Annotated in this window: 49 protein-coding genes and 1 pseudogene (1 of these 50 cut by a window edge); 9 read left to right on the top strand and 41 right to left on the bottom strand. The window is 47.3% G+C overall.

What is annotated here, in order from left to right; all coding sequences use genetic code 11:
• Nucleotides 1-156: 156 nt before the first annotated feature.
• The 7 genes from MKY73_RS05580 to MKY73_RS05550 all read right to left on the bottom strand — a co-directional run bounded on the left by MKY73_RS05580 (nt 157) and on the right by MKY73_RS05550 (nt 8,381).
• On the bottom strand, nt 157-1,713 hold the full coding sequence (locus tag MKY73_RS05580) for a flotillin family protein (RefSeq protein ID WP_339306097.1): 1,557 nt from the start codon (nt 1,711-1,713) through the stop codon (nt 157-159).
• Nucleotides 1,714-1,777: 64 nt separating this feature from the next.
• The gene (locus MKY73_RS05575) at nt 1,778-2,314 is read right to left on the bottom strand and encodes a hypothetical protein (protein WP_017686844.1); all 537 of its coding nucleotides are present in this window, start codon (nt 2,312-2,314) and stop codon (nt 1,778-1,780) included.
• A 276-nt stretch (nt 2,315-2,590) separates the two neighbouring features.
• A complete protein-coding gene (locus MKY73_RS05570) occupies nt 2,591-3,754 on the bottom strand; it encodes an iron-containing alcohol dehydrogenase (RefSeq protein WP_339306095.1) in 1,164 nt (387 codons plus the stop codon).
• Nucleotides 3,755-3,847: 93 nt separating this feature from the next.
• A complete protein-coding gene (locus MKY73_RS05565; RefSeq protein WP_339306094.1) occupies nt 3,848-4,435 on the bottom strand; it encodes an MSMEG_1061 family FMN-dependent PPOX-type flavoprotein in 588 nt (195 codons plus the stop codon).
• Nucleotides 4,436-4,595: 160 nt separating this feature from the next.
• Nucleotides 4,596-6,194, bottom strand: a complete 1,599-nt coding sequence (locus tag MKY73_RS05560; RefSeq protein ID WP_339306092.1) for a UDP-glucose--hexose-1-phosphate uridylyltransferase — start codon at nt 6,192-6,194, stop codon at nt 4,596-4,598.
• Between the two features lie 14 nt (nt 6,195-6,208).
• Nucleotides 6,209-7,198: a UDP-glucose 4-epimerase GalE gene (galE, locus tag MKY73_RS05555; protein WP_091020409.1), complete on the bottom strand. Its 990-nt coding sequence runs from the start codon at nt 7,196-7,198 to the stop codon at nt 6,209-6,211.
• Between the two features lies 1 nt (nt 7,199).
• Nucleotides 7,200-8,381 carry a galactokinase gene (locus MKY73_RS05550; RefSeq protein WP_253440133.1) on the bottom strand — a complete coding sequence of 394 codons (1,182 nt, stop codon included), beginning with the start codon at nt 8,379-8,381 and terminating at the stop codon, nt 7,200-7,202.
• A 153-nt stretch (nt 8,382-8,534) separates the two neighbouring features.
• Between MKY73_RS05550 and MKY73_RS05545 the strand changes: the two genes are divergently transcribed.
• On the top strand, nt 8,535-9,509 hold the full coding sequence (locus MKY73_RS05545) for an AraC family transcriptional regulator (protein WP_339306089.1): 975 nt from the start codon (nt 8,535-8,537) through the stop codon (nt 9,507-9,509).
• Nucleotides 9,510-9,591: 82 nt separating this feature from the next.
• On the opposite strand, the gene mgrA is transcribed toward MKY73_RS05545, so the two are convergent.
• The 6 genes from mgrA to MKY73_RS05515 all read right to left on the bottom strand — a co-directional run bounded on the left by mgrA (nt 9,592) and on the right by MKY73_RS05515 (nt 14,872).
• On the bottom strand, nt 9,592-10,599 hold the full coding sequence (gene mgrA / locus MKY73_RS05540; protein WP_339243184.1) for an L-glyceraldehyde 3-phosphate reductase: 1,008 nt from the start codon (nt 10,597-10,599) through the stop codon (nt 9,592-9,594).
• A gap of 77 nt (nt 10,600-10,676) precedes the next feature.
• A complete protein-coding gene (locus MKY73_RS05535) occupies nt 10,677-11,417 on the bottom strand; it encodes an NAD-dependent protein deacylase (protein ID WP_339306088.1) in 741 nt (246 codons plus the stop codon).
• Nucleotides 11,418-11,459: 42 nt separating this feature from the next.
• Nucleotides 11,460-12,227, bottom strand: coding sequence for an HAD family hydrolase (locus tag MKY73_RS05530; RefSeq protein ID WP_339306086.1), 768 nt, complete (start codon nt 12,225-12,227; stop codon nt 11,460-11,462).
• Nucleotides 12,228-12,294: 67 nt separating this feature from the next.
• Nucleotides 12,295-13,059 (bottom strand): alpha/beta fold hydrolase, encoded by a 765-nt coding sequence (locus tag MKY73_RS05525; protein WP_339306084.1) that lies wholly within the window; start codon nt 13,057-13,059, stop codon nt 12,295-12,297.
• Between the two features lie 92 nt (nt 13,060-13,151).
• Nucleotides 13,152-13,817: a bifunctional 2-keto-4-hydroxyglutarate aldolase/2-keto-3-deoxy-6-phosphogluconate aldolase gene (locus MKY73_RS05520; RefSeq protein WP_017686833.1), complete on the bottom strand. Its 666-nt coding sequence runs from the start codon at nt 13,815-13,817 to the stop codon at nt 13,152-13,154.
• Between the two features lie 89 nt (nt 13,818-13,906).
• On the bottom strand, nt 13,907-14,872 hold the full coding sequence (locus tag MKY73_RS05515) for a sugar kinase (RefSeq protein ID WP_339306082.1): 966 nt from the start codon (nt 14,870-14,872) through the stop codon (nt 13,907-13,909).
• 222 nt (nt 14,873-15,094) lie between these two features.
• Between MKY73_RS05515 and MKY73_RS05510 the strand changes: the two genes are divergently transcribed.
• The 3 genes and pseudogenes from MKY73_RS05510 (at nt 15,095) to ilvD (ending at nt 18,503) form a co-directional block, all read left to right on the top strand.
• Entirely contained in the window at nt 15,095-16,135 is a 1,041-nt protein-coding gene (locus MKY73_RS05510) for a fucose 4-O-acetylase (RefSeq protein ID WP_339306080.1), read from the top strand.
• A 124-nt stretch (nt 16,136-16,259) separates the two neighbouring features.
• A pseudogene (locus tag MKY73_RS05505) lies at nt 16,260-16,515 on the top strand (general stress protein); the annotation flags it as partial.
• A 302-nt stretch (nt 16,516-16,817) separates the two neighbouring features.
• Nucleotides 16,818-18,503: a dihydroxy-acid dehydratase gene (gene ilvD / locus MKY73_RS05500; RefSeq protein WP_074096200.1), complete on the top strand. Its 1,686-nt coding sequence runs from the start codon at nt 16,818-16,820 to the stop codon at nt 18,501-18,503.
• 115 nt (nt 18,504-18,618) lie between these two features.
• Here ilvD and MKY73_RS05495 read toward each other — a convergent pair whose 3' ends face one another.
• On the bottom strand, nt 18,619-20,022 hold the full coding sequence (locus MKY73_RS05495; RefSeq protein WP_339306078.1) for a polysaccharide deacetylase family protein: 1,404 nt from the start codon (nt 20,020-20,022) through the stop codon (nt 18,619-18,621).
• 175 nt (nt 20,023-20,197) lie between these two features.
• On the opposite strand from MKY73_RS05495, the gene MKY73_RS05490 reads away from it, so the two are divergent.
• On the top strand, nt 20,198-21,394 hold the full coding sequence (locus MKY73_RS05490; RefSeq protein WP_339306076.1) for an AI-2E family transporter: 1,197 nt from the start codon (nt 20,198-20,200) through the stop codon (nt 21,392-21,394).
• Here the strand turns inward: MKY73_RS05490 and MKY73_RS05485 are convergent.
• The 14 genes from MKY73_RS05485 to MKY73_RS05420 form a co-directional block, all read right to left on the bottom strand.
• Entirely contained in the window at nt 21,373-23,184 is a 1,812-nt protein-coding gene (locus MKY73_RS05485) for a penicillin-binding protein 2 (protein WP_339306074.1), read from the bottom strand. The genes MKY73_RS05490 and MKY73_RS05485 overlap by 22 nt on opposite strands.
• Before the next feature lie 149 nt (nt 23,185-23,333).
• On the bottom strand, nt 23,334-25,622 hold the full coding sequence (locus tag MKY73_RS05480) for a methyl-accepting chemotaxis protein (protein WP_339306072.1): 2,289 nt from the start codon (nt 25,620-25,622) through the stop codon (nt 23,334-23,336).
• Nucleotides 25,623-25,856: 234 nt separating this feature from the next.
• On the bottom strand, nt 25,857-27,185 hold the full coding sequence (locus MKY73_RS05475) for a U32 family peptidase (protein WP_339306070.1): 1,329 nt from the start codon (nt 27,183-27,185) through the stop codon (nt 25,857-25,859).
• Between the two features lie 17 nt (nt 27,186-27,202).
• Nucleotides 27,203-28,132: a peptidase U32 family protein gene (locus tag MKY73_RS05470; protein ID WP_339306068.1), complete on the bottom strand. Its 930-nt coding sequence runs from the start codon at nt 28,130-28,132 to the stop codon at nt 27,203-27,205.
• Between the two features lie 14 nt (nt 28,133-28,146).
• Nucleotides 28,147-29,187: an endolytic transglycosylase MltG gene (gene mltG, locus MKY73_RS05465; RefSeq protein ID WP_339306066.1), complete on the bottom strand. Its 1,041-nt coding sequence runs from the start codon at nt 29,185-29,187 to the stop codon at nt 28,147-28,149.
• Between the two features lie 75 nt (nt 29,188-29,262).
• Nucleotides 29,263-29,577: a DUF1292 domain-containing protein gene (locus MKY73_RS05460; protein WP_047844066.1), complete on the bottom strand. Its 315-nt coding sequence runs from the start codon at nt 29,575-29,577 to the stop codon at nt 29,263-29,265.
• Nucleotides 29,578-29,880, bottom strand: coding sequence for a DUF1292 domain-containing protein (locus MKY73_RS05455; RefSeq protein ID WP_278298550.1), 303 nt, complete (start codon nt 29,878-29,880; stop codon nt 29,578-29,580).
• 12 nt (nt 29,881-29,892) lie between these two features.
• On the bottom strand, nt 29,893-30,309 hold the full coding sequence (ruvX, locus tag MKY73_RS05450; RefSeq protein ID WP_036616953.1) for a Holliday junction resolvase RuvX: 417 nt from the start codon (nt 30,307-30,309) through the stop codon (nt 29,893-29,895).
• Between the two features lie 125 nt (nt 30,310-30,434).
• On the bottom strand, nt 30,435-30,695 hold the full coding sequence (locus MKY73_RS05445; RefSeq protein WP_036616950.1) for an IreB family regulatory phosphoprotein: 261 nt from the start codon (nt 30,693-30,695) through the stop codon (nt 30,435-30,437).
• Nucleotides 30,696-30,936: 241 nt separating this feature from the next.
• Nucleotides 30,937-33,567 (bottom strand): alanine--tRNA ligase, encoded by a 2,631-nt coding sequence (gene alaS, locus MKY73_RS05440; RefSeq protein ID WP_339306064.1) that lies wholly within the window; start codon nt 33,565-33,567, stop codon nt 30,937-30,939.
• A gap of 436 nt (nt 33,568-34,003) precedes the next feature.
• Complete coding sequence (locus MKY73_RS05435; protein WP_253440170.1) at nt 34,004-35,071, bottom strand: AI-2E family transporter; 1,068 nt, start codon at nt 35,069-35,071, stop codon at nt 34,004-34,006.
• A gap of 294 nt (nt 35,072-35,365) precedes the next feature.
• Nucleotides 35,366-35,575: a hypothetical protein gene (locus tag MKY73_RS05430; RefSeq protein WP_017686815.1), complete on the bottom strand. Its 210-nt coding sequence runs from the start codon at nt 35,573-35,575 to the stop codon at nt 35,366-35,368.
• Nucleotides 35,576-35,585: 10 nt separating this feature from the next.
• Nucleotides 35,586-36,107 (bottom strand): PRC-barrel domain-containing protein, encoded by a 522-nt coding sequence (locus tag MKY73_RS05425; RefSeq protein ID WP_339236963.1) that lies wholly within the window; start codon nt 36,105-36,107, stop codon nt 35,586-35,588.
• 164 nt (nt 36,108-36,271) lie between these two features.
• Nucleotides 36,272-37,423, bottom strand: a complete 1,152-nt coding sequence (locus MKY73_RS05420; RefSeq protein ID WP_339306062.1) for a cysteine desulfurase family protein — start codon at nt 37,421-37,423, stop codon at nt 36,272-36,274.
• 131 nt (nt 37,424-37,554) lie between these two features.
• Here MKY73_RS05420 and MKY73_RS05415 point away from each other — a divergent pair, with 131 nt between their 5' ends.
• Nucleotides 37,555-37,950: a hypothetical protein gene (locus tag MKY73_RS05415; RefSeq protein ID WP_339306061.1), complete on the top strand. Its 396-nt coding sequence runs from the start codon at nt 37,555-37,557 to the stop codon at nt 37,948-37,950.
• Nucleotides 37,951-38,190: 240 nt separating this feature from the next.
• Here MKY73_RS05415 and MKY73_RS05410 read toward each other — a convergent pair whose 3' ends face one another.
• Nucleotides 38,191-38,610 carry an Rrf2 family transcriptional regulator gene (locus MKY73_RS05410; protein WP_062835876.1) on the bottom strand — a complete coding sequence of 140 codons (420 nt, stop codon included), beginning with the start codon at nt 38,608-38,610 and terminating at the stop codon, nt 38,191-38,193.
• Between the two features lie 321 nt (nt 38,611-38,931).
• Here MKY73_RS05410 and mnmA point away from each other — a divergent pair, with 321 nt between their 5' ends.
• The gene (gene mnmA / locus MKY73_RS05405; protein WP_339306059.1) at nt 38,932-40,056 is read left to right on the top strand and encodes a tRNA 2-thiouridine(34) synthase MnmA; all 1,125 of its coding nucleotides are present in this window, start codon (nt 38,932-38,934) and stop codon (nt 40,054-40,056) included.
• Nucleotides 40,057-40,186: 130 nt separating this feature from the next.
• Here mnmA and crcB read toward each other — a convergent pair whose 3' ends face one another.
• From crcB to MKY73_RS05385, 4 genes are read right to left on the bottom strand one after another with little or no spacing between them, the layout of a single operon-like run.
• On the bottom strand, nt 40,187-40,546 hold the full coding sequence (gene crcB / locus MKY73_RS05400) for a fluoride efflux transporter CrcB (protein WP_339306058.1): 360 nt from the start codon (nt 40,544-40,546) through the stop codon (nt 40,187-40,189).
• Complete coding sequence (locus MKY73_RS05395; protein ID WP_339306056.1) at nt 40,543-40,944, bottom strand: CrcB family protein; 402 nt, start codon at nt 40,942-40,944, stop codon at nt 40,543-40,545. Before MKY73_RS05395 ends, crcB begins: the two co-directional genes overlap by 4 nt.
• Before the next feature lie 33 nt (nt 40,945-40,977).
• The gene (locus tag MKY73_RS05390; protein WP_339306054.1) at nt 40,978-42,285 is read right to left on the bottom strand and encodes a replication-associated recombination protein A; all 1,308 of its coding nucleotides are present in this window, start codon (nt 42,283-42,285) and stop codon (nt 40,978-40,980) included.
• Nucleotides 42,286-42,327: 42 nt separating this feature from the next.
• Nucleotides 42,328-43,215 carry a LysR family transcriptional regulator gene (locus MKY73_RS05385; RefSeq protein WP_339306052.1) on the bottom strand — a complete coding sequence of 296 codons (888 nt, stop codon included), beginning with the start codon at nt 43,213-43,215 and terminating at the stop codon, nt 42,328-42,330.
• 133 nt (nt 43,216-43,348) lie between these two features.
• Between MKY73_RS05385 and MKY73_RS05380 the strand changes: the two genes are divergently transcribed.
• Nucleotides 43,349-44,092, top strand: coding sequence for an SDR family NAD(P)-dependent oxidoreductase (locus tag MKY73_RS05380; protein WP_339306050.1), 744 nt, complete (start codon nt 43,349-43,351; stop codon nt 44,090-44,092).
• A complete protein-coding gene (locus MKY73_RS05375) occupies nt 44,089-44,991 on the top strand; it encodes an EamA family transporter (protein WP_339306048.1) in 903 nt (300 codons plus the stop codon). The genes MKY73_RS05380 and MKY73_RS05375 overlap by 4 nt, the downstream gene beginning before the upstream one ends.
• Nucleotides 44,992-45,116: 125 nt before the next feature.
• Here the strand turns inward: MKY73_RS05375 and MKY73_RS05370 are convergent, their stop codons facing one another.
• The 8 genes from MKY73_RS05370 to MKY73_RS05335 all read right to left on the bottom strand — a co-directional run.
• The gene (locus MKY73_RS05370; RefSeq protein ID WP_339306046.1) at nt 45,117-47,297 is read right to left on the bottom strand and encodes a UvrD-helicase domain-containing protein; all 2,181 of its coding nucleotides are present in this window, start codon (nt 47,295-47,297) and stop codon (nt 45,117-45,119) included.
• 199 nt (nt 47,298-47,496) lie between these two features.
• Nucleotides 47,497-49,275, bottom strand: coding sequence for an ABC transporter ATP-binding protein (locus MKY73_RS05365; RefSeq protein WP_339306044.1), 1,779 nt, complete (start codon nt 49,273-49,275; stop codon nt 47,497-47,499).
• Nucleotides 49,276-49,359: 84 nt separating this feature from the next.
• Nucleotides 49,360-50,658, bottom strand: a complete 1,299-nt coding sequence (locus tag MKY73_RS05360; protein ID WP_339306042.1) for an NCS2 family permease — start codon at nt 50,656-50,658, stop codon at nt 49,360-49,362.
• Nucleotides 50,659-50,902: 244 nt separating this feature from the next.
• Nucleotides 50,903-51,661: a tRNA threonylcarbamoyladenosine dehydratase gene (locus tag MKY73_RS05355; RefSeq protein WP_091020457.1), complete on the bottom strand. Its 759-nt coding sequence runs from the start codon at nt 51,659-51,661 to the stop codon at nt 50,903-50,905.
• An 18-nt stretch (nt 51,662-51,679) separates the two neighbouring features.
• Entirely contained in the window at nt 51,680-53,458 is a 1,779-nt protein-coding gene (gene aspS, locus MKY73_RS05350; protein ID WP_091027644.1) for an aspartate--tRNA ligase, read from the bottom strand.
• 212 nt (nt 53,459-53,670) lie between these two features.
• Nucleotides 53,671-54,924: a histidine--tRNA ligase gene (hisS, locus tag MKY73_RS05345; protein WP_339306040.1), complete on the bottom strand. Its 1,254-nt coding sequence runs from the start codon at nt 54,922-54,924 to the stop codon at nt 53,671-53,673.
• A 602-nt stretch (nt 54,925-55,526) separates the two neighbouring features.
• Nucleotides 55,527-56,795 carry an SEC-C metal-binding domain-containing protein gene (locus tag MKY73_RS05340; RefSeq protein ID WP_339306039.1) on the bottom strand — a complete coding sequence of 423 codons (1,269 nt, stop codon included), beginning with the start codon at nt 56,793-56,795 and terminating at the stop codon, nt 55,527-55,529.
• A gap of 668 nt (nt 56,796-57,463) precedes the next feature.
• Nucleotides 57,464-57,671, bottom strand: partial view of a hypothetical protein gene (locus MKY73_RS05335; protein ID WP_339306037.1) — the 3' end only. It continues 239 nt past the right edge of the window; the window shows 208 of its 447 coding nt (coding positions 240-447); its start codon lies beyond the right edge, outside the window — the gene reads right to left on this strand; the stop codon is at nt 57,464-57,466.

Genomic DNA, 57,671 nt, shown 5'->3' with positions numbered 1-57,671 from the left:
CCTCTTTTTCACACCATCTTAGGTGCGATAAGTCACACCCTGTTACGAACGAAAAGACACCCGGAGCGGGCAAACCGCGCCGGACGTCTCGCTTAAAAAGTAACAAAAATTCGCCTTAAGGTCAATAGAGCAACCATGTAACATTCCACGTGTTTCTTACTCGTCAACTCCAGCTCTTTCCACAATCTTATCGATTATAGAAGGAGTTGTAACCGCCTCGCTCTGTTGAATGGTAACTGGCGCAGGTGTTTTGGACTTGGTAAGGCCTTTAATCAGCTGCTCTACATCAATGCCGGATACACTCTTAAGCATCTCTGGAGCCGTCGCCATAAGTTCGGTAACATAGTTACTCACTCGTGTGGCACCTTCACCCTTACCTGTATCTACCACCGTCAGTTTATCAATAGAAGCAATTGGCTCTGCAATTTTACCAGCCAGTTCAGGCAGCATTTTGACAATGATATCGAGTACAGCCGCTTCGCCAAACTTTTGGAACGCCTCAGCCAGTTTTTCCTTCGCTTCTGCTTCTGCAAGTCCCTTCAAACGAATAACTTCGGAGTCCGCTGTACCTTTTGCAAGTTCAGCATCCGCCATAGCCTGACCTTCAAGTCGCTTCTGTTCCGCTGTTGCTTTGGCGTGTGTCTCGATGGAGTATTGTACTGCATCTGCTTCGCGCATTCTTTTTGCTTTGTCTGCTTCGGCAGCCTGCTCTACTGCATAACGATCTGCTTCTGCCTTTTTCTTCACTTCGGCGTCATATTGCTTCTCACGTACGATGATTTCCTTGGCCTGAATGTCAATTTCCCGCTCCTTACGAACGAGTTCAACCTTCATTTCCTCTTCAACTACGGTTTGTCTAGCACGTGCTTCATGGATATGGTACGCCTGATCGGCTTCCGCTTTGGCTGTATCCTGATCCCGCTTAAATGTGGCTACTTTCAGTTCCTTCTCTTTGGCTGCCTCGGCGATATTGGTATCCCGCAGCAACTCTGCTTTTTGCCCCTGCTCTTCCGCATTGGCCTTTTGAATACGTGCATCACGCATCGCTTCCGCTTCAGCAATTTCTGCATCACGCTTCACAGCAGCAATTCTCGGTTTACCGAGGGCATCCAGGTAGCCCTGTTTATCACGTACGTCCTTGATGGTAAATGAAACAATTTGCAGTCCCATTTTCTTCAGATCTCTAGCGGCTACGCCTTGAACCTCTTGCGCAAACCGATCCCGGTTCCGATATACTTCTTCTACCGTCATTGTACCGAGGATGGCCCGCAAATGCCCCTCCAGTACCTCCTGTGCTTCGCTTCTCAGCGCTTCTACAGGTTTACCGATAAATTGCTCAGCTGCCGTAGCAACGTCCTCTACAGCGCCTCCAACCTTGATAATAGCGACACCGTCAGCAATAACCGGAACACCCTGCTCCGTATACACTTCAGGTGTGGAGACATCCAGCTTGTGGGACAACAAGGAGATAAATTCGGATTGCTGGAATACCGGCAGGATAAATGCACCGCCACCACGGACAATCTTAATTTTTCGGCCAGAATCATCATCAGAGATATTTTTGCTACCCAGGAATGATCCCGTAACGATCATCGCTTCATCCGGTCCAACCGTTTTGTATCTCGCCCAGAAAGCCAATCCCAGAATCAGTATTACAGCAACCACAACTATAGGAATCAACAATACATCCCAATTCAAATTCAAACTTTCCATTCCACATCTCTCCCCTTATTCATTCATGATGAGTGCTTAAAACTACTTAGGTGACAAGAATACTTTATAAATCTTTAAGTACATTTTCATCCCATTCCGACACACGCAGTACGCCATCTACAACATCCACAACAACAACACGGGCTCCCGCCGCAATGGGGAGGTGTTCAAAACTGGATGCCGTTTGAATCGTACTGCCGGATGCAAAGCGGATCATTACTTCACCAAAACCTTTTTCCGGTACCGGAATGGTAATTTCCCCAATTTTCCCAGATAACTCTTTCATTGAAAATGCAATTGAGACATCGCTGTTACGCATCGGTTTGATATATGCGAAGAATACCAGCATGGCTGCAGCAATACCTATAAGCAGGGATAATATTAGACCCGACATCGCACTTAATGAACTGTAACGTGTCAGCATAATGCCTGCCCCACCGAAGGTTGTAATGGAACCAGCTAACACAACGGGTTTGAAAAAATCAAGACCTGGCATCTCAAAAGCCCCGTCCAGCAAGCCGTCAATCAAGTCACCCAGCACCAGGCTGACAACCGCAAATATGGCTCCTCCGATCAGACACCCCCAATAGATCGTCTCCATCCCCTGTTCCTCCTCTCTCTGCTGCAAATTCATACTAACTGGGCATTCCACATGTAAATAAATACGTAGCTAACATCAAAATGTTTCAAAATCTTTCCTCAAATGTATTCTGGAGCCGATAATGGGTATTATCACGACAATCTTTACTTCATGCTTCAAGATCCTCCATCATTCGCGTACGCATCCAACACATAGAAAAACCGCAAGCCCCCATAAAGGAGACTTGCGGTTTTTGGACAGCAGGATGTGTCCGTTCACTTGTATGTGATTATAGAGTTACAGAGAAGCCTTGTAGATGGATACAACATCTTCCCGTTGTAGTTTCTTGAAGTTACCGAATGGACCAAACAACATAGCTTTATCAGCCATAACATCAATCTGGCTATCATCGATATCGTAATCAGCCAAACGGTTAGGGGCACCGATGGATGTCCAGAATTGGCTCAGCGCATCGATACCTTCTTCGGCAATCTGTCTGTCCGACTTGCCTTCAGGATTCACTTCGAATACATTAATTGCCAGACGTTTGAATCGATCCACATTGACATCCAGGTTATGTTTCATCCAGTGCGGGAACAAGATCGCCAGTCCTCCACCATGCGGTATATCATACACTGCGGATACCGCGTGTTCGATATTATGTGTTGCCCAGTCTCCTGCGAGACCCATATTCAGCACACCATTCAATGCCATCGTTCCGCAATACAGAATCGTTTCGCGCAGTTCATAGTTCTCCAGATCCTCAACCAGACGAGGTGCTGCTTCCATTACCGTACGCAGAATCGTTTCACAGAAACCGAGTTGAACCGGTGTGTTGGCATCCAGATGGAAGTAATGCTCCAATACGTGGGACATCATATCCACCATACCATATACCGTTTGGTCCAGTGGAACAGTGTATGTATTCACCGGATCCAGGATGGAGAATGCAGGGAATGAGTATGCACTACCCCAGCCCAACTTTTCTTGTGTATCCTGATTCGTAATAACCGAACCGGAGTTCATCTCTGAACCCGTTGCTGCCATCGTTAATACGGTACCGAGCGGAAGAGCGTCTTGTGCAACGGCTTTGCGCTTAGCAAAATCCCACATGTCGCCATCATATTTAGCACCTACAGCAATCGCTTTGGAGCAGTCCAGTACACTACCGCCACCTACAGCGAGAATCAGGTCAATGTTATTCGTCTTGCAAAGGTCTACCCCTTTATGCACTGTAGAAAGACGTGGGTTAGGTTCAACGCCTGCCAGTTCAGTCACTTCTGCTCCAACTTCCTTAAGCAATCTGATCACTTGATCGTACAGCCCACTGCGTTTGATACTGCCGCCACCATATACAAGCAGAACCCGTTTACCGTATTTCGGTACTTCTGTCTTTAATGCTTCCAGTTGTCCTTTACCGAATATCAGACGGGTTGGATTATAGAATTGGAATGATCTCATATCTATTGTCGCCTCCAATGGAGTTTAGAATTTTTTGTGCAACTCCAATTATAGTACCCCGTTTATAGAAAAACAAATCGATAGCCACTCACTTTATAACAATCCGTTAATCTCCAAATGTGCTCTAAACATCTCGCTCGTTGAAGGCAAATCCTCAGCGTCCACCCATGTTTCATGGGCCCATAACCCAGCCTGTTTGAATGCTCGCGGACAATGAATAAAACACTCTTCCACATCCACAATGACAGCTGCACCTATGGTTTTACCACTCCATCCCATGCTCGCAATGAATTCTTCATCCTTGGTGATGGAAGCTGTACCATTGATACGCAGCACTTCATTCATTCCCGGAATCAGAAAGAGCATACCGATACCTGGGTCAGACAGAATGTTCAACAAGGAGTCTATCCTTCGATTGCCTGGGCGTTCTGGATAAACGAGTCGATATGTATCATACACTTTTACGAATCCTGCTCCATCGCCCCGTGGAGATACATCACTTTTACCATTATGATCGGACGTGGAGAGGAAAAATAATGGTGACATGGATAAAAATTTCTGAACATGTGAATCCACAAATGAAATTGCCTTGTTACGCACATGTTCATGCGGTTCACCCACCATGCCTTGCAGTTCCTCAGCATCTGTAATCAACGTAATATCCAATGCCTGCTTTTCCAAGATATTAACCCCATTTCCTCAATTCATTGTGGTACTCTAGGACTTCACTCCATTATAACTGGCTCGGAAGTTCATTCCAATGCACACAAATATCAAGAAAGACAAGAACACCCGCTCATGATGGGCGGGTGTTCTTGGGTTATGTTAATTATGTTGATTCCTATTCCGTGTATCCCATGCTGCTTACAAAACGACGGAAAGCCTGGCGTCCTGCTTCATCATATTTGTAGACACCTGCATGTTCGAGAATCTCGGCAAATTTCAAGCCGACTTCCTGCTGTACGATGGAAATGGCTTGTTCTTTGTCCAGGTTAGGCCCAAATCGTTCAACCAACTCTTCGGCCCAGCCCAGATGTTTGTTCAACACATGATCAGAAGCTTTGGCTGCTTCAGCAAGTTTGGCATCTCCAGCGAGAATATCCGCGATACTGTCCAGCTCTTCCTTCAAACGGCCTGGCAGGATGGCAAGTCCCATCACTTCGATCAGACCAATGTTTTCTTTCTTCAGATGGTGCATTTCACGGTGAGGATGGAAAATCCCTTCAGGATGCACATCATTTGTGCGATTGTTACGCAAGACGAGATCCATCTCGTAGCCACCGTCTGCACTGCGGCGAACGATTGGTGTTACCGTATTGTGTGGTACCTGTTCACCGTCTACTTCACTGAATGCTTCGATATCCACAGCCGAATCACTGTAAACCTTCCACGCTTCATATACAGCGTTACCGGCTTCAAGCAGCTCTGCAGGATCGTGTGAAGCCAGACGCATGACGGACATTGGCCATTTCACAAGACTCAAAGTAAGTCCAGGTGCATCCGCATGGCGGAAGACTGCCTCTGGCTGTGCATTTTGAATGGCAAACGTATGACGTCCGCCCTGGAAATGGTCATGTGTCAGGATAGAACCGCCAACGATCGGAAGATCGGCATTAGACCCGATGAAGTAATGCGGGTACTCCCCAACAAAGGCAAGCAGCCTGCGCAGCGTATCTTTGGTCAGTTTCATCGGCACATGATCATGATGGAAAATAATACAGTGCTCGTTGTAGTACACATATGGCGAGTATTGGAACAACCAAGGCTCGTTATTAAGATTCAGCGGAATAACTCGCAGATTCTGGCGGGCCGGGTGGTTCACCCGACCAGCATAGCCTACATTTTCACGACACAGTTGGCATTTTGGATATACCGGTGGCGGAAGCAATTTCGCCATGGCAATTTCCTTCGGGCTTTTCTCCGGCTTCGAGAGGTTAATGGTAATCTCCATCTCCCCATAAGCCGTATCCTGCGTCCAATAGACGTTCTTCGAGATGCGATCCATCCGAATGTAGTTAGAGTTAATCGACAAGTCATAGAATTGAGATGTGGCCGCCTCAATGCCTTCCGTCTGCTCGGTGTGGCGGAATGCGCGTACCACTTCGGATGGGCGTGCCATCAAATGACCCATGATTTTGGCATCCAGCAAATCACGGAACGTATCGCTATTTTCAGGAATGAGTCCAATGGTAAATCCATAATCGATCAACGTATCCAGCATCGCCTGTGGACCATCGGGCACTGTTGTGTCCAAATCGCCGGCATAAGGCTCCGAGAATCCGAATTGTTCCAGCAAGAGGTTGCGGCTGTAATCCCAATCCGCTTCCTCAATTAATTGTTTCTGCAAGGCAAATGCAACCAGACGTTCAATGGCATGCAGTGCTTCCTGCTGCTCCGGTGTCCGCTCTGTGGCACCTGCTGCAATATGAGTCTGTGACATAAGGTGTTCGCCTCCTAGTTTTTTCCGTAGCCGTCAGGACGTGATTGGTGCCAGCTCCAAGCGCTTTGAATGACATCTTCCAGATTGGTCCATTTTGGATTCCAGCCCAGAACGGATCTCGCTTTTGCAGATGAAGCTACTAGCACTGCCGGGTCACCTGCACGACGTGGTTCCTGTACAACCGGGATATCGAGGCCAGTTACTTTTTTAGCTGTTTCGATCACTTGTTTTACCGAGAATCCAGTGCCGTTACCCAGATTAAACACGTTACTGTTCTCACCTTTGCGCAGGTAATCCACTGCACGCAGATGTGCATCAGCCAAGTCGCTCACGTGGATATAGTCACGGATACATGTTCCATCTTCGGTTGCATAGTCGTCACCAAATACTGCAATATGCGAGCGTTGTTTCAAAGCCGTTTGCAGTACGAGGGGGATCAGGTGACTCTCTGGCTGGTGATCTTCACCAATTTTGCCGCTCTCATGCGCACCGGCTGCATTGAAGTAACGCAGGGAAACGTACTTGATATCCTGAACTTTATCGAACCATGACATCATGCGTTCCATCATCAGTTTCGTTTCACCATATACGTTGGTCGGCTCTGTACGATCGCTTTCTTCGATTGGCACTTTCTCAGGCTCACCGTAGGTCGCTGCCGTGGAAGAGAAGACGATGCGACGTACATTTGCTGCATTCATCGCTTCCAACAGACACAGTGTACCAAACACGTTGTTGTCATAATATTTAACCGGGTCTTTCATACTTTCGCCTACGAGTGAGTTGGCTGCGAAGTGAATAACCGCATCAATTGAATTTTCAGCGAATAGCTTCGCCAAAATTTCTTTGTCACGCAGATCCCCTTCATACAATTTACCGCCCAGCAGCGCCTCACGATGCCCTGTCTGCAAGTTATCCAGTACGACAACCTCTTCTCCACGTTCCAACAAAGCCGCTACCGTATGAGATCCAATATACCCTGCTCCACCTGTCACCAAAATTGCCATTTTACTTCGCCTCCTTCAATTCTTTAACACCGTCACCTACGCCGCATACATAAAAATCACCTTTGAGAGTGGTACGTGCTTCATATGCAGCGCCCACTTCGCTTACAAAACGCTCGACATCATTTTCATGCACCAGCGATACGGTGCAACCGCCAAATCCTGCGCCAGTCATCCGTGCACCAAGCGTGCCTGGAATCCGCTGAGCTTCTTCAACCATAACATCCAGCTCATCACAGCTAACTTCATACAAATCACGAAGCGATTCATGAGAAGCGTTCATCAATTGGCCGAAGGTTTCCAGATCATTACGCTGCAATGCTTCGACTGATGCGAGCACACGCGCGTTCTCTTCCACAACATGTTGTGCACGCTGTCTAACTTTCTCATCCTTGATCTGATCCTGTAGTGTTACGAACTGCTCTGGCGTCAATTGAGCCAGGTAATTCAGTGCAGGCAGCTGTTCCTTCAAGATGGCAAGTGCCTGCTCGCATTGGGAGCGACGTTCATTGTACGCCGAATCCACCAGCCCGCGGCGTTTGTTTGTGTTCCCAATGACCAATTTGTAAGAGCCTGTACGGAAAGGAACCTTTTCGTACTCCAGTGTGTCACACATCAGCAGAATCGCGTGATCCTGCGCACCGTTTGCAACAGCGAACTGATCCATGATTCCACAGTTGACGCCTACGAACTCATTTTCCGCTTTCTGGGACAGAAGTGCCAGTTGAACCGTATCAATATCCGACACGCCCTCCAGAGACTGAATCGCGAATCCGGTAAGTACCTCCAGAGATGCAGATGATGAAAGTCCTGCCCCGTTCGGAATCTCCCCGTGGTACAGGAAGTCGTACCCTTTCGTTACATTCACGCCTTTGCCTTGCAATTCAACCATGACACCAACAGGATAGTCGGTCCATTCACCCGTTTTCTCCTTACCAATAGTGGAAGTATCCAGTGCTCCTTCATAAGACATGTTCGTGGAAGCCAGTTGCAACTTGTTGTCCTGACGCTCACGGATTATTAATGTTGTTCCAAATTCAAGTGCTGCCGGAAGCACGTATCCACCATTATAGTCAATGTGCTCACCGATCAGATTCACACGCCCAGGGGCATGAAATACACGGATGTCCGCTCCACTCTCTCCGTACTTCTCAATAAACTTTTGTTTCAATTCAGTTACGTTCACTGCTTCTGCACCTCGCCTCGTTGTTGTGGTTTTCTTAATGTTATTATATAAGAAAGCGGTGCCTCATGTAATGCAACCATGTGTGTTTCATATGGATAAATGTGACCTTAGGGCGTATAATGATCAGAGCATCCCGGAAAGAAGGAAACAACTATGGCAGATCAATCCAACGCCAAGAAAGACCCGCTTGCATCTTCAATAGAAAGAATACAGGAATCACCTTCCGGTAAAAGTGGAGCACTCAGTTATTCGGTTGCCTCCAATCCAGTCTATTATGAGCAAGGCGCACTGCATGTCCTGTTTGCCGGAGCAAGTCAGACCCTTCCGGGTCACGCCCTCGGCCCTAAATTGTTTGATTATTATCTGCTGCATTATGTAGAAAAAGGGGCGGGTACGTTCCGTACCGAACTGCACACCTACGAATTATCCGCAGGTGATTGTTTCCTCATTCACCCCGGGCAGCTGGTGAGCTACCAGTCACATGCCCGTAACCCATGGCAATACCGCTGGATCGCCTTTACCGGCAACCAGGCTGCCCAGCATGCCGAGGAGGCAGGATTCCGCCCGGAGAAGTCCGTTTTTCATGCCGGACCTTCCTGTGGAATATCCGATTGGCTATCCGTGATGCAGGATTCTTTTGCCGAGCGCAAAGAAAGCTCCCATTTCACATCACTGGGTACGTTATATATGATTCTAGCCGAAGCACAGAATCACCTTTCGCAGGGTCAAACCTTAATTCCAGGTGAATCATCCATCCGACGTACGGTGAAACAGATGATACAATATATGTCCACCCAATATGCCTATCCGGTCTCCATTGAACAGATGTCTGCGAGTCTCGGGTATAATCGTGCGTATCTTTCCCGTATTTTCAAACAGGAAACCGGACTTTCGCCAGTCACTTATCTGCTAAAACTGCGGATCGACAAGTCGCGCCAACTCCTAAGAGAACGCCCGGATCTGTCTATCGAACAGGTATCTGCATCGGTCGGACTGCCTGACGCGCTGTATTTCTCCAAACAGTTCAAACGATTTCACGGTGAAGCGCCCAGCTTGTATCGAGAGAAAATCCTCTCCCGTCCACGACATCAGGGGTTACAGACGAATGCTCAACCAAACAAACGGTGATCAACATAACGGACCAAGAATCATATACGACAAAAAAGGTGCATTCCGCCATTATGGCTAAGATGCACCTTTTGCACGTTAATTATTTGTCATCAGACTTGGGTGACAGAATGGACTCAATCCGTTCCAATTCCTCTGTAGAGAAATCCAATTGGCTGAGTGCAGCCACATTCTCTTCAATCTGGGAAGGACGGCTTGCGCCAATCAGCGCAGAAGTTACCCTGCCGTTACGCAGAACCCATGAAAGTGCAAATTGAGCCAAGCTCTGACCACGGGCTGCTGCAATCTGGTTGAGCGCACGCACTTTTCGGAGCGTCTCCGGAGAGATGTTGCTCTCATTCAGGAATACCGACGGTCCTTTGGCACGTGAGTCTTCCGGGATACCATTCAAGTATTTGTTCGTAAGTACACCTTGTGCCAGTGGACAGAATGCAATACTGCCTGTTCCATATTCATCCAGCACGTCCTGCAGACCATCTTCAATCCAGCGATCCAGCATCGAGTACTTCGGTTGATGGATCAACAGCGGCGTACCCAAACTTTTGAGAATCTCAGCGGCCTCTCTCGTCTGGTCTGCGGGATAGTTGGAGATTCCTACATAGAGGGCTTTACCCGAGCGAACAATATGATCCAGTGCCATCATCGTTTCTTCCAAAGGCGTTTCGGGATCATAACGGTGGGAATAGAAAATATCCACGTAATCTAGGCCCATACGCTTCAAGCTCTGATTCAGACTGGATACCAGGTTTTTGCGTGAGCCCCACTCGCCATACGGGCCGGGCCACATATAATATCCTGCTTTGGTGGAGATCACAAGTTCATCCCGATATGGTTTCAGATCCTGGGCAAGCACCTGTCCAAACAACTGTTCTGCCGAACCTGCCGGTGGGCCATAATTGTTGGCAAGGTCAAAATGGGTAATACCCAGATCAAATGATCGGGTGATCATATTTCGTCCATTCTCAGCGTTATTGATACCGCCAAAATTATGCCACAGCCCCAGTGAAATCGCTGGCAGTTTCAAACCTGAACGTCCAACGCGGTTGTATTTCATCGTTTCATAGCGAGTATCGCTTGCTACGTAGACCATCATGAATCCCTTCTTTCCCCAGGTTCCGCCTCCTGATCCGGTCAACACCGGAGAATGCGGTTATTCAGTCCATACGTTTAACCAAGAAGCTGGTCCACATCATTCATTACCTCACCAATCGGCTCTGTAATCAGCAAATCCGCCCTGCTGTCGTAAGCAGTAGGTGTAGCATTGAGCAGAACGGTATGTTTTCCCTGAAAATACGTAATTAACTGGGCTGCTGGATATACCGTCAGTGATGTGCCGCCCACGAGTAACAGGTCTGCGGAAGACAATGCATCAATAGAGCGATACAATGTCGTCTGGTCCAGCTCCTCCTCGTACAGCACCACATCCGGTTTGATCACACCACCGCATGCGGTACAGCGAGGTACGATATCTTGGGATTGTATAATATCATTCAGTGCATAAAACTGCTTGCAATCCATACAGGCATTACGATGAATTGAGCCGTGTAGCTCCAGGACATTGCTGCTGCCTGCCTTCTGATGCAATCCATCGATATTTTGCGTGATCACTGCCTCAAGTTTTCCCTCCTGCTCCAGACGGGCTAACAGTCGATGGCACCCATTCGGCTCCGCATCTGGATGAAGCATTTTGCCTCGATAAAAATCATAAAAAATATCGGCATGCTGATCAAAAAAATGCCGGCTTAACAACTCTTCCGGTGGATAAGGGGAATGCTGCTCCGTCTGATACAGACCCGCAGCCGAACGGAAGTCGGGAATCCCGCTTTCCGTTGAAGTCCCGGCCCCTCCAAAAAAAACAATACGGGAGCTTTCCTGAATCCAGGCAGCCAGTTGTTCTGTTGCGTTCATCCTCTCTCCTCCTTTTATATAGTCCAATCAGGTCAGGGTGACTTATAAACTCACGCTTATCTCATTATAATGGCGAATAATGGCATGGGCATCAACCAGGTGCGATCCTTGATCTAACTGCGGACAGTAACCCAGCGTATAGGATACCTCAGCATGCCGTCCCATCTGCATATCCCCATTACTGTCTCCAATGACAACAGCCACCGCAGGATCGATATGTAATTCACGGCAAGCCAAGATTGCTGCTTCTCCATCCGGTTTGCCCTGGGTCACCCGATCACAGCCTACAATGGATGTAAAAAAAGAACGGATTCCCATCCAACCCAGATGTGTCTCTGCTGCTGCTGTACTGTCTGAAGTGACAACCGCCAGAGGTATGTCCGCTGCCCGGCAACTCTGCAAGAAATCCAGCAATCCTGGCATCGGTTCAGCGGATTTGCGCTCTCGTACCGATCTCATGGCTACACTTGAGAATTGTCGTATCGTTGTGATCGCTTCATTCCATGGCATGCCTGCTGCATATAGCTGCCCGGCAAGCAATCCCGTGCACTCATCCACAGTTGCAATCGCGAGGGGACCTTGCGGATCATAACCGACAATATGCCCCTCTGCATTATGAGTGGTGCCCAGAACGTGCTCCAGTTCAACCGTAAATGAAGCACCAAGTTCGTTCATACGTGATTGTAACTGATCCAGTAACGTCTCTGCCCACGGCCCCCATAACTGGAGGAATTCCAGCAGTGTTCCATCTTTATCGAACAGGATACCTTTACATGGTATCTGCGCTCCATTCAATTGAAGCATGGCCATCCGTATCACCTCCATCAAGTTATGCTATAAATGCATACAGTCCTCAATGCAGACAGATTAATCTAGATCACTTAATGGTACTTAACCAACCCAGGACTGTCTTGACGGTCTGATTCAGCTGTTCTTCTCCACTCACTTCCGGCTCGCCATCCCCTTTTTGATGACCATAATCACCAAACTGGGCGTGGTTTCCACCTTCAATGGTGTAATATACCGTATCTTCCGGAAGATACATCCGTCCACTCTGATACTTCGTAGCATTCACGACCTCATCTTTGGTACCCAGAATAGATAAAGCAGGTATTCCGAGTGACTTTACGCTTCCTTTTTCATCCGGGTAGGATGCTAGGAAGAAGATGCCTTGTAGTGCATCAGGATGCGATGCTACATAACGTGCAGCCATCGACCCGCCAAGAGAGTGTCCACCCATAACAAATTGTTCGTCCGGATATGCGGCCAGAATCTCATCTGCCAGGTTTGGCTTGAGCACTGCCAGGTTAACTGGCATCTTGGCAATAATCGTGTGATGACCGGCAGCAGCCAGCTCATGGGCAAGTGGTGCATAACTTTCCGGTTTTACCAGTCCGCCGGGGTAGAAAAGAACACTCTTGCCAGTCGGTTTGTCTGGTACAAAATCAATCCAGTTCTCTTGTTCGCTCACCGTCACCTGATTGACTGTTTCCATGGCCGTTTGAGCTGTTTCCTGTGGACCGTATGGTGTGAATAATTTCCACGCAACAAATCCACATCCAATAACAATGAGCGCCAGAAGTACGAGCAGGAATTTCCCGATGCCCCTCTTCTTGCGCCCTGTATTATACCGATTTCTCAACGTTAATCACCTTTCTTCACTTCCGCAGGTGCCGCGGCTCACAGAATTGGGAGCCTTCGTTAATCAGGCTCCCTCTCCGGATTGAAAAAATATTATTCAGCCTTGGCCTTGCGGTAAGCATCCATATATTGTTCCGCTTTGCGACGGACATGACTCAGGTCACCCGTCTTCACAGCTTCCGATGTCAAGTCGGAGCCGATCCCTACAGCCACTGCTCCACCCTTGATCCAATCCCCCAGATTAGATAAGGATACTCCGCCAGTTGGCATAAAATTCGCCTGCGGCATAGGACCTTTCATCGTTTTGATAATCGAAGGATCGTACAGATTACCCGGGAACAACTTCACAATGTCCACACCAAGTTCCAAGGCGCGTTGAACATCAGCAATCGTCATCACACCAGGCAGGATCGGAATTCGATACAGGTTGCAGATCTGAACGGTATCCGGATTCAGGGAAGGACCGACGACAAACTCGGCACCCGACATGATGGCCGCTCTTGCCGTTTGCGGTTCTAGCACCGTTCCCGCACCAATAATCGCGAACTTCTCTGGATCTTGTGTGTTCCAATGGTATACACGGCTTAATTTTTCAATGGCTTTGAGTGCACTGGGTACGGTCATCGTAATCTCGATAACTTTAATGCCACCCGCAATCGCTTGTTCGGCCATGGCAATGACCTGATCTGCAGAATCTGCACGCAGAACTGCCACAACCCCATTGTCCGTAATCTTTTGCAACAGCTGAAGCTTCTTCATTTCATTCTCTCCCTTGTCAATGTGGTGGTTGTGTATACAAGCCTTACATTTGAAGAACGAAGATGAGCCATATATGATTTCAGCAGCGACTAGCGCTCAACATGGGCAACGTTGTTCAGCTTGGCCTCGACCTGCCCCCACGTCGGGAGCGCCTCCCAATCGCCAACAGCCTGTATAACCATGGAACCGGTCAAATTGCCGAGCCGGGTTGCTTCCTGCGGGGAGTATCCTTTTAATAGACCTGATAAAAATCCCGCGCAGAATCCGTCTCCTGCTCCTACCGTATCCAGAACATGATCCGCCTTAAAGTACGGAACTTCCGTTAGGGTACCATTCGCCAATACGTAGGTCAAATCAGGGCCACCCTTCACGATGCACACAGCATTCATGGCAGATAAACGCTCAAGTACTTTTTGATCATTTTCTTCGTTGTATAGAAGTTTCATCTCATCCAGACCCGGTAAAAAGTAGTCCGCCAGTTCAGCCAGACGCAGTAAAACCGGACGGGCCTCATCCGCTGACCACAGTTTGAGACGCAGATTTGGATCAAAGCTTACTTTCACACCTGCCTGTTTGGCAATATGTATGGCAGCTTCTACCGTTTCAAGTCCAGACGAACTAATGGCGGCTGTAATACCTGTAACGTGCAATATTTTAGCTCCGGCAATATATGCGGGATCCAGATCATCTGGTGTAATCGCACTTGCTGCCGAAAGCTTCCTATAATAATGTACCGAAGCTTTCCCGGAAGCGTTCTCACGAATCATCAAACCAGTGGGCTCGTGATCACTTAACCTTGCACGTGATACATCTACACCTTCACCGCGAATGGCTTTCAGAATCATGTTGCCGATCGGATCATTGCCCAAACGTCCAAACCAGCCACTGGAATGCCCGAGCCGGGATACACCAATAGCCAGATTGCTCTCGGCACCCCCAAACGACTTGTCCAGTGTGGCTGCATATTCCAGCCCTCTTGTATCTTTGGCAGTCAGCAAACCCATACTCTCCCCAAACGTAATAATTTCCGGGCTTGGATTGGGACTCGTTGACATGATTACTTCCCTCCTTATCGTTACATTTCCTCATCTTCTGTTACTATTGTCATCCTCTATGCAACCGTTGTCAATCCCGGAGCGTTCATTTTGTTGTCACAGCTTTGAGAAAAGATAACGCTTACTAATGTGAATTAAATCACAATAGTTAATGTACATCCGTATTACCCTTATTACAGATGCAAATGACCTTGCAGCTGGGGTCTATAAGGGGGCTACACCATGAAAAATCAGACACTGATCCAGGATGATCAGGAATCTTTCTTTTACAATCTGCGCTTTATTCTTATCGTCTGTGTCCTTGCCGGTAATGCACTGGAACCACTCATCACACGCTTTGCAGGAGCAGAAGCTCTGTTCCTGTGGATATATACATTTCACATGCCACTCTTTGTATGGGTAACCGGGTATTTTGCGACACACTCACTTCAAGGGGCCTCGGGGCGAAACGTCCTGAAACAGATTGCCTTGCAATATGTGCTATTTCAGTCTTTATACGCATTGATGGACTTTACCGTGTTCCACACACCCCATATGCGGCTATCCTTCTTTGCACCATACTTGCTGTTATGGTTTCTCGCGAGTCATTTCTGTTGGCGACTGTTGCTTCGTCTAACGATTTCATGGAAACCGATATATCGGCTGATTGGATCGATTGCGCTCGGTGTCATTGCCGGGTATTTGCCCATCGACGGATTCTGGCTCAGCTTCAGCCGTACGTTTGTGTTCCTGCCGTTCTTTGTCATCGGTTATGACTATGGGGCATCCATCCGTTCTCGTTTATTATCCGGTTGGGGGCGAAGAACCGCAGCCGTCCTCTCCGCTGCATTGTTGGTATGGATCGGGTATGGCGGTTTAAATATTACATCGGGATGGTTACTCGGCAGCATGACTTACGCCGAATTGGGCCATCACGAATGGTATGCCGGCATCTTCCGACTTGGCATCTACTTGCTGGAAATCGGATCGGCAGCACTATTCTTGGCCTGGGTACCCTCCTTGACTTCCAGACTGACGGACCTTGGAAAACGCACACTCTATGTATTCCTGCTGCATGGTTTTCTCGTTCGTCTCGCAATCTGGTCTGGAGTCTACAGTTATATGGGAAGCTCGGCGTATATTCCAGTCATACTTGTCATCGCCTTACTCTTCGCAGTCACATTGGCTCTGCCGGCTGTTCGTCACACGTTCAAACCCTTGATTGAACCGGATATATCCCGCTTTTCTTTCAATCGACATGAGGTGTTTAAACGGTCGGCCTAATTCTCTGACGGATTCTCTTCGCCATCGATTCTAACCTGGTTTGTTGTTTCAGGCTGGAAATGATGTGGTAATTTAGGGATACGCGCTACAAAAAACAACTTATTGTTGTAAGGAGTGATTTGTAATGGCACGTCAACAGACGTCAGAACGCAAGATGAGCCGTGAGGAAGCCGGTAGATTAGGTGGGAGAGCCACCTCCAAGAACCATGATCGAAGCTTCTATCAGATGATTGGAAAAAAAGGTGGAGAAGCGACTTCAGATGCCCATGACACTGACTTTTACAAGCAGATTGGCCGCAAGGGCGGCGAAGCAACCTCCGAAACCCATAATAAGGAATTCTATCGTGAGATTGGACGCAAAGGCGGAAGCAACTAATGATTTCCGCTCCCACATCGAAACATGCTCATAGTTTTCCCGCAAATCAAGAAGTCTGATTCCATGAAAATGGTTTGAGGCTTCTTTCTATTGATTGTAGAAATATGGCGATGGTTGTGATAGACTCAATAGAAAAACCGGGTGTTCACGGGTTTAAAGCAGCAAAGAATTTCACAAACTACGGGGAGCTCGACACCGGCAAACCGATCTTTTTTTAGAGTACGGATGAAATTAAACGACAGATGCACTGCCATTTACTTTTCCATTCATGTTGCTCAATATTATATATTTGGGGGGAAACACACCATGTCAGCCAAGAAGATGCGTTCCGATATGATCAAAAAAGGTTTTGACCGTGCACCGCACCGGAGTTTGCTCCGCGCAGCGGGCGTTAAAGAAGAGGATTTCGGCAAGCCATTTATTGCCGTATGTAACTCTTACATTGATATCGTGCCCGGCCACGTCCACCTTCAGGAATTCGGTAAAATTGTAAAGGATGCTATTCGTGAAGCCGGTGGCGTTCCATTCGAATTTAACACCATCGGGGTAGATGACGGAATTGCCATGGGACACATTGGTATGCGTTACTCGCTGCCAAGCCGTGACATTATCGCGGACTCCGTGGAAACCGTTGTATCTGCTCACTGGTTCGACGGCATGGTATGTATCCCGAACTGCGATAAAATTACACCTGGCATGATGATGGGTGCACTCCGCTGTAATATCCCTACCGTGTTTGTCAGCGGTGGACCGATGAAAGCCGGTCGCGACAGCAATGGTAAAGCTCTTTCCCTGACTTCCGTATTTGAAGGCGTAGGTGCTTACCAAGCAGGTAAAATCGATGATAAGAGCTTGCTTGAACTTGAACAGTTCGGTTGTCCAACTTGTGGATCATGCTCCGGTATGTTCACAGCAAACTCCATGAACTGTCTGGCTGAAGCGATGGGACTGGCTATGCCAGGTAACGGAACCATCCTGGCTGTTGCTCCTGAGCGTCGTGAGTTTGTTAAACAATCTGCCAAACAACTGATGGAACTTATCAAAATGGATCTGAAACCACGTGATATCGTTACTGTAGAAGCGATCGATAACGCGTTTGCTCTGGATATGGCGATGGGTGGATCTACGAATACAGTACTGCACACGCTAGCACTGGCTCATGAAGCGGGCATCGAGTACCCAATCGAACGCATCAATGAAGTAGCTAACCGCGTTCCGCATCTTGCTAAACTTGCACCAGCTTCCGATCTTCACATCGAAGACGTTCACAATGCAGGCGGCGTAAGCGCAGTGCTTAACGAATTGCTCAAGAAACCAGGCGCGATTCATGGGGATTGTATTACGGTTACTGGTAAAACGATTCGCGAGAACGTTGAAGGAAAAGAAATCCAGGATACCAATGTCATTCACCACTTGGATAACCCACATTCCGAAAAAGGCGGCCTAGCTGTATTGTTTGGTAACCTTGCACCACAAGGCGCTATCATCAAAGTTGGTGCGGTTGATGCTTCGGTTGGTGGATACCACAAAGGTCCTGCTATCTGCTTTGACTCCCAGGAGCAAGCGCTCGAAGGCATCGCTAACGGCAAAGTAAAAGAAGGACATGTTGTTGTTATCCGTTATGAAGGACCAAAAGGCGGACCAGGTATGCCTGAGATGTTAGCTCCTACTTCCCAGATCGTTGGTATGGGGCTTGGTGCCAAAGTTGGTCTGATCACCGATGGACGCTTCTCTGGGGCATCCCGCGGAATCAGTATCGGACATATCTCACCAGAAGCAGCTGAAGGTGGTCCAATCGCCTTTGTTGAAGAAGGAGACATCATCGAGCTGGATCTGAACAACCGTATCATCGAATTGCACATCAGTGACGAAGAGTTTGAGCGTCGTCGCGCAGGTTGGAAAGGCTTTGAACCGAAAGTAAAAACCGGTTACCTGGCTCGTTATTCCAAACTGGTTACCAATGCAAGCAATGGTGGCGTACTGAGTATCTAATTTACGTTTCCTTACTTGGCCTATTGGAAACAATCAAATAAATAAAGGGTTGCTCTTCTGCCAAATCTGGCGAAGGGCAACCCTTTTCTTTTGCTGGTTGGTGTAATTAGTCCGTTTAGTTCCGCTCTGGCAATATCTCTTGTTCAATTAACAACGATTCATCTCTGGATTGTTCTATCGTTGCAACCACCTGTGTCGTATGTTGACCGTAACGTTCCAACAATATATCCAGCGGCATGGCAATCATCTTGGGTACCAATTGTTCTGTACGCTGTTTCAAGCGTTTGGTTCCTGCCGGATGGATCACACTTAAGAGCAGTTTAAGGTATACTTTGGATGCAGCGCTGAACGGTCCAGGGGGCAATTCTTGTATGGTAAATCCAAATTTTTCCGGACCTCTGTTTATCATACTTACACCGTATATGGCTTTGGCAGAGCGTAACTCAGGATCGAGCGCCACCATATGTGCCAAATCCGGCAGTTGCTGTTCCATCGTACGAATCATGCGAATAGCCAAATGCATACTTGAACGCGAAGTCACCCCAAGTTCGAACAACTTCTGATTGTCAAAATGCAATTCAATGACCGGATCTCCGTTTTGGATGACATGGCCATCGCTCATCTCCATTCGTGCTCCGTGATATACACGAGATCGAAAGTGTAACATGGGATCTTCTGGCGAAGCCGTCCGCAGATGATATACCCAGTGGAACAATTTCTCCCAGCCAAGCCATAAGGCAACAACGATCCGCTTCCATAACTTCAACGTTGTCTGTGGTTGATTCTTGTTCTGAGATTCGCTCACGGTAACACCTCCCATCAACGTATCGACACGTACGCTTTGCAGGCCCAGCCTTTCAGCTTCCTGTAATACGACTTCCAGCGCCTGAAGCATCTGCTCCGGCGCGTGTGCATCAGCACCAAGAGTCGTTCCTCGATCATGCAGCAGCATGACCTCTCCGCCTCTTAACTCCTTCAGCATCCGTTCGGTCAGTCGCTGGACACCTACTCGACTTCTCCAGTCTTCAAACATGGAAGACCACAGTACAATCTTTCGTTCTTTCTTGCTGAAAAAATCAAACAGATTCATAATGCCCCACGGTGGACGATAAAAACAAGTTTTCACACCGGTTACTTCATGGATAATCTGACCTGTTCGCTGAATCTGGTCACGAACCGTACGCGGCCGCATGAGCCAGTTCGTTTTGTGAATATAATTATGAATGCCAATAAGGTGGCCTTCGTCATGTATGCGCTGAATGAGTTCAGGATGACTCGCGGCATGTTCTCCCACAACAAAAAATGTTGCTTTTGCTTGATGCTGGCGAAGCAGATCGAGCAATCTCGGCGTATACTGCGGATCTGGCCCATCGTCAAACGTTAATGCAAATTGTGTATCACTTCTCCCCCGTCTAAATACACGAAAACCGAAAAGCCTGCTGATCAAACTTGGAATAAAGGCGTAAAAGGATGAAAGATACAATAACCACAGTAGAATACTCTGAAGTATCGTTGTCATGTTGCAAGCTCCCCACTTCTCCTGCTGAATTACGGTGCGCTATGGCACTATCAAAAATAAACCGCCTTTAATTTTATCATAGTTCAGACTTTTCTTGAATCCTGTTTTCCCAAAAAGATAGCTATCGTGTACAATATATACATTATAATGATCTGCCTGCAAAGGAGCCATGTCCATGCTACCGCTTTACAAAAAATACGGGCGAACTGTCTTTGATATCGCTTTACTCGTATTAACCGTGTACGTCATCATGTACAGTTTTAGCCAATTATATCAAATCGCTGCACCGGTTTTTCTCTCATTTATCGTGTACTGGATGATTGAGCCATTAGCCAAATTTCTACATCGCAAAGGACTGCCCAAGACGCTTGGAGCTGCCATATCCGTCCTGTTATTTCTCGCGATCATTATCGCGGCCTTTTTTGGTGTGGGCTTGATTATTATCTCACAGATATCCAATCTTCAAGATAATTTTCCTGTATACATTGAAATGATACAGCGTGAGTTTACCAATCTGGTGTTATTCATCCAGGACAAGTCAGACGCTCTCCCTGATGGGATTATGGATAAAGCGAATGATTATTTTGCAACACTGACCGGCTTTCTTTCCAAATGGGTAACAAGCGGAGCGCAATTCATTGTAGGTTTCCTTAGTTCATTCTCTTCATTTATTACGAACTTCGGAATTGCGATTATTCTAGCCTTCTTTCTCAGTATCGAGATTGAATCCTGGCGCAAGTTTGCCCGTGCGAAGACGCCCAAAACCTTGAAGTTAGCTATTGAATTCATGCGTAATCACGTGTTCAAGACGATCCGTTCGTATCTTAAGGCACAGATGATCATGATGCTCATTACGTTCGTATTGATTTATGCAGGTTTGTTGATTTTGGGAACCTCTAACGCCTTTACCATCGCAGTCATCTGTGCAGTTTTTGATCTGGTACCATTGCTTGGCGTTCCTGTTGTATTCATTCCGTGGATTATCTACTTGTTCATTATAGGCAATAGCAGCCTGGCCATCGGCCTCATTGTGATTCTGGCAGTGACGATGCTGACACGACAATTGTTGGAACCGAAGATATCGGGTAACTCGATTGGTGTATCTTCCGCGTACTTGATGCTTTCGTTCATGCTGATATCCCTTTCGATCTTCGGCCTTGCTGGTGTAGTGTTATCTCCAGTGCTGCTGATTCTTTTGAAAGAACTATTACAACAAGGGTACCTGCAAAAGTGGATTCACCTTCCAAAAGATGAATTTGAATCTTCTCCATTGGTTATGGACCCGCCCGTTAGCACGGCCTCAACGAGTTCTGCCGAGTCCGCGATGCATACGCCTGTTCCTGCGAAGGATCACGAGGACCCAGCCAAATAGTCCATGACCTTCCTGAAGAGAGCTGTCGCCTGATGATGGCTGTCTGGAGAGACATTTTGAACAAGCACAGCTACGGCGTACTTGGGTTGTTCTATCGGTCCGTAACCGATGAACCATTGATGATTACGCTTCTCCCCATGTTTCTGTACCTGAGCTGTACCTGATTTCCCTGCAACATGCCACCGCGCACGCTGCAGGGATTTTCCTGTTCCCTCACGGACTACCTTATTCATCCAGGATAACAGTTTATGCGCAGTTGCGGGAGCAATCTGCCCTGCGGCTGAAGGAGAATCATGCAAGGGCATCTCCAGCATGGTGCCACCATCCGCATATTGGATTCTCTTAACGAGACGTGGGGCACTAACCTTTCCATCATGTAACAGTGTCACAATCAGATTGGCGGCTTGCAGCGGTGTGACCAGCACATCTCGCTGACCGATGGCTGTCTGTATTTTCGCACCTTCATCACCAGAAGAAACAGCCTCTGTTCGCACACGCCCGTGATCTTCGTGATCAAAGTGTCGCAAGACGGGCATTCCTGCAATCTTTTTCCCCTCCCAACCAACAGGTCGCGCCAGTCCCAGACGATCTGCCGTGTTCTCCAGTTGCTCCATACTAAGCCTGCGTGCCGTTTCCGCGAATACGATGTTGCAAGACTCCGCAAATCCTTGTTCCAGATTCAGGTTTCCATGCCCATGCTCTTTCCAGCAGGACAAACCATACTTACCATACTCACCATCACAATGAAATTCTTCTCCATGAGAAACCGCATGGTATTCCAACGCAGCAGCCGCAGTGACAATTTTGAAAATGGAACCCGGGACGGCTCCCTGTACTGCACGATTTCCCCAGGCCGATTGTTTGGGGTCCACATGTTGTGGCTGATAGAATGGACTTGAAATCATGGCGCGAACATCTGCGTTGGCCGCATCTAACACAACAACAGCCCCTTCTTGTAAGCCAGCTTCTTCTGTCAACTGCTCCAATCCACGCTGCAACTTGGCATCCACAGTCGTTTCTACACGTAAAGGATAATGGCCATTGGCCGGTGCAATAACGTGCGGCTGAATTTCAGGGATAATCTCCCCACCACCCGAGACCATACGTGATACAAGCGTAGGACCAATTCCCCTCAACAGGGGTTCAAGTGTCCTCTCCAGTCCAGCCGCTCCTGATTTCATGGCAAATGGCTGTTTTACTTCATCCTGATGCCCAGTTAGAGCTCTGGAGGACTCAGGCTGTTCAGCCAGATAACCCATCCACTGCATTCCCGTATGCCCCTGAAGATACCTTGTCATCATTGGATAGATACCCGCTCCTTGCAGGTGCAGATTACGCAGACGCTCCACCTGAGCAGCTGTCAAATGAACAGGCTGAGTTGCACCTGCTGTCCAGAAATGAGGTGCATTTTCCCGATTCCATTCCTTCTTCAATTGATCCAGATCGGTATGTAATATAGCTGCCAACTGCGTCATCTCTGATCCTTCTAATGCCCCTTGCTTGTGTAGTTCACCTGATGGCACTGCCTGTGGAAAAAGAACCAAGCCCCATTGCAGCTTACCTGTCAACGCCTCACCTTTGTAATCCGTAAATTGTCCCCGGCCCGGATCTAACATCACCCCGCGTTCACGCTGCAATACGGACATTTCACGTACCGTTCGGTGAAATCCAGGCATCGTCTGATTCACCTGAACGATCTGGACCCATCCCAATCGCAATATAAGCAATCCAAAGACAAGAGTTAGCATAATACAAGCTATATAGATTCGCCGTTTCGCAAGGAGATGCATCCCAGTCTCACCCTTTGTCGTTTTGACATATTATTGCTAATACAGCTTGGAATTATCCGGTAAACAGCAAGAAGGCCTGTCCCATGTACGGGACAGGCTCCTTAGCAATATTAATCCGCATATTTTCACGGATATGCTTTATTTTTTTGTTACACTGTAAAGCGTGACAACGTTTCTTTCAATTCCGTGGACACATTCTCCAGCTTACCAGACAGATTTACCAGCTGGTTACTGATATTTTGCTGTTCACTGCTCAAGGAAGCTACTTCTTGGGACGTTGCAGAAGATTCTTCAGCTACAGCGCTAACATTGCTCATGGCTTCAGACAACGTAGCTTGAGATTGGTTTAATTCTCCAATGGAACCTGTCACCATGCCCAGACGCTCCACAAATGCCCCCATCTGTTCCTGCACGGAAGCAAAGATGACGTTGGTATCTTTAACCGCATCCATCTGTTCCTTAAATAACGGATAGGCTTCAGACAAAGCATCCACGGTCTCGTTCATTTCGGTCATGATTTTGTCTGTGATCTCGCCAACCATCTCAATGGATTGTCTGGATTGAGCTGCAAGCTGTCGAACCTCATCAGCCACCACCATGAATCCGCGTCCGGCTGCACCCGCACGTGCTGCTTCAATGGTTGCATTCAGGGAAAGAATATTCGTCTGTTTTGTGATATTTTGCAGCACTTCAAGCACTTTAAGAACAGAGGATGTACTCTCTTTCAACGAATCAACCTTATTCACCAGTGCACCAATCATTTCTTCTGTCTTCTGGGTTTTGGTCATCAACTGATTCAGATGTTGTGTTCCTGTCTGACTGGACTTCTCTACATGACGAGCAGAATCACCCATCTGTTCATTCGCAGCGATTACACTCTGCATCTGACGAGAGATATTGTCCGTTAATTCATTGCCACGTTCCGCTTCAGTTGCCAAACTGCCTGCACCACCTGCGATCTCTTCTGTGGCTACGGCAATCTCCGAAGCGGATACAGCCGTTTTCTTGGATGCACTACTCAGCTCAGAAGCCGTATCCAATACTTCCTGTGCAGAACGATTGGTTTGTTCAACCAGCTTCGTGATCTGCTCCATCATCAGATTAAAGGCGGTAGAGAGCTGACCGATTTCATCTTGTGAGCTGTACGGTGTACGAACTTTAAGATTACCTTTAGCACCTTCCTGCATCAGGTCTTTCAGTTTGCCGAGTGGACGAGCGATCATACGCACCATCCAGACCCCGATTAATACTGCAATCCCCGCATCAACCAGCGCCATCCACAAAGTCAGGGTCAGAATGCCTTTTGCATCCTGAACCAATACAGAGGTAGGTATCATACCAACCAGTTTCCAATTGGATGTATCCATCGTACTGTATACAGCAAGCATTTCCGTGGATTTGCCATCTACAAGATACTTCGTATTCGTGCTACCTGCTGGTTCGGTCAACTCTTTGACAAATGCCAGCTCTGTATCTTGTCCCGTACGATCCGAAATGGAGGATGCGACCACTTTATTATCCGGAGCAATCAGTTGAAGAACAGCTCCTGGCCCCAGATCAAGCGATTTCAATTGTTCCTCCAAAACTTCCAGCTTCAGCTCAATAACCAGAACATACGACTGAGTAGTCCCCTGCAAGTTTTTCATCGAACGTGCAATTTTGAACGTTGGCGTTGAGCCATCTTCCTTGACCTCGGTTGGAAGCCAGCGATAACCGCCCGACTCAATCAACTCAGTGTACCATGCTTCCTGACGAATACCGCCCATGGATGAACTGTTGTTGCCCGTACCCATAACGGACTTTGTATCGTCTGTAGGCACCAAATAAATCGCTTCCATAGATTTATTTGTAAATGCAACATTGGACAGTTGCTTGTTGATTGAACTTGAGTTCACAAATGTATCATACGCAGTCAGATTCTTATCTGACATCTTTTGCAGCAAGGACTGCATTTCCGGATCAAAGAAAATTTGTGTGGATGTATCCACAAATCTCTCCAAAATAATGTCCATTTTTTGTTTGGTCTGATCAATGGTCTCCTGATTGGCACGTGAAGCATTTTTCTCTATCGTACCCTTGGCTTTTGAATAGGATAATAGACCCAAACTCACTACAAAAATCATGATCCCCGCAAAAAAGATCAAGAACAGTTTAACCCCTACGGATTTAACCGGATTTGCCTTTCTAATTTGTTTAAAAGAAGCTCCCCCAAAGTTTTTCCAATCCCGGTTTTTGAATTGTTTCTTTACCCAATCGGTCTTGATCCAGCCCAGCTTCAGTTTACTACGGTCAAGCTTAAGTAATTTTTTCCCATCCCCTGTAATTTTACTTTTACCTACTTTTTCTTTCTTCACTTTCTGAACCTGCTCAGGATTAACCTGCTCATCTTTTGTCACTTGCTCTCCACTGTCTTTCTGCTTCTTTTGAACCAATCCCATTCACCTGCCAGTTATTTACTTGTTAGATTTTTGTGTCTCTCCCCTATAATTATGTAGTATTCGACAGCTTTCTTCGTTCACCTTTCATTTCCCAGAAATTTTTTACAACTTTATTCCTATTTTTCTATAAAAAAAAGACCCCCATATGCCGATAACGGAGGTCCTTCCTGTTGATTTCATAACACTATTTTGTTAAATCATAATACTATATTGGCACATTGTAGGTATTTGAGCCTACTTCTTTTTTCTCATCATGTCAAAATACGAAACCGGCTGATCCACTTTCATTTTAACCAGCTGTAAAGGGTGACGAGCAGCATCTAGAACATTGCCTTCTTCATCCTGTATTTCGCCGACCACCTGTTTGAAAAAGTGACCTCCCGGACCAAAAAATTCGATTTCCTGTCCTGGTTTGAAATGATTGCGCTGTTGAATGGTTGCCATTCCTGTTTCGGCATCATACCCCATAACCAATCCAGCGAAGTCAAAAGGTACGGCTTTTTCTTCCGGTTCATAGATATGATCTTCATGGTCTGGTGTATCATAGAAAAACCCGGTATTCAGCGGGCGATTCGCCGCTTTGTTCATTTCTTCAACCCATTCAGGTTTCAGAACATAATTCTCCGGGTCTGCCATATAGGCATCGATGGCTTGACGATATACGTTAACCACGGTGGCCACGTAGTGAATCGATTTCATACGTCCTTCGATCTTGAAACTGTCCACACCCACATCAATCAACTCGGGAATATGGCCAATCATGCACAGATCCTTTGATCCCATGGAGAATGAATTATCCTGTTCCTGGAACAGGGGAAGCTGGTTCTCACCCAGTTTGAATGGTGCAGGTGTCTTCATCTGCATGTCCTCTTCGCTAACCCACACTGCATCTTCTCTCGCATCCTCAAACAAATCATACTTCCAGCGGCAAGACTGGCAGCAACCGCCCCGATTGGAGTCCCGATCCGTAAAATGGTTGGAGAGCACACAACGTCCGGAATACGAGGAACACATTGCCCCGTGAATAAAGGCTTCAATTTCAATATCCACATTTGCCTTGATCTCTTCAATCTCTTCGAAACTGGTCTCACGTCCGAGAACAACCCGTGGAAGTCCTTCATCTTTCCAGAACTTCACAGCCTGCCAGTTGAGTGTGGATTGTTGCGTACTCAGATGTACCTCAAGACCTGGCACAGCACGCAGGGCTACTTCAATAATAGCCGGATCAGCTACGATGATCGCAGAGATTCCAGCATTATAGAGATTTTGCAGGTATGTTTCAATACCCTCAATATCCTCATTATGTGCATAGATGTTCGTCGCTACGAACACTTTGGCTCCATACTTTTTGGCAAACTCCACACCTTCACGCATCTCTTCAAAGCTGAAGTTGTCCGCGTTGGAACGCAGTCCATAGGCCTGTCCACCGATATATACGGCATCTGCACCGTAATGGATTGCAAATTTCAGTTTTTCCAGATTACCCGCTGGAGCTAGCAGCTCCGGTTTGTCCAGACGGTTACGTTTACCCGAAAACTTCCGCTGTACCGCCACTGTTTCCATTCTGTTCACCTCGTCTATTAATACACTTGTTCTTTATAGAAAAATCCAAACGACAATTCACGTTCAGGATCCTGTAACTCCCGTACCTCATCGAGCCACTCTTCGGAGAACGCATATGCGTCAGCATCGGCAACATAACTGTCAATCGCTGTCCGATATGCACGTACAACAGCTTCATTGTAGGCTAGTGATTTTAGGATACCTTCAATTTTGAAACTGTGTACACCCGCCTCCATCAACAGATGAAGGTCTTCGAGGATGCATATATCCTCCGAACTCATAATATGTGTGCCGTTAATGTCTTCATAGATCGGGAATTTCTCATCCCGGCGTTCAGCCTCGATCAGGAACAATCCACGTTCTTTACCCAAGTGTCCCTCGACTGGCCGTCCTTGATGAGCCATATAACTTTGCACCAGGCTACGCTTGGAGTGATATATATTCGTCATGCCATGTACCTGAACCTGAGCTTCTACCTTGAGAAAAGGAACCATCTCCGTCAACTCGTCCATATTCAACTCACGGGCAAGCACAACGCGACTCGCTCCCTTGGTCCCCCAATAGTTAGCTGTTGCATAGTTCGTCGAAGTCATCTCCGCATTCCAATGCAGCTTCACATGTGGAGCATATTCCTTCAGGGTAGCCAGCACGGATGGATCATTAAATTCCACACCGTCAATACCGATTCTGCCAAGTGATTGAACATATTCGGGCAATTCTTTCAACAGCTCGTTGGACATCAGATTCGTCATGGATACATACACCCGCGCCTGATGTTTGGCTGCAATGGCAACCACCTCTGCTGTCTCCTCCACGCTGAAGCTGCCTGGAAGACGCATACCGAATCGATCATCTCCAATGACCAGAGCATCTGCTCCAGCCTGGAGCAGCACTTCTGCCTCTTTCACATTCGCTGCTGTAACGAGCAGTTCATGTTTCTTACTCATATAATCCCCTCCGCTTATTGCGCAGCCTTACTTTTGGCTATATTTTGCTGGTGTTCCTTATACGTTTTGGCAAATAGATGTCCAGACGAGCCGTCCTTTTTTGTCACATAGAACAGATACTCCGATGCTTCCGGATTTAGTGCTGCTTCAATGGACGGAAGACTTGGACTGGCAATTGGACCAGGCGGCAGGCCTTTATTCAGATACGTATTATAAGGACTTTTCACCTTCAGATCCTTGTAATACAATCGCTCCTTTGGCCTGTCGAGCAGATATTGCACGGTAGCATCAATTTCCAGCTTCATATCCTGATTGATCCGATTGTAGATTACCCCTGCAACCAGTGCACGTTCCTCATCCACTACAACTTCTTTCTCCACCAGTGATGCAATGGTCAGCAGCTCGTGCAGGGAAAGTTTCTTCTCTTGAAGCTTGGCTTCCAAATCCGGGATAGAATTGATCTTGGTCTGGAATTCTTCCAGCATACGTTGCATCACATCATGCGTGGAACTTCCCTTTTTCAGCTCGTAGGTCTCCGGGAAGAGATACCCTTCCAATACGTAGCGAAGTTCTTCATCCACTGGGATATCTTTGAGGATATCTACATCGAAGGCCGAAGGATCATTGGCCAGCTTGATGAATTCATCCCGATCGAGAACATGCTCATAAGAAAGCTTGCCCGCCATTTGCAGAACATTATAACCCTCTGGAATCGTGAATTTCACCATTTCCTCCGGTACCACTTCACCACTACTCAGCTTGCTAACAATCTCATCATATGTCACGCCAGGATTCATAGAATATGTACCCGCCATGAAATTAGATCCTAGTTTTTTCCACTTTAAATACCCTTTAAAGGTTAACCCGCTTCGAATTAGGCCTTCTTCTTGAAGCTGATCCGCGATTTTTGAAGTTCCCGATCCGCTCTTAATCTCGAATACGACCGGTTCTGTAGAAGCTTCCACAGGACGCATCATACTCCATACGTAACCGCCTGCGCCTCCGGCAAGAACTACAATGATAAGCAGTATGACTACTATTGCTTTCCCTTTCAAAAAAGAAACAACTCCTTTACACAACCAAAAAGAGCGGACTTCTCCGCCCTCCCGGTTTCTTCAATTTGAAGCTGATTAATCTTCGTCAATGGGGAGTGTACATTCATCATACAGTTCCGAGATGTTCTCCCACTCATCATCATCGTCGATCGTAACTAACTCTGGCATGATCTGGTCTTCACTTCCAGGTGATACCCGCAGAAGTTCAACCTCGTCATAAGGTCGCAACGAACTGCGGAGCACCGCATATTGCTGACCGTTCACTTCGAACTCAGCCAACAAGTCATACGGTTGTGATTTACCGTTCTCTTCCTCGAGCTCAACATGAGCACCGAATGCCAGACGCAGTGAATCTGTCCATTTCAGGTCTTTGCGGCTATATTCCGTCATTTAGTTCGCTTCCTCTTCATCATCTTCAGCAAGAAATGTATTAAACGTCTCCTCGACGATATCCCACTCGGCATCATCTTGGATAACGAAAAGTTTGATATCGTCGCCCTCTTCTTCATAACGGAATGCATATACATCCGTTTCGCCATCTTCAGGTTCAACCGGAGCAACCATCATATACTTGGCCTCCGAACCGTCTACTTCAAACTTCATGATGACTTCGAATTCCTCTTCATTACCCTCGTCATCCGCAATGTAAATGATTTCCGCTTCTTCTTCCATACCCAGTTGATCTTCAGCCATTGTTGATCCCCCTCACCTTCTACTATTGGCATCCAAATAATTTTGCAAAATCAAGCTTGCGGCCATTTTGTCCACAACTTGCTTGCGTTTTTTCCGACTGACATCCGCTTCGATCAGCGTACGTTCTGCTGCCATGGTTGTCAGCCGTTCATCCCAAAGGTGAACAGGTAAATTCAGTTCATCCCGCAGGCGATCGGCAAAAGCAATGCATATCTCACCGCGCGGTCCTACGGTGCCGTTCATGTTTTTGGGAAGTCCCACTACGATCTCACTAATCTCATGCTCACGCACAAGTTCGGCAATTCGAGCGAACTCGCCTTCATCACGGCGGCGTTCAAGTACTTCCAATCCCTGGGCAGTCCAACCGAAGGCGTCACTCGCGGCAACTCCGATTCTTCGGTCCCCATAGTCCAAACCTAATATTTTCATCCATGCTCTCCCATCCTGAGGCCTGCTCAGGTCGATTCAACATCGCCTTCTCAAGCTTCAGGCTGTATTCTGTCGGTTCATTTCCCGCTGCTTGCATGGCTGCAACACAGCGGAAGCGGCGTACATTACCGGTGATTGGCCAGATAGGAACGTACAAGCTCTTCAATCAGCTCATCGCGCTCCTTTTTACGGACCAGACTACGTGCGTTGTTGTGACGAGGAATGTATGCCGGGTCTCCGGAAATCAGATACCCAACAATCTGGTTGATCGGATTATACTCCTTATCGACCAATGCATCATATACCGTGAGAAGAATCTCTTTGGATGATGCTTCCTGTTCGTCACCTTTCACATTAAATTTAACCGTCTTATCCATGGAGTCCATTGATGACACCTCGCTCCTGCATGAACATGGGGACCATGTCCTGCCGAATTGATTTCTGTTTATATAATAACATATTCTGACTGCCACAAGTAAACAAAGGATAAGGCAATTGTGTTTTTTGCTTGTCCTTTACTGGCTTCAGCATACTGCATCATTGGATTTCAGTCTTTTTCAGGTACAAAATACAAATGAACAGAACCATTTCGATTTATATTTTGACGATGATAAGCTGCTCAATGGATTATGCAGTATGCCCGCTAACCAATGAAACCGCCAGTTTCAGCGCTTCATCCAGCTTGCTAGCATCCTTGCCTCCGGCTTGCGCCATATCTGGACGTCCACCGCCACCGCCGCCGCATACTGCTGCGACTTCTTTGACGATTTTACCTGCGTGCAATCCTTGTTTTACTTGTTCAGCAGGTACCGCTACAACAAAATTCACTTTACCATCCGCCGGAGCACCCAATACGAGTACTGCATTAGGCAATTTTACTTTCAGTTCATCTGCCACTGTACGCAGTGCATCCATGTTCGGAGCATCTACGCGTGCTGCCAGCAATTGAGTATTTCCTGCTTGTACCACTTGATCGGTCAGTTGACCAGCTTCCATGGCACTCAGCTTGCTTTGCAGGGATTCCGTCTCTCTTGCTGCTTCTTTCAGTTGCAGGTTCAGACCTTCAATCCGTTTAGGTACATCAGCCACATTTGCTTTGAGCAGTGCTGCTGATTGCTTGAGCAGTTCCAACTGGCTTTCCACATACAGATATGCGCCACGTCCAGTTACAGCTTCGATCCGACGAACGCCGGAGCCGATTCCGCTCTCGCTTACCAATTTGAAGATTCCAATCTCTGAAGTATTATTTACGTGACAGCCGCCACAAAGTTCCAAACTGTAGTCTCCGACTTGAACAACACGTACAATATCTCCATATTTTTCGCCAAACAGGGCCATTGCACCCATTTCTTTCGCTTCATCAATAGCTTTCAGCTCGATGTTTACGTTGAGACGATTCCAGATCTGTTCATTCACCTGACGCTCAATCTCAGTCAACTCTTCCGGCGTGATGCTGCCGAAGTGAGAGAAGTCAAAGCGCAGACGCTGTGGCTCTACGAGCGACCCTGCCTGGTTTACGTGTGTGCCGAGCACATCTTTGAGTGCCTTGTGCAGCAAGTGGGTTGCTGTATGATTTTTGATAATGTCGCCACGTTTGGCTGCATCCACTTCAGCGTTAATCACATCACCTACACGCAGTTCACCGGACTCCACCGTTACCAGATGTACATGTTGTCCGAGTGGAGCTTTGAACAGGCCTTGTACTTTCGCTGTTACACCAGCACCGCGCAGCAAGCCCTGATCACTCACTTGACCGCCACTTTCCGCGTAGAACGGAGTCTTGTCCAGAACAACCTGACACGTCTGTCCTTCGCCTACAGATTCAACAAGGGCATCACCAGCTACGATGGCTACCACTTTTGCTTCCGTCAACAGGTCAGTATAACCAACAAACTCGCTTTTAACCTCCAGCTCAGCAAGTGGTCCGCCTTGAACTTTCATGCTCTCACTCTCTTGACGCCCAGCACGTCCAAGCTCACGTTGCTTCTGCATGGAAGCATCAAAACCTTCACGGTCCACAGTCAGACCATGCTCTGCAGCATAATCTTCTGTCAGGTCAAACGGGAAACCGTACGTATCATACAGTTTGAAAGCTTCAGGTCCGCTAATAACCGTGCGTCCTTCGGATTTGGCAGTACCGCTGATATCAGCCAGAATCGCCAGACCATCTGTTAATGTTTCGTGGAAGCGCTCTTCCTCGGTTTTGATTACTTTGGCGATGAATTCCTGTTTGTCGACTACCTCAGGGTAGTACATGCCCATCACTTCACCAACCGTTGTAGTCAGTTCATACAGGAATGGACGGTCGAGTCCAAGCACTTTTCCATAACGAACCGCACGACGGAGCAGGCGGCGGATGACATATCCACGTCCTTCATTACTTGGCAGCACGCCATCACCTACTGCAAAGGCAACGGTACGGATATGATCGGCAATGACTTTCAGTGCAACATCAATTTCGACACTGTCGTTATATTTCACACCCGCAAGAGCGGCTGTTCTTTGAATCATCGGTTGGAACAGGTCTGTGTCAAAGTTGGAATCCACATTTTGCAAAATGGAAGCAAAACGCTCCAAACCTGCACCTGTATCAATGTTTTTGTTAGGAAGCGGTGTGTAGCTGCCGTCCTTGTTATGGTTGAACTGGGAGAATACCAGATTCCATACTTCCAGATAACGTTCGTTTTCCCCGCCTGGATACATCTCGGGATCACTCATGTCGTTACCGTAAGCTTCACCGCGGTCATAGAAGATCTCGGTACAAGGTCCACATGGGCCTTCGCCGATATCCCAGAAGTTTTCATCCAATTTAATGATACGCTCAGCAGGCAGTCCCACTTTTTCGTTCCACAGTTTGAATGCTTCCTCATCTTCCGGATATACCGTTACGGACAGGCGCTCCGGATCGAAACCGATCCACTCTTTGCTTGTCAGGAACTCCCATGCCCATGTTACGGTCTCTTCCTTGAAGTAATCTCCAATAGAGAAGTTACCGAGCATCTCGAAGAACGTATGGTGACGACGCGTTTTGCCGACATTCTCGATATCATTGGTACGGATACACTTCTGGGAGTTCGCAAGACGCGGGTTCTCCGGCTTCTCACGTCCGTCAAAATAAGGCTTGAGCGGTGCCATACCTGCATTGATCCACAAAAGGGAAGGATCGTTGTGAGGCACGAGCGATGCGCTCGGCTCGATTTTGTGACCTTTACTTGCAAAAAATTCTATCCATTTGGACCGGATTTCACTGGCTTTCATACTGGATGCCCCCATTAAATTATAATAGTCCGTTGCGTGTTCGCTCCGGTTGGTCAACATTATTTTTTGTAAAAATAAACACAAAAAACGCCCCTGAATAATCAGGGACGATGTTATCGCGGTACCACCCTGGTTATTGCTGTTTATCCCTTGCTGCGTAGATAAACAAACAATCTCCTCGTTCATGCGAAATAACGGTCGCTCCCGGCAGGGTTGTCCTGCACTCCGAAATTAGCTTTCTGCCGCTTCATCTTTCAAGACTCTTCCAGCCATCAGTTCAGGATCACCCCGATCTGAAGAAGTCTATTCTCTGAGGAAAGGAACCCTCGGCGTACTTTATTTCATCATCGATTTCATGTTCTAAACATACACACTCATTATATCGGTAGCATAAGCGGGTGTCAACGCAGGCTAGATGTTGTTGTAACCCTATTTATCAGTCGATCCTACGTTTGATGTAATAGGCGAAAAAGTGTTGCACAATCACCTTTAGTACGGCAAAAACGGGTACTGCCAGAATTAAACCTACAATGCCTGCCAGTTCGCCTCCGACGAGCAGTGCAAATATAATGGACAGTGGGTGCAAATGCAACGTACGTCCCACAACCTGAGGAGAGATAACGTTACTCTCCAACACTTGGCACAGGGTGTTCACAATGACCACAAGCAGCACCATTTTAAAAGATACGGTTGATGCCATGACCACAGCAGGAGCAGCACCAAGGAACGGCCCCAAGTAAGGCACAATATTAAACACAGCTACAATGCTTGCAAGCAGCAGGGCATATGGCATATCAATGACGATATAACCAATGTAGGCAAAGATGCCAACAATAACACAGACAATAAACTGGCCCCGAATGTAGTTCCCCAGTGCAGTATCAATTTCTTTCATCACGGAGACAATCGCTTTACGGCGTGAACGCGGGAGATATGCCACAATAGTGCGCTCAAACACCTCAAAGTCTTTTAACATATAAAATATCAGAAATGGCACGATGAATACATTGAATAACACATTAATGGTCGCCCCGATATTGTCCATAAGCACGGTAATGCCCTGAGTTAGTCGATCCTCCATCTGAAAGAACCAACTGTTCATGCCTGTTCGCACACTTGGCGGCATTAATTTGTGATCCATATTGTTCATCAGGCTCTGGGCACGCATGGACAGCTCCGGCATATGCTCGTTGAGTTCCTCCAGCTGTTCAATCAATACCGGAATCACATTCATCAGAATGACACCGATGCAGGTCAGGAAAAAGGCATATATGAGCAGTACCGCAATCGTACGCGGCACCTTGCGCCCTCCCAGCATGCTGACAATCGGATTAAGTACATAGGATATGATAAGAGCTACGATAAAGGGTGCCAGCACTGTTTTCAGGAATGCATATATATGAAGCAGTAAAGGCCGCAGCAACCAAATAAAATATAGAATAATTAATCCGAGCAGCAGCCAGATCGCATAACGGAACAGCTTGTTTTTGGTTAATTGCTCCACTTGTATCTCTCCTTTTGGACTGGCTCTGAGAGTCAGTATATGTAGGAAAGGTAAAATTTATTAACACAGCGCAGAAGTGGAAGGAGCAATTCGAACATTTTTTCTTAAACCCAAAAAAACGCCTCCTTCATCAGAGAAGGAAGCGCATTTTGCAGTAAAGGGTAGCATATAATCATACATGTGCAACCCGAACCATTATGTAACCACATCTATATACATGTGCCAACATATAACGACAGCATCCCATGACATACATTGTCATGAAACCGCATATAGAGGAAGTTATCCTGCTTATTAAGAAGAAGCGTGTAGATGAGGGAAGTCTTGTGGCAGCTCGTCCCCGAAAAACAGATCATCCAGGGAGCTCAGCGTACCGTCTTCTTCCACTTGATATACAGACATTTTCTCACCGTTCACCGTTAATTCGATAAAGCATCCCCAGCAATAAAACTGGTGGGAACCAATTTTCCCGATATCTTTGGAACTACAGTTTGGACATTTCATATTCATTCACCTATCCATTAACAGAATGAATGGCATTTTCCAAGCGCTGTTCACTCAGAGACGGCACCATAATGGCACTTTCCCCGATAGACATATCGCTTGTACATGGCAGCCATTTGCGGCCCTCGATCAGATCGGACACAAAACCGTCCGTAATTTCAATCCCTATTATTGTATTTCCCAACTCTTGGTCAAAATAAACATCGGAGACACGCCCAAGCAGCAAACCTTCTTCGGTGAGCACGGACATCTCCTTCAATTTAGACCGACCGAGGAGGTACGTGTATTTTATGTCGTCGGCTCCCGTCTTGCGGACAGCCTGTTGATTACGGATCATGACGGCATCTTCGCCGTAGGCAACGATATCTTGCCACTGCACGATTTTGACATGATTGGTAAACAGGCCTTTGTTCTCAAGTTCAATGCCTTCAATCTGCCAATCATCATTCACAATGAAATCCTGGATTTTACCGACCTGCTTCCCGTCCTCCACATCAAAAACGGCAAGTCCGATCATTTCCTGAAGCTTCATCGCTGGGTCCCCCTCATCTTCTTATCATTAAATAGGCGCGGCGCTATTGCTAGGTATGCCCAAAGTTGATGAGTGGCAATCAGACGCCGATCATCAAAACCGCTTCTATCCAACCGATGAAATGGAACTTCTTCCCTCCTTCTGTTCCATGTGTAAAGTTCCCCTTAGGGTCTATTACGCAGTCGTCCAAGAATGGTTCCAATTTTTTCGGCGGTTATCATGATTTCTTCCGTAGTATTACCCAATCCCCAGCTAAAACGAATCGCAGAATGTAAAAATGTTTCAGGCAGTTTCATCGCTTTGAGCACATGAGAGACTTCAAGTGAACCGGAAGTGCAGGCCGAACCGCTTGCAACAGCAATCCCTTCCATATCCAAATTCATTAACATCGTCTCTGTGGACACTTCCGGAAAGCTGATATTCAGGATGTTCGGCAGCATATGCTCCGCGTGTCCATTCACATGAAAGTGCTCCGTCCCCACATGGATTTCAAGCTGTTCCAACAAAAGTTTGCGCAATTCCAAATCATGCTGACGATGCGTCTCCTTTTGAGCTGATGAAATCTTGAGAGCCTCTGCAAATCCGGTAATACCTGCGATATTTTCCGTACCAGCGCGCCGCTGACGTTCTTGCAACCCACCGTGGGCTCTTGCTTCCAACAAGATTCCTCGCCGTACATAGAGTACACCGACACCCTGAGGCCCATTGATTTTATGCGCCGAGAAGCTAATCAGGTCCACAGGAAGTTCCTTACAGGAAATATCCTGGCTGCCCAGAGCCTGAACTGCATCAGTATGGAACAGAATATTGTGTTTACGTGCAAGCTCCCCGACCTCACGGATCGGCTGAATGGTGCCCACTTCATTGTTGGCAAACATCATGGTAATCAGAACCGTATCCGGCCGGATGGCCTCTTGCAATTCATCCAGATTTATTCGACCGTGACGATCAACAGATAGATAGGTTACTTCATAACCTTGCCGCTCCAATTCCTGACACGTATGCAAAACAGCATGGTGCTCAATTGCGGTCGTAATGACATGTTTCCCCTGATCTTGCCTTGCTGAGACTGCTCCGAAAATCGCCAAATTGTCGCTCTCCGTGCCACCTCCGGTAAACACCAATTCGTCCGGGAAACAGTCTAAAGACGCCGCAATGACATCCCTTGCTCCGCTAACAGTCCGTTTGGCTTCACGCCCAAAGGCATGGATACTTGATGCATTGCCAAATTGTCCTGTCATGACGTTCATCATCGCTTCTGCGACTTGTGGATGCATAGGTGTCGATGCGGCGTGATCCAAATAAATTCGTTTCATTTATTTCCACCCCGTTATATGTTAAATTTCTATCTCATGGCGTACTGTCAAATTGGAAATTGAAATGGATGCTCTATTGTCGCATCTTCGTGTATAATGTTCTATATCCATTTCAAAAAGGAGAGAGAGACATGAGTGATCCCATTCTCGGGCAGATTCTGAATCAACTTCAACAAATGGACAAACGATTCGACAGCATCGACGTACGTCTTGATAAGATGGAAGACAGACTAATTACCATGGAAAGTAGATTAGACACCATGGATGGTAGATTGGATACCATGGATAGCAGATTGGATACGATGGATGGCAGATTGGACACCATAGATGAACAAACCAAGAACATCCCACTTCTTCAACAAACTGTTCTGGAAACATTGACCGTTACGAAACGGCTTGACGCTTCCCACTCCGCCTTTGAACGCAAAGTAACTACCGAATTGAATACCCATCAGCACAGCATTGATATTTTGAATCGCCGTCAGTTACGCATGGAAGCTGATATAGAAACTTTAAAAAGTCGCTGATTCACAAGATATCCGGTTAAGCTCACACTTCACCAACTTGTAAATCCGCGGCTGAATACATAGTCCTTACTTCCTTGAAGTGATCTGTAGAAATTGAAAACAAAGTACCCATTGGTGCGTGTTCAAAGAGTCTGCTGTTCAATACCGAGAAAATCAGACTTTTTGAAATATCTCTATTGGCATGTCTAAAGCCCCCTAGTTGGGGGCTTTAGTATGTCTTCTGCGATGCGAATGATGACCCTAAATATAAAACATGTAGCTATCTTTTTTCTCTTGATCCTGGAATGTAATCAGGTCTTTCAGTGTTGTGGAATCCAACACTTCCGCAATACCGTCACGGATACGCAACCATAGATCACGCTTCGCCGGATCATCTTCCTCTGTGAAGTCTACGGGAGAGATTGGCCCTTCCAGTACACGGATGACATCACCTGCAGTTACGGTTGCAGGATCACCTGCAAGGATATAACCACCGTATGCACCTCTAATGCTCTTCACCAGTCCTGCATTACGTAGTGGAGCAATCAGTTGCTCCAGGTAATGCTCCGAAAGCTGGTTGCGCTCGGCAATGCTCTTAAGTGATGTAGGGCCTTCGCCTGTTCTGGCAGCAAGCTCCATCATGATTGTGAGGCCGTAACGGCCTTTTGTCGATATTTTCAAAGGAGTCACCTCTTTCAATTTTCAGTAACGATTGGAAACTTTATATTGTATCCTGTAGTCCATGACCGTTTGTTTCACGATCTGTCCACAGCAGAGATTCATAGAACTCATTTTTAACTTTCTAATTCTCCGTATTCCGATCATAACCCTCAGCTAATGTTAACATATCTGCATGCTTTATGGAAAAGAAAGATTGACGATATTCCAAAATGTGCGTCTGTGGTGGACACTATCCAAAATTGGCCGGGTGTATCGTATCTTGGGTCCGGTTATGCTAGAATAAGAAACGAAACACATTTATATATAGAAATGGTGATAACGATGTCCAAAACAATTGAAAATACACGGGTCGTCGTTGGCATGTCCGGAGGTGTCGATTCTTCCGTTACCGCGTTGCTGCTGAAAGAGCAAGGTTACGATGTCATCGGCATTTTCATGAAAAACTGGGATGACACCGACGAGTTCGGCCACTGTACCGCTGAAGAAGATTCAGAGGATGTACGCCGCGTATGTGAACAGATCGGCATTCCTTACTACACTGTCAACTTCGAGAAAGAATATTTTGATAAAGTATTTACCTATTTCCTTGATGAATATAAGTCGGGTCGCACACCAAATCCGGATGTCATGTGTAATCGTGAGATCAAATTTGGTGAATTCCTGAACAAAGCTCTGGATCTCGGCGCAGATTATGTAGCTACAGGACACTATGCTCGTCTGATTGAAGAAGACGGCACATTCAAACTGCTGCGTGGTGTGGACAACAATAAGGACCAGACGTATTTCCTTAACGCACTCAATCAGAACCAGTTGTCCAAAGCCATGTTCCCTATTGGTCACTTGCCCAAACCGGAAGTACGCAAAATCGCAGAAGCGGCTGGCTTGTATACTGCCAAGAAAAAAGACAGCACAGGTGTCTGCTTCATCGGTGAGCGTAATTTCAAAGAGTTCCTGAGTAACTATCTGCCTGCCAAAGGTGGAGACATGGTTGATATCGTGACCGGTGAAGTCAAAGGCCGCCATGATGGTCTAATGTACTACACACTTGGACAGCGCCAAGGTCTTGGCATTGGTGGTTCGGGTAATGGTGAGCCCTGGTTCGTTGCAGACAAGAATCTGGAGAAAAATCAACTGCTTGTTGTTCAGGGAGATGCCCATGCAAGCCTGTACTCCACTGGTCTAACCGCAACGGGTGTGAACTGGATTGCTGGTACAGAGCACATGCCTAATGTTCCATACCGTTGTACTGCCAAATTCCGCTATCGTCAGCCGGATCAAGGTGTTACACTGACCTGGCAGGAAGATGGAAGTGTGGACGTGCAATTTGATCAGCAGCAAAAAGCCATTACGCCAGGACAAGCCGTTGTTTTCTACGACGGAGAAAACTGTCTGGGTGGGGGTACGATCGATCAGGTGCAAAAGGTACCTGTACCCGCAATGCAATAATAGAGCTTGTCCATAAAATGCGGATTATACACAATACCGTGTATCCCTATTAAAAAAGCCGTCTTTCATGTATACCATGAAGGATGGCTTTTTTCCTGCTTTTCTTTGCAAAATAAATAAAAATAGTTCGTTATGCAGTCAACCAGAATCCTGCCAAGGAGGCCAACGCCCCTACTCCAACCGAACTGACGACGTAGAGCGCCGCGCTTGCGTATCGTTGTCGACCCATAAGTCCTAACGTTTCATAGCCAAAAGTAGAGAATGTGGTGTACGCACCGCAGAATCCGGTTCCCCAGATCACCCAGATTACATCTGAGATCATTCCAGATTGATGCCACCCGTATAACAGCCCAAGCAACAGTGAACCAGTGATGTTAATGGTCCATGTCCCCCATGGAAAAGCCGTTCCCAGCAAGCCCGAGACCCATTTTCCCAGACTGAAACGCAGTACAGCCCCCAGTACACCAGCCAAACCAATCCATAAGATCATGAGGCATCACCCTCTTGTCTTGGCGATCCCAACATACGCTGTCCGATGCTCATTCCCAACGCACAAAACATTAATCCAGCCAACACACTTGCGATCATATAAAGGGCGGCATTCACCCATTCGCCCCCTTCGGATAAACGAACAATATCCAATGTAAACGTAGAGAACGTCGTAAATGCGCCGGTAAAACCTGTGCCAATTGCCAGTCGAAGTTGTGGTGTTATTTTGCCTGGAATAGCGATGGTAAAGAACCATCCTAAAAAAAGACTTCCCATCGCATTGATTAGCAGCACTGCCCAAGGGAACCCCCCATGGACAGTTGGTATCGCTAACTGTATGGCATATCGGGTTAATGTCCCAAGAAATCCACCCGCTCCTATATACATAAGCTCTTTCATGTTGTGTGCATCTCCCGATTGATCTGTCTGTTCTTAAAATTCCCTGCGCCGCTGTTGGTTCAGCCTGATCTTCGATTCGTTGCCTTGTTCCGTTGCCTCATAGAATACTCTACGTGAGAGCTGTTTTGGTAAATATTCCTGCTTCACATAATGCCCCGGGTAATTATGCGGATATTGATAGCCCTCATGTCCAAGTTTCACGGCACCCGAATAATGCGTATCTCGCAAGTGCAGCGGAACTTCTGCCGATTTCACCTCATCAATGGCGTTCATGGCTTTGGAGATGGCGGTGTATACCGCATTGGATTTTGGACTTTCGACCGCGAACAGAATCGCTTGTGCGATGTTCAGCTTGGCTTCGGGCCAGCCGTTATTCCGGTATGCATCAAGTGCTCCAATGGCCTGGGTCATGGCTTGCGGGTTCGCAAGCCCGATGTCTTCACTGCTTGCTGCAATCAGGCGTCGAATGAAGGTCATTGGGTCCATACCGAGCTTCTCCACCGCGTATAGAAACCAGAACAGCGCCGCATCACTAGACCCCCGGATACTCTTGTGAAAAGCAGACAGCACATCATACTGGGTAGATTCATCGGCTTTCACAATAGGGCGCCGAATAGACTCTTCAGCTACACCAAGCGTGATATGAATGGAGCCATCCTTCTCCGGTGGCGTCGTCAACGCTGCCAGTTCAAGTGCGTTGAGCGCACGCCGAATATCCCCATTGGCCATCGTGGCAATATGCTCAAGCGCCTCATCGTCTGCCTGTAATTCCATGAACCCCAGACCTTTGTCCGCATCGCTCAATGCTCTGCGCATTGCAATAAGGGAATGCTCCTTGTTCAGCGATTCCAACTGGAACAGGGTGGAACGGCTCATCAAGGCACCATTGACGTAATGAAAGGGATTCTCTGTTGTCGCGCCAATAAAAATAATCGTGCCCTTCTCTACCGCTGGCAATAACGCATCCTGACGTGAACTGTTAAACCGGTGTACCTCATCGAGGAACAGAATGGTTTTGGTTCCATACAGTTGTTTGTTCGTTTGCGCCTGTTCGATGACTTCACGCACATCCTTGACGGAAGCTTCCACTGCATTCAGACGAACGAACTGTCCCTGCGTTTGCTGAGAAATAATATGTGCCAGGGTGGTCTTGCCGCATCCCGGAGGGCCGTATAACAAGATGGACGAAATCTGATCCGCCTCAATGGCGCGCCGCAGTAATTTCCCCGGTCCAATAATATGTTCCTGTCCAATATATTCATCCAGATGCTCTGGCCGCATGCGGTCCGCGAGCAATCTGGCTTGTGGTTTGGAGTCCTGCTGAAACGAAAATAAATCCATTGCTCATCACTTCCTTAACGGATTACCTTAACTTGTGTACATTTACAATTCTGATGTATTACCACTCTCTATCATATCATACTCCCGCGGTAACATAGCCATAAATGCGCCAAGCGCACTGCTGACAAACGCATCCTTGCGTGTAATAAAACGAGTCATCATTCGGCTTATGCCAGAAGGGAGCGAATGTTTGCGAAGATTTCCACTTGCGATTTGCTGCCGAATCACAATCTCTGGTAACAGAGAAATCCCCATTCCAGACGTTACTCCACTAATAATTGCTTCCAGCGTTCCAAACTCCATAATCACTGGACGATTTATCCCACTTGAGAGCAACCACTCCTCTAAAATCTGTCGGTAGGAGCATCCCATGCTGTAAACAAGGATGGGTTTACGCGTAAGTTCCTCTTCTGGCCCCATACCCGACGAGACCACAAACAATTCTTCATCAAACACATCCACGGACTCGATATCTGGATGATCACAGGAACAACCAATAAAAGCCCCTTCCAATTCATACCCAATCACTTGATCAATAAGCATCTGCGAATTGCCCGTAGCTAGTGATAAGGACACATTAGGATACTGTTTATAATATTTTGCAAAAAGCTCAGGTAAACGAACCGCTGCGGCAGTCTGTGTTGACCCTATTCGCAACGGCCCTGATGGTATACTCGTCGCCCCAAGCGCCTTGGAAGCCTCATTCAGCAAACCAATAATTTTATCCGCATAGGTCAACAGCATCTCTCCCGCTGGAGATAACGTCATGCCTCGGTTATGACGAATGAACAACGTTGTACCCACTTCTGCCTCCAGATGCCTGATACGTGCCGTTACGTTGGATTGAACATACCCCAGTTTAGCAGCAGCTTTGGTCAGATTCCCTTCCTGTGCAACACACTGAAATATTCTAAGATCCCCGCTCTCCATGGTCCCCCCACTCTGACATCATTCAAAATGATATCCACTTCATTACCAATCATTATACTTCATGTGCAAACCGGACTACAATTCATGTAGATCCCTAACCAGTCCTCTGACTGGATGATAAGGAGTGTTCAGCATGACATACTGGAAAAATAGAGTTGCTTTGATCACAGGTGGCGGAACAGGCATAGGCCGTGCTGTAAGTTTAATGCTGGCAGAGCGTGGAGCGTTGGTCGCAGTCAACTATTCGCGCTCCAAAGATGCAGCAAGCGAGACTGTTCAACACATTTTGGATACGGGAGGCCATGCATTTGCCGTTCAAGCTAATGTTGCCAATGATCTTGATGTCCGGCGCATGGTCACCACGATAACTGAAACCTATGGCCCGATTACTGCACTTGTAAATAACGCCGGAATCACCCATCATATCCCTCTGCACGATCTGGAGTCTGTTACAGATGACGTCTGGAATGAGCTGATTGATGTCAATGTGAAAGGCATGTTTCATTGCGTGCGTGCAGTGACGGAAGGCATGAGACAGACTGGTGGGGGTTCCATCGTGAATCTGGGCAGCATTGCAGGCAGTACGGGTTCTGGCTCATCCCTCCCTTACGCCGTCTCCAAAGCGGCAGTTCACGGCCTGACCTTATCCCTTGCGCATGCACTCGCACCACACATTCGGGTGAATGCTATCGTCCCTGGCGCAGTTGCTACAAGATGGTGGGCCGGAAACGAGGAGCGAATGCATCGTCTCGGTGGAGAAGTGTTATTGCAGCATATTGCCTCACCTGAGGATATCGCACACATGATCTGTGCTGCGCTTGAACAGCAATCCATGACCGGGCAGCTCATTACTGTAGATAGTGGACAGACGTTATGAACTCCAGCCATGAAAAAGGTATCCGCACCACCCAACCCTTGAAGTATACAATTTTGATCATTTTGACAACGCTAATCATGGGTACTTCGTTTCCAGTTGGCAAGATCGGTATGTTATATGCTCCACCTTTCCTGCTCATGGGTCTACGTTATGTACTGGCAGGCAGCTTGATGGCCTGGTATCTACATAAACGCCCATTACCTACCCAGTGGCAGTCTTGGTTGAAAATAATCCTTATTGGCCTGTTCCAATCCGCAGGAGTGATGGGCTGCGCCTACTACAGCATGAACTGGATTACCTCTGGCGAATCAGCCATTATTACATTTACCAATCCGTTGCTGGTCATTATCCTCAGTGCTCTCTTATATAGACTGACCTACCGCTTCAGTCAGTGGATCGGTGTTATGCTCGGTTTCATGGGGATTATGTTTACCTTTGGATGGCAGATGAGTTTTAGTCCTGGCACCTGGATTGGATTCGGTGGTGCGATCTCCTTTGCCGTGTCCACAATTCTTATCAAACGCTGGGGCGATGACTACGATACTTTTGTCTTAACAGCCTATCAGATGCTCGCGGGAGGTGCTGCGCTTCTTCTACTGAGCGTATGGACTGAACATCCTCACTTTATAGTGAATACCACCTCGGTTATCGTACTGCTTTGGTTAACGCTTGTTTGCTCCATCATGCAATTCTCGCTTTGGTTTTATTTGCTGCAACATAGTGATCCGGCTCAAACCAGTTCCTATCTGTTCCTGGCACCATTCTTTGGTGTATTGTCGAGTTGGATCTTGCTGGGAGAACATGTCCAGTGGTTTGCATTGGCAGGTGGTTTACTCATTGGTGTTGGCATATTCCTGGTGAACCGTCGCTCATCCAGAATAAGAAATAGAGTAACATAACCCTGAACTTCCACTGTCGTTCTTTCTCGGAAGTTTAAGCATTCTTGCACAAATACAGAAAAGGCATGCGCTTATGGGACATTTCCCCATGAACGTCATGCCTTTTAATGTTTAACAGACTTTATTCACCCAAGTTCTGGCCAACCCTGAATAGTTACCGGCTCGCCATCGGGATTATGTGTTGCGGCCGCGTATTCTGGCAAATCACCATCATGGAAGAGCCACAATTCGTGCAAGGCCCGTGTACACCCCACGTACAGCAGCTTTGCATCACCGGCATTCGGCAGATAATGCTTCTGATCTACGTCTGCCACGATAACGGCATCAAACTCCAACCCTTTGGACAGATAAACAGGTAAAACGGAGTGTCCGCCCGTGTACTGCTTTTTGCCACCGTCGATCAGGTTCAGGTCCCAGCCTGCGGCCTGCAGTTCACGATGAAGTTCCTCTGCTTCATGAAGGGTACGGGTCAGGATGGAGACCGTTCGGTAGTCTTTGACAGTTAACACCTTCAAAGCCTGCTCCAGACTTGCCGTCCGCCCTTCGCCTCCATAAGCCAATGTCCGAACTGGATCACCACTACGGAAAACAGGGATCGCCGTAATCCCGCTCTTGACACCACGTTCCAGAATCGTATTGGCATAGTCGATAATTTCCATCGTTGAACGATAACTTCGGGTCAATGCAAAGTATGCATTCTGCTCCTCAGGAAACAAAGAACTCATCTCATCCCACGCATGAACACCACGGTACTCATGAATCCCTTGGGACAAGTCACCCAGTATGGTGAAGGAATGCCCTTTGACGAACTGATCCAATAACGCCACATGAAAAGGGGAAAAGTCCTGCGCTTCATCAATCACGACATGATCGAACCGCTCCGAACCCTCAATATCATGAACCAATGTATGAATGTATACCAATGCAGGCAGATCCTCTTCACGGACGATATCCTGCTTCAGATCTGCTGCCGTTTGTTTCATGACCAATTTTGGAATAAGCCCGCTGAGCGAGGCTGGCACTGTGCCACCCTTTGCAGCTTTGAACAGCTGTTTGTATAACGTAAGCGGCTCGTATTGAGGCCACTTCTTGGCATAAGCTTTCTCACGAGTAGATGCTTTTTTCTTGCGCTCTTTACGCACAGCTTCTGGCATTGGTTTCTTAAGTTCCATCTCAATCCAGCGGTGAACCCGCGCCATGACCCGTTCTTTGCGTTTGGCCAGCGGATAATGTTTGTATTCCTCACCGAACCAGTTCTCAATCTCCGTCTTGCTAAGCACCTTACCATCCCATGGACTGAAATCCATATCCGGTACGGAGTCCGCTTCCATCCCCGACAGCCACTCTCGAATAAGTTCCATGAAACGGATCGACCCTTTGTACCGTCCAGGTACATCATCATTCAATTCAGGCCGTGCATCTGGTGTTTCGAACCAGGTGTTGAGCGTATCTGACGTATTCGCCAAAGGCATCTCCAGCCCCAGCAGGTTCATCGCCCAATCCGGGAATGTCCGCTGCTGGATGTCCCCTACTCCGAGTTCCGGGAGCACATCCGAGATGTAATCCAGGAACATGTGGTTGGGTGCAAAAATAACCATTTTCTCCGCAGATACCTGCTCCTTGTACTGATACAGCAAAAAGGCCAGCCGATGCAGGGCAACCGTTGTTTTCCCGGATCCAGCCACACCCTGAATGATCAATGCGGTGTTTCTCGCCGCACGAATGATCAGATCCTGCTCCGCCTGAATCGTAGATACGATATCACGGAGCTTGTTATCCTTGTTCTCTCCCAGTCGATAAACGAGGAATTCATCCGATACCGCTGGCTGGTCGCTGTCACGGTTATATGTATCCGCCACACGTTCCAATATCCGCTGTCGAATGACAACGTTTCGTTTCAGGTACACCAGACCTTCAATTAGCCCTTCCGGGGCTTCATACGTTGCGGAGGCTTCGCCTCCTGTAAATGAGTAAAACAGGCTGGCGACAGGAGCACGCCAGTCGATGACGAGCGGATGCTCTCCCACCTCTTCGCGGTCTACGCCGACTTTGCCAATATACAGCGGTTTCCGTGCACCACTGCCCTGTTCTTCGAAATCCAAGCGTCCGAAATAGGGTTGCTGCGCGCTCTTGGACAAGGCGGTGCGGCGCTCTTCGCGTCCAGCTTCCAGCACTTGTTCTGTGAAGTCGTGGCCGGTATACACCGGAATATTTTGCAGTCGTTCTAACTGACTGTCCACTTCCTCCATCGTTCGCTCTAACCTGTACTCTTCTTCTTGATAGGCACTTTGAAAGCTGTCTGACATGTTTCAGTTACCTCCTAAGAATATGTTTTGCTCTGCATCACCAATCACTGACGACGCAAAAGGATACCCACTATATCATATTGATGCGAAAAAAGCTACAGCAACCTGAATGAACTCATACAAGAAAACCGTTGCTCACGCTCGTACTGAACGAATGAACAACGGTCTTAAGTAAAACTATAATCGATCTAGTTCTGATTCAATCTTGACCTTCCTGTGCCACAAACTGTTTCTGTGCTAATTCACGATACACCGAATGACTGCCAATCAATTCCGCATGTGTTCCTGTTCCAGTCACATGTCCATGCTCTAATACAACAATCTGATCGGAGTCCACCACGGTGGACAACCGGTGTGCGATTACGATCGTGGTTCTGCCTTCCATCAAATTGGACAATGCCTGCTGTACTTCGTATTCTGATGTACTGTCCAGACTGGATGTCGCTTCATCCAACATGAGAATATCCGGACTGCGCAGTAAGGCACGAGCAATAGCAATCCGCTGACGTTGGCCCCCGGATAACTTAATTCCTCTCTCGCCCACTTCCGTCTCATATCCCTGTGGCAACTTGTCGATAAAGTCGGCAGAATAAGCCATCTCGGCAGCTCGACGGATCTCATCCATCGTGACCTCACGGTCTAATCCGTACGTGATATTGTCTTTGATGGTACCCGCCATAAGGGGACTTTCCTGAGATACATACCCGATCTTGCTGCGCCAGGATGACAAAGAATAGTCCGTTATCGCTTGTCCCCCATACGAAATATGGCCTGAATCGGGCATATAAAACTGCTCCATCAAAGAGAACAGTGTTGATTTACCGCTACCGCTTGGACCAACAATCGCGGTCACTTTACGTGTAGGTACCGTCAGATTAATTCCGTGCAACACTTCTTCACCTGTGACATAGGAAAAGTGTACATCCTGGAACGCAATCGTCTCATTTCCTTTTGGAGCTACCTTGGTGCTGTGATGCGGCTCTTCCTCATCAGCAAGAATAGCTTGTATGCGCTCTGTCGCACCTACAACTTTTTGCAAACGGGAGTATAGTGTTGTGAACTGCCCCATTGGCATAATGACCTGGAACAACAGCAATATAAAGGCGACCAGTTCACCTGGTGACAGCATACCAGACGCTACACGCATTCCCCCTACACCAAGAATAACGACCAATACTGCCGTCATGACAAATGTAAATAAAGGACCGATCAGCGCAAGGATGCGTGCTTCCTGCAAGCCAAAAGCAAACATTTTACGAATCCGGGAATCCCCGGCTTCTGATTCCTGTTTCTCCGTCCCGTAGGCTTTGACCAATCGGATCTCACCAATAACCTGGCTAAGTACGGACGTAAGACCTGCCATCTCATCCTGCTGCTTCTTAGAGATTTTGTACATCTTCCTCCCCACTGGCAACAGGATCAACAGTGTAAGTGGCACCAGGCTCAGAATAATGAGTGACATCACCCAATCCAAATAAAAAAGTAACGCCACCCCACCTACAACGGCAACGATGTTCGACACAAAGGAGACCAGATAATCTGCGATTAATGTCATGATCTGGCTTGTATCATTCGTAATCCGGCTCATCGTATCGCCTGTCCGATTGCGATCGAAATATGGCATTCTCAGCGACAATACCTTGTTCCACAGCTTCGTTCGAAGCGTGGCGACCACACGTTGTCCTGCGTAATTTAACATATAAATGCTGATACCCGAGGCGATCGCCTGAATCACAAATGCACCGAGCAACAATAAAATAACCGATTTGTTCAGTGCCGAAGTGGTTAGTCCATCAATCAGACCCTTGGTCATCAGTGGCACAATCAGTCCGGCCGTCGTCTGAATCAAGGTCAGAATGAGGGCCAGAATCAGGATCAGTTTTGGCGGATTTGTGGAAGCGATAAGCTTGACGAAATCCTTAAATCCTTTTTTTCCTACCTTCGGTTCCTTCTGCTCTGCTTGCTGCTGTTCTTCCATTCCCGTTCCTCCCGTTCCCATCTGCTCACCAGAGATCATACGTATGAACTTACATGACGTTGCCTTTTGTTGGTTAACACAGCTTTACAATATCCCATGTAACACGAAATTGGCTAAAAAGAGGATGGAAATGCCATACATGACCACAGGCACCTGTTTACCTTGACCTGCTGCCAGCTTTGCTAATGGATAGGCAATAAATCCAAAAGCCATACCATCCACAATGCTATATGTAAATGGAATCATGACCATGATCAGAAATGCCGGAAACGCCTCTGTAAAGTCACCAAAATCCATATCTTTTACACCTTGCACCATCAGGCCACCAATAATGATCAAAATGGGTGCAATCGCACTGTCTGGAATGTAACCGAGTAGCGGGATGAAGAAAAAAGTAGCACCGAATAACACGGCTGTAACGAGCGGGGTTAACCCCGTGCGTCCACCTGCGGCGATCCCGGCTGTAGTCTCTGCTGCGGCGACTGGAGGACTGCTTCCGAATACGCCTGCCAACACAGTACTAATGGACAGAGCACGCAGACTGCCTTTGAAGCGCTCTGGACGACCAATCATCTGTGTCTGAGCGGTAATTAATCCGATATTTTCGAACACCACAATTAGCAGTAACAAAAATACCGCAATCCAGAACGCGACATCAGCCAGCTTCATTAGAGACAATTCGCCAAACAAGCCACCGTATTGACGCAGCGCATCCATCGCTGATACGGACTCACCCGGGTTCACTGCTCCAAGTACGTAGGCAAGGCCTGTCCCGATCAGAATACTAATCAGAAGTCCACCCTGTACATTACGTATAAATAAAATCAAGGCCAGTACTAGCGTAACGCAGGCCGTAATGACATTCGGATCATTAAAGTGCCCAATCGCGACAAATGTGGTCTGATGCGCGATCACGATTCCACTTTTTTGCAAACCAATAAATGTGAGGAACAAACCAATCCCCACCGTAATGCCATGCTGCAAATTTTTTGGAATTGCTTCGCTGATCATTTTATATAGAGAAGTAAACGCAACAATAGCAAACAGTATACCTGTAACGGTTACCACGGCCAGCGCTTCTTGCCAGCTTAATTTCATGGAATGTACGAGTGTATACGTGAAAAATGCATTAATCCCCATTCCGGGTACAACAATAATTGGTGATTTCCCGCCAAATGCCATGAGCAAACAGCCTGCAATGGATGTCAGCAAGGTTCCAACCATAGCTGCCTGCAAGGGCATTCCAGCATCGGAAAGAATTGTAGCATTGACCATAACGATATAGACCACGGCAAAATAGGAAATGGCTCCCGCCACAACTTCCTTCTTCCACTGGTCTCCTGGCTCCATGCCAAGACGTCTGGCCATCCATCCGTGTTTCATTTCGTTCTATTCCCCTCTCTATAGCCGCAAATTCTTTTATGTATGTATCATCATTTCGCGCAGCAGTGAATATCATACACGGTTTTGACGTTGAAGTACATGACGTAACTCTGACATTTCTTCAGGAATGCGGTTCGTCTATCATAGACGTTTGATGTCTCATCCGCTTCATCTTCCGGGTATAATCATACAAAAAAAGCGCAGACGCCTTATCGGCATCCACGCTTCTTCCGTCGGCAGCAAGTTACTGCTGCTTGTTCTCTGCAATTTCCAACAAATCCTTAATCGCAACACTGACCATAATCAGTCCGGCTACCGGAGGCACGAATGAGTTACTCGCAGGTGGCTGTTTGGCCTTGCGAATTTCCGGAGCATTCTCGGGAACGATTTTTTGTGTGACGTCTTCGCGTGGTTTCATCGGCTTTTCAGTCGAGAAGACCACTTTCACACCTTTTTTGATACCGTCTTTACGAAGTGTGGTACGCACAACACGGGCAATCGGGTCCATGGTCGTTTTCGAAATATCCGCAACCTGGAATTTCGTTGGGTCCATTTTATTTGCCGCACCCATACTCGAAATCATTGGAATTTTACGTTTGAGGCACTCTTTAATGAGATGGATTTTGTAGATAATCGTGTCGGATGCATCCAGCACATAATCCAGTTCATATTTGAACAATTCCTCATACGTTTCTTCCGTGTAAAACATATTCAATGCAATGGCATCACATTCCGGATTGATCAGTTTCACACGTTCCACCATCAGGTCCGCTTTTTTCTGTCCCACTGTCGTGGTCAGCGCATGGATCTGGCGGTTGATGTTGGTGATATCCACTACGTCTTTATCAATCAGGATGATGCGCCCAACGCCGCTACGGGCAAGAGCTTCTACAGCAATTCCACCTACGCCGCCAATACCGAGCACAGCGACTGTACTATTCTTCAATGCGTCCAGACCTTCAGGTCCGATCGCAAGTTCTGTTCTTGAAAATTGATGGAGCATTGAGAATCGATGCCTCCTTTATTTCTTTTCCGCTACCGGTTTACGGGCTACGCGGATATGAAGTTGTTCCAATTGCGAGTCATCCACTTCAGAAGGTGCATTCATCAACAGATCCGTTGCACTTGCCGTTTTCGGGAAGGCAATCGTTTCACGCAGATTCGTGCGGCCCGCCAGCAACATCACGAGGCGGTCCAGACCAAAGGCAATACCACCATGCGGTGGAGTTCCATATTCGAATGCTTCGAGCAGGTAGCCGAATTTCTCATTCGCTACTTCTGGAGAGAGTCCAAGGGCAGCAAACATTTTCTCCTGAACGTCACGTTTGTAGATACGCATCGAACCGCCACCTACTTCATAACCATTGAGAACAAGGTCATAGGCTTGAGCACGAATAGCACCCGGATCTGTGTCGAACAGATGTACATCTTCGTCTTTTGGACGTGTGAACGGATGGTGTTCTGCCACATAACGTTTGGCATCTTCATCATATCCAAGGAGTGGGAAGTCCACAACCCAAGCAAATTTGAATTTGCTGTCATCGATCAGGCCGAGTTGACGGCCGATTTTCAGACGCAATGCGCCCAGTACGTCAGCAACCACTTTTTTCGTGTCTGCGGAGAAGAGCAACAAGTCGCCATCCTCAGCACCTGTACGTTCTTTGACAGCTTCGATTTCTTCAGGTGTGAAGAACTTCACGATTGGCCCTTTGAACTCGCCGTCTTTTACTTGAATCCAAGCCAGACCTTTCGCACCGTAACGTGCAGCAAATGGTCCAAGATCATCGATCTCTTTACGACTCCATGTGCCACAGCCTTTAGCGTTGAGCACTTTCACTTCTCCACCTTTTTCGATGACGGAAGCAAATACTTTCACACCACTGTTTGCTACGATATCGTTCATTTCAACCAGTTCCATACCGAAACGCAGATCTGGTTTGTCTGAACCGTATTTACCCATTGCATCTGCATACGTAATCCGTTGGAAAGGCAGTTCCAGCTCAATGCCTTTGGTTTCACGCAACAATTTGGCCATCAGTTCTTCCATCATTGGCAGCAGGTCATCCTGTTGCAGGAAGGAAGTCTCGATGTCGACTTGCGTGAATTCGGGTTGACGGTCTGCACGCAGATCCTCATCCCGGAAACAGCGAGCGATCTGATAATAACGCTCAAGTCCACCCACCATCAGCAATTGTTTGTAGATTTGTGGGGATTGTGGCAAAGCGAAGAATTCACCTTCATGCACACGGCTCGGTACGAGATAATCACGCGCACCTTCCGGGGAGCTCTTCGTCAGGATTGGTGTTTCCACTTCAACGAACTCTTCTCCATCCAGATAGTCACGGAACACTTTGGATGCTTTAGAACGCAGTTTAAGTGTTTCGAACATTTCCGGACGGCGCAGGTCCAGGTAACGATATTTCAAACGAAGGGATTCATCCACTTCTACACCATCTTCAATGAAGAATGGAGGTGTTTTGGCTGCATTCAGCACTTCGATTTCTGTAATTTGAACTTCAATTTCGCCGGTAGGCAAGTTTTTGTTCACTGTTTCTGCATCACGTTTAACGACTTTACCCGTTACAGCGATAACATACTCGCTACGCACACGATCTGCGATTTGCAGAGCTTCGCCGGAATAAGCCGGGTTAAAGACAACTTGTACAATCCCGCTGCGGTCACGCAGATCGATGAAGAGTACGCCCCCCAAGTCACGGCGGGTTTGAACCCAACCGTTCAATGTTACTGTCTCACCGATGTGTGCGGGTGTTAATGCGCCGCAATGATGACTTCTTTTCATAACCAAACTCCTCATTATGTGAATTTCCGTTCTGTATGGGCAGTTATTACCTGCTCTTCAACAGTCCGGTTACGTGTAGACCATGTATTCGAAAAGGCTTGTTACCTCTGGCTCACCAACTCCCAATTCGTTGGAAACGTCGATGAACCTCAGTAATTTTGCCGGATCAATGTGTTAATCGAAAGTTTTAATTTCTATGTTACAGTTCGTGCTTATTTACTTTCGCGAATGGCTGCTACCAGATCATCAAGCTTCACGGTTTGTTGCTCTCCCGTATCCATCGACTTGAGGGCGATCTCACCACGCTCCAACTCGTCATCACCAAGGATGGCCGTATAGCGGGATTTGAAACGGTCAGCCGATTTCATCTGTGCTTTCATCTTGCGGCCCAGATAATCACGTTCCCCAGACAGTCCAGACTGACGAATTTTGAACAACAGTCGGTTCACTTCACGATCAGCGGCCTCTCCCAGAGCAACAAAGTACACATCCAGTGGAGTGAGCGTAGTCACCTCAATATTTTGGTGCTCCAGGATCAGTTGAATACGCTCCAGACCAATACCGAAGCCGATGCCCGGCTGATCAGGTCCGCCGATATCTCCAACGAGACCATTGTACCGGCCACCGCCACCAACCGTATCAATTGCTCCAATCCCTTGGGCTTTTAATTCAAACGCAGTCAGCGTGTAATAATCCAAGCCCCGTACCAGACGATTGTTCACAGCATAATCTACTCCGAAATCATCCAGGTATGCCTGCAGCTTGGCAAAGTGATTCAAAGACTCTTCATCCAGGCTATCCAGTATGGAAGGCGCCCCTACGAATTTGTCCTGATCGACTTTGCAGTCGAGTACACGCAGCGGATTGCGCTCCATGCGAGACTGGCAGTCCTTGCACAGGCTGTCTTTCATCGGTCTGAGGAACCCAAGTAATGTCTCGCGGTATTCTGCACGGCTAGTCGAGTTGCCAACGGAGTTGATCTCCACTTTAACATCCTTCAAGCCGAGCTCTACACACAACTGGTAGCCCAGTGCGATGACTTCGGCATCAATCGCCGGGTCCAGTGCACCGATGGCTTCTACACCAAACTGGTGGAACTGACGCTGACGACCTGCCTGCGGACGCTCATACCGGAACATCGGACCGATGTAATACAACTTGCTCACATCCGGTTCGCCGTAGATTTTATTCTCTACATACGCACGGACAACACCGGCTGTTCCCTCTGGACGAAGAGTCATGCTGCGATTGCCTTTGTCATCAAAGGTATACATTTCTTTCTCAACGATATCGGTAGTCTCTCCTACACCACGTACAAATAAAGAAGTCTGTTCGAAGATCGGTGTACGAATCTCGCGGTAATTAAACCGTCGACACAGATCTCGTGCTTTTTCTTCTACGTACTGCCATTTCTCGACAACTCCAGGAAGTAAGTCCTGCGTCCCCGTCGGTTTTTGAAAAGCCATCTTGATCCCTCCAGCATTGATTTTTTTCTCTGTATAACAAAAAAATCCCTCGCCCTGTCGCTGTATATACAGCAAACAAAGGGACGAGAGATTGTGTAATATACATTCACCCGTGGTACCACCCACATTTCGGAAACCTGACACTTTAGCCGTTCAGGTGATCTCTGATGATTCAGGATTGCCTATTGCACCCTGATCAAGCAGATATTCCGCTCTACGTGTAACGCACGTCCTGCGCAGGCCGGCTACTGGTCAACAGATCATGTCTGCCATGTTCGCCGTCTGTTCTCGGGGAAGTCATTCGTCCGCTCATCAAGAGAATCCTTACAGCCTGGGGATTCCTCTCTGGTCATGTGGGCACGGAGTACTTGGTCCCGTCATCAAATCAGTAATATAGTTCAAAAATCGACTTCTATTGACTATAGTCAACGTATTATTTTCTGATTGTAATGAACCGCAGTGCTAAAGTCAAGGGTTAACATGAAAAGATAGCATTAAAAAAATTCTACGCACATGCCGTACTGGATAGAGAGTACACTCCAATTATGACGGATAGAAGCTGGACTCATCAAACGAATTCCAACTCCAATCCCTACATAACTCTATTGTTTCAGCATCCACTTCAGCAGATCAGGCATGCTCGCCCATAGACGGGAGTGCATAATGACATATTCAATCGCTTCATTGGAATCGCCCATTCCGACAAAATCAGGGAGGTTATGCGGCAGGCGTTTCAAACCCAGCAGATAATCCGGCACATGTTTGTTCATCCCCCGAGCCACACGGTACGGCTTTTTGAGCTGGGAGGTGATTCCATTTTTCTTATACTCCAGAATGATCTGGTCATAGGCAAAGGCCGTTGAGGCGCCACCTTTTCCATACCTTGCCATCAATTGTTCTGCCTGCTTCAATTGGTTGCTGTACAAATACACAGCAGCGAGCAGATAACGTGCTCCGGTATTGTCTTCCGTATTAAGTTCCAGCAACCGCTCCAGGGTTTGTGCCGCTTCTTGGGTATCCCCACCAAACCAGCAAGATTCCGCGTAGCTTTTGCATACCCGGATATATGGACGAGTCTCTTGAAGCCCCCAGAAGTGCCCTTTGTTCTTCTCAAAAAACAGCTCACCCAGTTCGCGTTCTCCAGCAGCAATTCCGGCCTTGAGGTAAGCCCGTGCATCTGACTCGTTGTCCGATTCCTCAGCCAGTATAAGATATGCATCCGAGCTGTCAGGATATAATTCCAGCACCGTTTTCGCCAGTTGTATTCTGCGTTTGGCAGAACTGGATCCCCTCGCCTTATGTAGCAGAGCCTCCGCTTTGTCCTTTGGTGTACCTGGACCGTTCAGCACCATCAGCTCGTCCGTTTCGCCGCCCATTCCGTATTCTTCAATGTAACTGAACATCTCATTGACCTTCCGGGAGATCGTACCTGTCGTTACCTCATATTTAGTGGCCATATCAGGTTTTGAGACATTGAAGCCGTATTCCTCAGACAGCAAATATTCAATTGCAGCACAGAAGGAGCCTGTCTTCTTCACAGTGGGGCGCGTCTGGCGGGAATAACCGTTCCATAACATCAGAGCTTCCAAAATCAGCTCACCCTCGTATTGTTTCCGCATGTTCTCAATCAGCTCCAGGGCCAGCTGTTCGTGAGAAGGATGTTCCCATTTCAGCTCTTGCGCTACCATCCTTTTCAGTTTGGTTGGAGTCAGCTTGCTCTCAGGCTGAACTGTAGCTTCTTGGACAGGCTGCTCCGTTGATATCAGGCGCAGTATAGATTCTGCGGGTGAGGATTCCTTATTCAAACAGCACTTCTTATATTTTTTCCCACTTCCGCATGGGCATAACTCATTTCTTCCAACCTTACTCAAAACTAATTCCCCCTTAAATCTGTCACTAGCCAGTTGTATGAGAACACAGTTGCATTAACATTTAGGTGCCGTTTCTCGTACGAGGCATTCTATATGATTTGCAGTTTCCAGCGAGCAAGCAGAACGGCTACCCCGCCCTTGTATAAGGACGGGGGGCGTTTCTGCGAGTATTAGAAGGATTAGAGACAACCCGAAACTCCTTTTATACTGTTCATGTGCAATAAGGCGGTTCTCTCTGGCGATGTGTTCCTCATACACACTGTCGTTGAATTGCATTCGCCTGAGCCCAAATGCTAAATGCTTGCTTGATGCTTGATATACCATCCGATGAAGCTAAACTATGAAACAACTGGCTTTAATATATTCGAATCCATTCCTCTATTCTAGCAAAAATTATATAAAGGGGTAAGCTTTACACAAAACATATACATTTTCATTCCAAAAAAATAGCCTGCACACGGTGTGCAGGCTCAAAAGATATATAAAAAAAGGGGGTCATGTGTGTTATTATAAGCCCACTATGTTAAAGGCTTATGTAACTAATATTACAGTAATATTACAAAAATGATAGCGCTTTATTTTTTAAAAATATATAGACATAATTAAAAGCCCTTGCACATTACTCGACTTTGTAGTCAAGCAGTGCAAGGGCAAAAGGGATCTACACGTTAATTCAGTTCTTCCACATAGGCATGGTTGGAACGAAGCTTATGAACAATCTCGTCATAATCCTCATCCCTTACTTTGGCAGACAGAACATAGTGCAGATCATCATAATCGGCCGAAGACACGTCCGCAGCATCCAGCATGTCTCCATCCTCATTCACTCTGTCACGAGAGTCCCGTTCTGCATCACGATCCACATTGGATATCACA

The organism is Paenibacillus sp. FSL R5-0519 (assembly GCF_037974275.1).
Lineage (GTDB): Bacteria > Bacillota > Bacilli > Paenibacillales > Paenibacillaceae > Paenibacillus.
This window is presented reverse-complemented; position numbering and strand designations above follow the sequence as displayed.

Coding starts and splice junctions, on each gene's coding strand:
- MKY73_RS05580 (WP_339306097.1), bottom strand. CDS start 1,713: ATGGAAAGTTTGAATTTGAATTGGGATGTATTGTTGATTCCTATAGTT.
- MKY73_RS05575 (WP_017686844.1), bottom strand. CDS start 2,314: ATGGAGACGATCTATTGGGGGTGTCTGATCGGAGGAGCCATATTTGCG.
- MKY73_RS05570 (WP_339306095.1), bottom strand. CDS start 3,754: ATGAGATCATTCCAATTCTATAATCCAACCCGTCTGATATTCGGTAAA.
- MKY73_RS05560 (WP_339306092.1), bottom strand. CDS start 6,194: ATGTCACAGACTCATATTGCAGCAGGTGCCACAGAGCGGACACCGGAG.
- galE (WP_091020409.1), bottom strand. CDS start 7,198: ATGGCAATTTTGGTGACAGGTGGAGCAGGGTATATTGGATCTCATACG.
- MKY73_RS05545 (WP_339306089.1), top strand. CDS start 8,535: ATGGCAGATCAATCCAACGCCAAGAAAGACCCGCTTGCATCTTCAATA.
- mgrA (WP_339243184.1), bottom strand. CDS start 10,599: ATGGTCTACGTAGCAAGCGATACTCGCTATGAAACGATGAAATACAAC.
- MKY73_RS05535 (WP_339306088.1), bottom strand. CDS start 11,417: ATGAACGCAACAGAACAACTGGCTGCCTGGATTCAGGAAAGCTCCCGT.
- MKY73_RS05530 (WP_339306086.1), bottom strand. CDS start 12,227: ATGGCCATGCTTCAATTGAATGGAGCGCAGATACCATGTAAAGGTATC.
- MKY73_RS05520 (WP_017686833.1), bottom strand. CDS start 13,817: ATGAAGAAGCTTCAGCTGTTGCAAAAGATTACGGACAATGGGGTTGTG.
- MKY73_RS05515 (WP_339306082.1), bottom strand. CDS start 14,872: ATGTCAACGAGTCCCAATCCAAGCCCGGAAATTATTACGTTTGGGGAG.
- MKY73_RS05510 (WP_339306080.1), top strand. CDS start 15,095: ATGAAAAATCAGACACTGATCCAGGATGATCAGGAATCTTTCTTTTAC.
- ilvD (WP_074096200.1), top strand. CDS start 16,818: ATGTCAGCCAAGAAGATGCGTTCCGATATGATCAAAAAAGGTTTTGAC.
- MKY73_RS05495 (WP_339306078.1), bottom strand. CDS start 20,022: ATGACAACGATACTTCAGAGTATTCTACTGTGGTTATTGTATCTTTCA.
- MKY73_RS05490 (WP_339306076.1), top strand. CDS start 20,198: ATGCTACCGCTTTACAAAAAATACGGGCGAACTGTCTTTGATATCGCT.
- MKY73_RS05485 (WP_339306074.1), bottom strand. CDS start 23,184: ATGCATCTCCTTGCGAAACGGCGAATCTATATAGCTTGTATTATGCTA.
- MKY73_RS05480 (WP_339306072.1), bottom strand. CDS start 25,622: ATGGGATTGGTTCAAAAGAAGCAGAAAGACAGTGGAGAGCAAGTGACA.
- MKY73_RS05475 (WP_339306070.1), bottom strand. CDS start 27,185: ATGGAAACAGTGGCGGTACAGCGGAAGTTTTCGGGTAAACGTAACCGT.
- MKY73_RS05470 (WP_339306068.1), bottom strand. CDS start 28,132: ATGAGTAAGAAACATGAACTGCTCGTTACAGCAGCGAATGTGAAAGAG.
- MKY73_RS05460 (WP_047844066.1), bottom strand. CDS start 29,577: ATGACGGAATATAGCCGCAAAGACCTGAAATGGACAGATTCACTGCGT.
- MKY73_RS05455 (WP_278298550.1), bottom strand. CDS start 29,880: ATGGCTGAAGATCAACTGGGTATGGAAGAAGAAGCGGAAATCATTTAC.
- ruvX (WP_036616953.1), bottom strand. CDS start 30,309: ATGAAAATATTAGGTTTGGACTATGGGGACCGAAGAATCGGAGTTGCC.
- MKY73_RS05445 (WP_036616950.1), bottom strand. CDS start 30,695: ATGGACTCCATGGATAAGACGGTTAAATTTAATGTGAAAGGTGACGAA.
- alaS (WP_339306064.1), bottom strand. CDS start 33,567: ATGAAAGCCAGTGAAATCCGGTCCAAATGGATAGAATTTTTTGCAAGT.
- MKY73_RS05430 (WP_017686815.1), bottom strand. CDS start 35,575: ATGAAATGTCCAAACTGTAGTTCCAAAGATATCGGGAAAATTGGTTCC.
- MKY73_RS05425 (WP_339236963.1), bottom strand. CDS start 36,107: ATGAAGCTTCAGGAAATGATCGGACTTGCCGTTTTTGATGTGGAGGAC.
- MKY73_RS05420 (WP_339306062.1), bottom strand. CDS start 37,423: ATGAAACGAATTTATTTGGATCACGCCGCATCGACACCTATGCATCCA.
- MKY73_RS05415 (WP_339306061.1), top strand. CDS start 37,555: ATGAGTGATCCCATTCTCGGGCAGATTCTGAATCAACTTCAACAAATG.
- mnmA (WP_339306059.1), top strand. CDS start 38,932: ATGTCCAAAACAATTGAAAATACACGGGTCGTCGTTGGCATGTCCGGA.
- crcB (WP_339306058.1), bottom strand. CDS start 40,546: ATGATCTTATGGATTGGTTTGGCTGGTGTACTGGGGGCTGTACTGCGT.
- MKY73_RS05395 (WP_339306056.1), bottom strand. CDS start 40,944: ATGAAAGAGCTTATGTATATAGGAGCGGGTGGATTTCTTGGGACATTA.
- MKY73_RS05390 (WP_339306054.1), bottom strand. CDS start 42,285: ATGGATTTATTTTCGTTTCAGCAGGACTCCAAACCACAAGCCAGATTG.
- MKY73_RS05385 (WP_339306052.1), bottom strand. CDS start 43,215: ATGGAGAGCGGGGATCTTAGAATATTTCAGTGTGTTGCACAGGAAGGG.
- MKY73_RS05380 (WP_339306050.1), top strand. CDS start 43,349: ATGACATACTGGAAAAATAGAGTTGCTTTGATCACAGGTGGCGGAACA.
- MKY73_RS05375 (WP_339306048.1), top strand. CDS start 44,089: ATGAACTCCAGCCATGAAAAAGGTATCCGCACCACCCAACCCTTGAAG.
- MKY73_RS05370 (WP_339306046.1), bottom strand. CDS start 47,297: ATGTCAGACAGCTTTCAAAGTGCCTATCAAGAAGAAGAGTACAGGTTA.
- MKY73_RS05365 (WP_339306044.1), bottom strand. CDS start 49,275: ATGGAAGAACAGCAGCAAGCAGAGCAGAAGGAACCGAAGGTAGGAAAA.
- MKY73_RS05360 (WP_339306042.1), bottom strand. CDS start 50,658: ATGAAACACGGATGGATGGCCAGACGTCTTGGCATGGAGCCAGGAGAC.
- MKY73_RS05355 (WP_091020457.1), bottom strand. CDS start 51,661: ATGCTCCATCAATTTTCAAGAACAGAACTTGCGATCGGACCTGAAGGT.
- aspS (WP_091027644.1), bottom strand. CDS start 53,458: ATGAAAAGAAGTCATCATTGCGGCGCATTAACACCCGCACACATCGGT.
- hisS (WP_339306040.1), bottom strand. CDS start 54,924: ATGGCTTTTCAAAAACCGACGGGGACGCAGGACTTACTTCCTGGAGTT.